We start from the raw sequence: 57671 nt of genomic DNA, 5'->3' as shown, positions 1-57671 counted from the left end.
GGCTTGATTTCGCTAATAAGCATATGAAAACTATTTGAACCTAAATCTACTGTTGCTACTATTTTTGACATACAAACCAAAAGCATGTGTTTTATAACTAGTTACATTATAAAAAAATATAGTTAAAATAGCTAAAAAAATTTGTCTAAGAAGTTTTTTTGTTTATAATAACTAGCAATTAGTTTAACTTCTTATAAAATATCAAATATATAGTAGCTCAAGCTACTTGATCAGTTTTAAAATCAAAAATTAAAGGAAAATCAAAGCATGTCAAAATGTATCGATATATCAGATAGTCAATTCGAGAGCGAAGTTCTAAGCAGTGATGTCCCTGTATTATTAGATTTCTGGGCGCCATGGTGTGGTCCTTGTAAAATGATTTCTCCTATACTTGAGCAAGTTGCTGATCACTATGACGATCAAATTAAAGTTTGCAAAATTAATATCGATGATAATGAAGAAACTGCTATGAAATTTGGTGTTCGTGGCGTACCTACTCTTATGGTTTTCAAAGATGGCGAAAACAAAGAAACTAAAGTTGGTGTGGTACAAAAAAGTCAATTAATTTCAATCATAGACAAATATCTATAATTTAGTTATATCAACATATCTTTACAAATAGAGAATCAAATGAATTTAAATGAATTAAAGTATAAATCTGTTAATGAGCTAATGGATATAGCTCAAAGCCTAGATCTTGAATCACTGCGTGCAAGAAAACAAGAACTTATCTTTTCAATCTTAAAGTATCATGCTGACAAAGGCGAAGATATTTATGGCGAAGGTATTTTAGAAGTTCTACAGGACGGTTATGGTTTCTTAAGATCTTCAGATAGTTCATATTTTGCATCACCTGATGATATCTATGTTTCACCTGCTTTTATTAGGAAGCTAAACCTGCGTACCGGTGATAGCATTGTTGGTAAGATTCGTCCTCCGCGTGATAATGAAAAATATTTTGCAGTTAAGCATATCGACAGTGTCAACTTTGATTCTCCAGAATTAGCTAGAAAAAAAATCTTATTTGAAAACTTAACCCCTGAGTATGCTAAAGAAAGACTTACAATGGAGGTTGGTAATGGCTCAAATGAAGATATCACAGCTAGAGTTATTGATTTAGCTGCTCCATTTGGTAAAGGCCAACGTGGTTTAATTGTTGCTCCTCCTAAAACAGGTAAAACAATTATGATGCAGAATATTGCAACATCAATTGCTAAGAATCACCCTGAATGTAACCTAATTATGTTACTAATCGATGAACGTCCTGAAGAGGTTACAGAAATGCAACGTTCAGTACGTGGTGAAGTTGTAGCATCAACATTTGATGAACCTGCAGCTAGACACGTTCAATTAGCAGAGATCGTAATTGAAAAAGCAAAAAGATTAGTTGAGCATAAGCAAGATGTTGTAATTCTACTTGATTCAATCACAAGGCTTGCTCGTGCATACAACACGGTATCTCCAGCTTCTGGTCGTGTACTATCTGGTGGTGTTGAGGCAAATGCTTTACAAAAGCCTAAGAGATTCTTTGGTGCTGCGCGTAATACAGCTGAAGGAGGTAGTCTAACAATAATTGCTACAGCTCTTGTAGAAACAGGATCTAAAATGGATGAAGTCATCTTTGAGGAGTTTAAAGGTACTGGTAACATGGAGCTTCACCTTGATCGCAAAATTGCTGAACGTCGAGTTTATCCTGCTATTAGCTTTGATAGATCTGGTACGCGTAGAGAAGAGCTTCTTACATCTCAAGAAGAATTACAAAAACTTTGGGTTCTACGTAAAATTCTTGGTGGTATGGAAGATGTTCAAGCTATGGAATTCTTAACAGAAAAAATGAAAGGCTCTCTAACTAATGAAGAGTTCTTCCAAACTATGAAAAGAGGTGCTATTTAATTCTTTTAAGAGCTATAATTTGTTAGATATAAATTTTTCTAAAAAATTATTACTCTTTAATTTAATTCTTAGTTAGCTTAAAACTTCTTCATAAAGTTTTATATATTCACTATTGTCTTGGTAACAAAAATAATCTTTGTATCTTTTTCTTGCTCCTATAGATAACTTCTTATATAACTCATTATCTTCATACATTTTAGATATGGCATCTGCAAGCATTTTAGAATTATTAGGCTCGATAACTAAACCAGACACACCATCTAAATTAACATATGAAGTTCCTGTGCCTAACTCAGTTGAAATAACGGGTTTTGATTGCCTCATACCTTCTAATAGAGATATCCCAAATGCCTCTCCTCTTGTTATTGATGGAAGAATCAAAACCTTGGATTTCTCTAATAATTTGTTTTTTTGCTCATCAGAGATTACGCCTAATAAATAGACATTATCAATCTTATCATTTATTATCTTTGTCTTTATTAATTCATATTGCCTACCTTTACCAACTAAAAAAAATTTTACATTTGGTAAAAGTCTTGCAGCATCAATTATTACATTTACTCCTTTATATTCTCTGAATTGTCCAATATATAATACAAAGTCTTGAGGCTGTTCTTTACTAATCTGAATAGATTGATGCCTCTCAACAATATCATGTAATTTAAACGGCATTATTGTAACTTTATTAATATACTTATTAAATTTAAAATATGGATTATTAAGTGTTATATTAGGTGAGGCCACAATAATTTTAGATGCTTTAGAAAAAAGATTTAAACAAATAAAAGAATTCAATTTTTCAAGTAATTTAGATCCGATTGCATCAGCATGATAACTCATAACCACTTTTTTATTTAAACCTATTAGCAGCATATTTAGCAAACCAATAAAAGGCCATGGATAATGATAATGTATAATATTATAATTTTTAGCTATACTTCGAAATTTACATAATGCTTTCAAACTAACAGGTGTTGAATGATAATCGAAACTTATAGGAAACTGATATACTATAGACTTATTAAACCTGACAATTCTAAGCTTTTTAATATCTTTACATAGACAAAAGACATCTGCTTGAAAATCAGATTGTTTTGAATATGAAGCCAATCGAATAGCCTCTTGAACTCCTCCTACTATCTCTGGATAATAAGTTTTAGTTACATGTAATACTTTAATATTCTGCATATATTATATCTACTTAATTAGAGACTTGACATACTCGTTTAATTCTTCTGCTAGATTAATATTAGCTGCCTCAGAATAGCATCTAAGCTCAGGAGCATTACCAGAAGGCCTCAAATGTAAAACATCCTCATTCTCCAAAGTTATTCTAACACCGTCTGTAGTATCTATATGTTTAATGCCATTTTTACCATTGAAATACTGGGATATTACCTTATCTAGAAGATCTGATTTACCGGCTAATATTGATTTTAAAATTTCTTGGCTTTTTTCAGTTGCAAAATCATCAATCTTACTACTGGCTGTATAGCGCTCAGGTAGATCAAATAGCAATTCTGATATAGTTTTATTAGAGTCTACTGATAACATAAGTACAGCTAACATTGGTATTACAGCATCCCTAGTGGGTAGTGCCTTTAAGGTAGCATTCTTTAAACAAACATCTCCAGCTTGTAGAAAACCACCATTTGCCTCATAGCCAACCACACCACTATACCCTTCTGAAAGTAGTTGATTCATTGCAGCAATTACATACGGAGAACCAATTTTAGTTCTAATAATATTCTTAAAATATCCTATCTTTTCAACTATAGTATTACTACTAACTGGAGTCGCTACAGATTGTGTCTGTAGATACCTAGCAGTTAAAACACCTAATACATCACCTTTTAGCCAATTACCATTTTCATCACTAACTAAAGGTCTATCTGCATCACCGTCTGTTGAAACTATACTATCGATCTTGTACTCACTTGCCCACTGTTTTGCAAGCTTGACATCTTCTTGGCGAATTGCTTCAGTATCAACAGACACAAATCTCTCGGAATATCCTAGCAAAATAACCTTAGCACCAAGTTTTTCTAAAATCTCTTTTAGTATCTCTCGGCCAACAGAAGAATGCTCATATAATCCAACAGTCTTACCCGCTAAACAGTTATTAGGGAAGAAACTTACATACCTATTAACATACTGGGAATATGCATCTTGACAAACTTTAGGTAATTTTGCTGTCTGCAAAAACATCCCGCACTTATCAAAAACAGTTTTATTAAGGCTAACTAATTGATTTATTATTATTCCTTCATCTTCTTTAAGAACTTCACCATAAGGAGTATTAAATTTAATACCATTTCTATCTTCTGGTATATGACTCCCTGTAATCATAATAGAAGGGATCTTATTAGAAACTCCATATAACATCACCGCTGGAGATGGTATTCGACCACAATATATAGGTCTATAGCCACTATCTAATACTGCCTGTATAACAGCTTTTGTTATTCTAGGGCTACTTTCTCGCAAATCATGGGCTATAGCTATTTTAGAACCTTTCTGTATATTATACTTATCTTCTAAAAACTGAAGAAAAGCTTTTGTATATAACCAACAGATCTCGTCTGTCATAGCAGACACAAGCCCTCTAACTCCACTAGTACCAAACTTAACGCCACTTTTTTTCATTAACTCTTTAACGCTAGCTTTTCCCACTACACTCTCCATATAACTCTATAAATATTTTTTCTAGCTTTTTTGCTGAAATATCCCAATCAAAATTCCTTATCTGATTAGGTATATTTTCTTGAAATAAATCATAGTTTTTTCTATCTAAAAGCTTTATTAAACCTTCATATACACTATCTATACTATCATGCTTAACTATAACTCCTGCATTTCCAACTATCTCTGGCATTGATGAGTTGTCCCCACATAATCCAGGTTTACCAAAAGTCATACCCTCTAATAAAGGTAACCCAAATCCTTCGTAGATGGATGGCATCAATACAGCGTAACAACTAGCATACAGTTTAGCTAATGTAAGATTATCAACATAACCATGAATCTTAATATATTCAGAGATGCCTAAATTCTCGATTATTTTTTCTAAATTATCTCTTCCCCAACCTTTGGCACCGACTATATGTAAATGACAATTTTCTTTTTGAGCCGTTGATAATTTTGCATAGGCTCTAAGTAATAGCGGTAAATTTTTTCTAGGTCCCATAGTTCCTACAAACAAAAAGTATTTATTAATTTCTCTATTTACTTCTACTATTGATCTAGTGTAATTTTTATATCTTGACCCAAGATATATAACACTAATAGTATCTTTAGATATATTAAACTCAGACTCAACAGAGAGTTTAGTAGCTATAGAATCTGTCACAACATAGTCAGCTTTCAATATTGATTTAGGAAGCATAAATCTTTCTATAGGATATGATAATTTACTCATAGTATTGGGTGCATACTTATAAACAAGGTCATGCACTGTCAAAACATACTTAATTCCTTTAGGTTTAATAAAAGGTAACCTATGAGCAGGGCCCCAAAAAACATCTATCCTATCTTTTTTTAATAACCTTGCTAAATTAAAAGTTCTCCATAGTTGCTCTAAAAAGATATTTTTAATTTTAGACTCTCGGAAAATTACCGTATTACTAATAACAGACCTATATCTATCAAGTATTTTTGAAGGACTATATAAATATAGCTCAAGATTTTGGTTCTTAGAAATCCTTGAAACTAACTCTAAAGTATATACACTTATTCCAATCTCGGGCTTAATCAGAATTCTTACATCAATACCTAACCTTAATTTATTTAACCTCATTACCTTCTAGCATCCATCTCAAAGTATTTTCAATAGTATACTTATTTTCTACATTTACAAGCTTATTGAGTTTGCTAGGATCACCCGCTAAAACTCTCACCTCATTCTCACGTACAAAATTAGGATTAATTTTAATCTGTATTCTATGTCCAGTAATATTAGTACATGTATCTACAATTTCTTTAAGAGCATAATATTTTCCAGAACATAAATTTATAACCTCCCCAGGCTTAATATTAAGAAGGCTTACATATAAATCAGCGATATATCTAACATCATTAAACTCTCGCCAAACTTCAATGTTTCCAAGCTCAATCATATCTGCTCTAGCTTTAAAATGTTTAATTATTTTCGGAATTAAAAAATTACCATCTTGACCAATACCTGTATAGTTGAATGGTCTAGTTATGGTAATTGGAAGCTTATTTACAAATAATTGTGAAACATATTCCATAGCTATCTTACTAATAGCATAGTCGTTAGCTGGGTTTGGTATAGTCTTTTCATTAAGACAACCATCCTGAGTATTTCCGTAGACATTTGCACTACTAGCTATGATAACATGTTTAATATCCGGTAGATTTTCAGAAATTACTTCTAACAAATTCCTAGTTCCAATCAAATTTGTAGTATAAAAATCAGAAATATTCCCATGCCCAACAAAAGCTTTAGCAGCTAAATGTATAACATAATCAGGCTTAACCTCAATTATTGCTTTTTGTAAACTTTGCTTATTATTTAAATCTGCTTTGAAACATTTATGGTTATCACTATTAGAAGATACTAAACCAAAAACAGAAAAGCCTGCTTGCTCTAGAGCTCTAATAATATACTGCCCAGTAAAACCATTATAGCCTGTTATAAGAACCTTATTTTCCATTAAAATGAAAATCCTTGTTTATTTCTACGAATATCAGCTTTCACCATCATATCACAGAGTGTTTCTAAACTTGTTTTTGGCTCCCATCCCAATATATCCCTAGCTTTCTGTGGATTTCCTATTAAAAGATCGACTTCAGCAGGACGGTAAAATTTAGGATTAATTTTCACTACAACCTTACCTGTTTTAGCGCACTTAGCGATCTCACTCTCTTCAGATCCTTCAAATATAAGCTCTATCTCTGCTGCTTTAAATGCCATTTTTACAAAATCACGAACAGTTTCTGTACGGTTTGTTCCTAAAACAAATGTGTCTGGTTTATCAGCTTGTAGCATTAAGTACATACCTTCAACATAATCCTTAGCATATCCCCAGTCACGCTTAGCGTCTAAATTACCAAGCTCTAAACAATCTAATTTACCGAGTTTAATTTTAGCTACAGAATCTGTAATCTTACGTGTTACAAACTTCTGGCCTCTTAATGGAGACTCATGGTTAAACAAAATACCACTAGTAGCAAAAATATCATAACTCTCACGATAATTAACTACCATCCAATGTGCATACAATTTAGCAACTCCATATGGACTACGTGGGTAAAATGGTGTTTTTTCAGTCTGTGGAATTTCTTGAACTAAACCAAACATCTCTGATGTTGATGCTTGATAGAATTTTATTTTAGGGTTTACTATTCTAATAGCTTCTAACAAATGAGCGCAGCCTAAACCTGTAATGTGAGCTGTAGCCAATGGTTGGTCAAAAGAAACACCTACAAAGCTTTGTGCCGCTAAATTATATATTTCATCTGGTTGAATATCTGAAACCATACGAATGCTATTAGATGCATCCGTCAAATCATACTCTATTAGCTCCAAATTAGAATGATTCTCAATACCCAACTCTTCTATACGCCAAAAATTTACCGAAGCTGTTCTGCGATAGGTACCATATACTTTATAGCCATTATTTAATAATAACTCTGCTAAATATGCTCCATCTTGACCTGTAATTCCTGTTACTATTGCTTTTTTCATTTTAACTCCGTCTTATTTTGATATATTTCTAAGCTACTTAACGCCATTTTTCTTGCACTAAACTTCTGAGATTGAAAAAGTGCACCTTTGGCCAGTTTTTTATATAAATTACTATCAAGTATTAAAGATTCTATTTGATGAGATAAATCTTCCGCATTACCTGATTCAAAAAGAAGGCCTGCAAAACCATCCTCTACAACCTCAGGAATTGCTCCTGAATTTGACCCTACTACTGGTTTTCCATGAATAAATGCTTCTAATGCAACTAATCCAAAAGATTCATATCTTGATGGAAAAACAACTATATCTGAAGTTGCGATAATTGAGTCCTTATAAGCATCATCAATAGCTCCTAAATAGATAAAGTTAGTCGTCATAGTGTCTACAGTTTTACTATATATACCTTCAACATCATCTCCAGCTACAATTGCCTTTAGATTCTTACAACCTTTATTAATAAGTATTGAAATAGCTTCCACAAAAATATCAAAACCCTTTCTAGCCTCTAACCTACCTAAAAATAATATTTTTTTATACCCTTTACTAATTTTATTAAGCTCTTTAAAGCTCTCATCTAATTCTCCATAATTTGAATTAACATCATAACTTGGCCATGGAGTTATTCCAATATAGTTTTGAACCCATCTAGAATCTACTTCAACATTGTATTTACTTTGTACTGTATACTTCACACTATTACTAATAGCAATCACATTATCTGCATTCTCAATACAGTATTTCTCCGCATCAATAAGCATGTTATAATCATACATTGGAATTTGAAGCTTATTTATATCTGCCACAACCTTTAATGGGCTCACGAGTCGTAATATTTTTTTAATTTTTTTAAAACTATCTTTTGCAATTATTGCAAACATTTCAACATCCCATAAAGAACTATCAATCACATCAACCTTTAGATATTCAGCATCAAGATATTCTATAAGTGAACAAGCAGTTATACTCCAATTTAACTTATCTGCAAAAAGACCTTTACTATTTTTATCTTTTACAGTTTTTATAATAGGATGCTGTATTAGCATAAAATTACCACATCTATGTACTTTATAACTACTTGACTTAGTTAATACTGTTACAAAATGTCCCATTAGTAGCAATTCTGAAGCTAAATTATAATATAGTGTTCCAATACCTCCTTTACCATTAAAAGGAGGAAATTCCGAAGTCAGCAACACTATATGTAAAGGCTTAATATTTTTAGAGCTTTCCTTATATTGTTGAAACATTCCCTGGCCCTTACTTAATGATCCTAAGAGTTTCCTTGATTCTAAAGCTGACTTTACACCAGCATTATATCCATCCCAAATTTTTTTCTTAAATTCTTCAAATTGTAAATTAGTTATTTCATTATTGTTGCATGCTGACATTAAATGAGTTATACGCTCTAATTCTAGATTTTGCTTAATTAGTTCATATGTTTTTTCTGAATTTCCCAATGCACGGCACATAAAATAGGCAGTATTTTTACAAATTGAATACCAGTTATAATTAAACTTACCTTTTCTATTATCACTCATTGCAAATTCATGACGTAAATATAATTCTGAATAATAACCTATTATTAAATTTGAAAGAGATAATCTATAAGCGACATCTGTCTCATCTAAATAATAATCATACTCCTTATCAAAACCACCTATATTTTTTATTTCTCTAGTTTTAAAACAAGAATTGGTCCCTAAAGGAGTTCTATATTGCCCATTACACCATTTCTTTTTTGGTATATTTGGTATAAAAGCAAGCTCTTTGGTAAATGCTATATCTTCTACTTGAAATTTTAAGCTCCCAGCATAGTAGGTTGCGCCACCAGCACCAGCAACAACCCTAGGCACTCTATTAAAGTAATATAAAATCCTTTCAACCCAGTTATCAAAAGGTATAGCATCATCATCAATATATGCAATAATATCACCACTTGCTAATTCTATTCCTATATTTCTTGATATAGATAAATTAGCCTGTGAATTTTTTGCCTGCTTAATTCCTTTCACACCCGATAGAAATTCTTCTGTTCCATCTGACGAAGGTCCATTAACAACTATCACCTCAAAAGAGTTAGAAGTTTGATCATGTAAATATTGAAGACATCTTTTTAGGTATTCTTTTCGATTATATGTACATACAACAATACTAACCGTTTTGTATTCATCAAATTTAGGCATTATATTATCAAAAAATTTCTCAACTTTTTTTAATACAACTCCTTGAGAATATGAGTCTATTATTTTTTTTTGCTGATTTATCAACTTATCAATAAAACAATTTTCTCTACTAAATTTAAGTAATAAATTATGTAGCTCAGTCTCAGTATAAAATAAACCATCACTATTACACATAATCTCTGGTACTGCCGCCATTCCTAATGCTAATACAGGCTTAGAAAACTGCATTGCTTCAATAAGTGGGATACCAAAACCCTCATGCTCGCTCATACTAATATATACATCAGATAACTCATATTCTTTTATTAATTCATCATCCGAAAGTTTACCTTTTATTGACACACAATCTTTTAGACCATGAGATGATATATAACTATTAATTTGCTGAACATATTCTGTATTCTGTGTATCATTACCAACCAAATTAAGTTTAAAAGATATTTTATATTTATCTCTAAATTTTTTTAATGCCTCAATTAACTTAAGCTGAGCCTTATTAGGTACTATTCTACCAACATATAAGATATTAATTATTTCTGAAGCTATCCTCTTTCTCTCAGTTGGGTAATTAAATCCATCGACTATTATGGGCCAAACAAAACACTTGTCCCTATCTGCTCCTAAACTAATTAACTCATTATTATTATATTGACTAACTCCTATATAGTAATGAAAGTCTAGCACAATTTTTTGTAACTGTTCACGACCACGCTTACATGAATTATATAAATCACTACCAACTTTAAAATACTCTGCTGGCGTAATATTATGATAGAGAAGTATTTTTGTAGTATTACCCAAAAATAATTCTTGATAAATAGATGAGTAACTAGAATAATGGAAAATAACAATATCTTCAGCATCTGCACATAGATTATTAACGTCCTTTATTTCTACTCCAACTAGTGGATTAATATATTTTGCATAAATTTCAGAAGTATAACCTAATTTCTGAAATATTTTATGTAGGCTAAGTATTTGCTTTGATACTCCATCACCAACATCCATGCTTTCATGAATCTGAATAACCCTACCTAAAAGTTTTTTACTATTCATATTTTCTAACGTCCTAATATCAGTTTTGAAAGTAGTTTTGATTGCTTAATTTTTACTTTTAGCTTAGCTATGTATTTATAATGTTTCCTCACAAATGAATATTTTAGCAATCTTTGCTCAAGTAATTTAAAATAGCTCCATCGATTACTTGTAACACGATTAATTTCAAAGTTTCTAGTATTTTGTAAGTCTAGCTTGACTTTTACATTCTTAGCTTTATTAACATATTCAACAACTGAATAAATAGATTCAAAACTCTTTTTTTCTAATTTCTTTTTCACACTTCCTTCACTCTGAACATTTTTAAAATATTTACTTACGTTACTCAATCTAAAAAGTTGCGACAATCTCTTAATAATCTTCTTAGAAGAACGAAGTGGTTTTGTCAATTTCCAACTAGCTGATTGATATACAGATAACAGACTATTATTTAAATCAGCAGCCCAGTTTTCAACCCCTGCAAGCTTTTCATTTAATTGCTCTAACTCTTGCCTAACAGAGTTTATACGTATTTCTAACATTTCTGATTCTGTGATATATGACCAACTACCAAACATTTTTCTAAGAGTGTTAATTGGAACTACTACATCTATGCAATTCATCTGGTTAACTTGCAGAAAAGGTATATCGACCATTGCTTTATACAAATTACTAATCGAAATTGTATCAAACTTATATTTAGCGGCCCTAGGCTCGAGAAAAATAACGTTATGCCCAAAGTACTTTGCCTCATGAAGACTTGATGAACTAATAGCCGTTACAGTGCTTATATCACTCCACGAAAAAGCATCATATATACTCACATTACTAATATCTTGAGCATTAAATAACTCTTTGATCTTAGCATCAACTTTATCATCAGTTTCATATGGATGTCTTCTATAATATACAGTATCATAATCGCCTACTATTGATTCTATAATATCAATATAATCCAACAAAGACTTAAATTCACCATCAAAAAATACGGACTTATCATTAATAGACTGTCCTAATATTAAAATAGACCTATTCTTCTTTTCTATAGTATTTCTCTTTGGAGGCACTTGGTGTTCGTAGTTATGTTGTGGATATTTGCTTTTTTGGATATTAGCAAATAGTGATATTACATTATCTGAAACCGAATATTTACTCCAGTTATAATCAAATGAACTTGTAATATTTAAACCCAGATCATCTAAAAATCTTATAGGACTAATACAAACATTAATCCAAGGTATATTTTTCGTATTCATATAATGAATATCAATAGTATTAATTTCAAAACCAATAACTATAGCGTCTTCCAATAAATAATGCTTAAGCTTACTTTCATAACAACCTATTAATGACTTTTTAAAAGATTCTAATGTTATATTATCATCTGAGAATAAACATTCCATACTTAAGTCAGAACTGTTAAATAAAGGTTCAAATAACCTACGCACATTCATCACATTGACATTATGATGATTAAATCGATATAGATCACCTATGAATAATATTTTTTTTATCAACCCACACCCCTCCATCTTATCTTAAATAAAATCATTAGCTTAATAATAGCTTTGCATTAACCAAAGTTGTTTATCATAAGTATCATCTACACCTATATAATTTAATATTCTTTAACATCTTAATCATCATAGGTTTTTTACAACTGTCATTATAAAATAATCTATCTCTTAATTAATTTTCGTTCTCATTTATTGTAAATTGATATCTTTACAGGTTCAATATATAAGATTCCTCCAAAATTTTTTTCTACTAAACTACATTCTGTTATAACAGTAAATGACTTAACATTAAATATCCTGTCAACAAAATCAACTCCAACAACTGACTTTTTAATCCCCACATCCAATCTAAAACTACCATGCATAAATGGAAGTTTAAACTTCCACTCGACTATTTTACACTCATGCTTAGACATTTTAGGTAAAAAAACATCATAATAATTTGTATTACACGCAACTAAAGGATATCCCTTAACATCACTAAAAAGTAGCCCTACAGGGGGCTCAAAACTCGTATCAACATTAGCACGGATTTTAGCACGAATACATATGTTACTTTGCCCATAGACACTATCTCCAATATCATTCATATTTGAATCTAACATCTCAAAACTAATAAATTCAAGCTCTTTTGTTCCTACAAAACCATCAATTGAATTAGAACGCAAATTCCTACTACTTTCATCTTTTAACCTAATATTGTTTAATGCTTCACTATTTCTCTCTATATCAATTGACTCACTTTTATTTATTAACATATTTGTATACACATCACAAACACGATCTATTGATCCATACTCCAACACTTGCCCATCTTTTAATAAAAGTCCCTTGGTACAAAACCTTGTTAAAGTTGGTATATCATGACTAACTATCAATAAAGTAGTACCAGCAGCTACAAACTGATTTATTCTGATCAAACATTTAGACTGAAATGAAACATCTCCCACACTCAAAGCCTCATCGACGATTAAAACATCAGGCCTAAAAGCTGTAGCAACAGCAAATGCAACTCGCATTTGCATACCACTACTATACATTCTTACTGGTTGATCAAAATATTCTCCAATATCTGCAAAGTCCTCAATCTCATCGATTTTGGATAATATTTGCTCAGTAGAAAACCCCATCATCCCTGCAGAATGAATCACATTACTTCTTCCAGTTAAATCTGGATTAAATCCCATGCCAAGCTCAAGCATTGCAGATATACGACCTTTAACATGAATAGCACCTTGTGTTGGAACTAACGTTCCAGTTATCAGTTTCAACAAGGTAGATTTACCAGCTCCATTAACGCCTAGAATACCTATAGCCTCACCCTTATTAATTTCAAAATTAATATCTCTCAAAACCCACTTAGCTGAGCAAGCTTTAGTCTTAAAACCAAACCATCTTGCAAAGCGAGCTAATTCACTTCTGTAAGAATAAAAAGCTTTACTAACATTTTCTACCTTTAATAAACTCATAATACATCCACCATCTCAGCACTAGAACGTTTAAATAAGAAAAGTGCAAACACCAGTAACAGTAAAGAGAATAAAGCCAAACATAACAAACTGAGCAAATGAGGTCTGACACCATAAACCAATACATTATGATACGCATCTACTACTGGGTACATAGGGTTAAGTAATAATAATTCCCGATACTTTTCTGGTATAATTTTTTCAGGATATACAATTGGAGTAAACCAAAACCATACTTGTAAAACTATAGGAATAAACTGCCCAATGTCTCTTAAGAAAACATTTAAAACACCTACTATCATACCCAAACCAAGACCCAGCAGCCCAACCAAAAGTGTTAGAGGAATCAACCAAAAAACTGTCAAGTTAAATCCATGGCCTAATAAAAAGAAAATAATCATAATGGCAAAAAACAATAAAATACTATTCATTATAGCAGAACCAAAAGCTATACAAGGCAATATAATTTTTGGAAAATTCATCTTTTGTAGCATTCCTGCATTTGATGTAAATATATTAAGGCCCCTCGATATAAGCTCATTATTGAGGTTCCAAGCTAAAGTCCCTGCCATAAGATATATAGCGTAAGCATATTTATTATCTATGCTTGGTAATTTCGCAGATAAAACATTTGAAAGGATTAAAGCATAGATTAAAACTTGTGCCAAGGGGTTAACAATTGTCCACAATCCTCCTAACTTGCTCCTAGCAAAAGCAGCTGATAACTCTCTTTTTATAGAGCTTATTATAAATCCTCTATATAACCAAATACTAATTAGCCATTGTTTCATAACACACACCTTTCAACATCATTTTCATTAATATATCTACCAGACTGTATTTCTATAAATACTAATGGTATGGAGCCAATATTTTTTACACTATGTTTTTGCCCAATAGCTGCATACGCAGTTTGGTTTTCAGTTACTAACGTACTTATCCCTTCTACATTAACCTCTGCAGTACCCTCAAGTACTGTCCACTGCTCATTTCGATGAAAATGGCGTTGTAATGCTATCTCCTTACCCGGGTAAACTAGCACTTTCTTAACGTGAAAAAGTTGCTCTTCAATTAATATATCATGATATCCCCACGGTCTAAAATTACGTTTATGCTGAACAAACTCACTACGTTTTTGTTTCTTTAATATTTCAACAACCTTTTTCACATCTTGAGTTTTACTTTTATCCGCGACTAAAATAGCATCTGCTGTCTCTACTACTATCAAATTATCAACGCCTACTGCGGCAAGTAAACGATCATGCGACCGCAAATAGCTATTTTTCACATCATTAGTAATCACATCGCCAAAAACTACATTACCATAAGTATTTTTCATAGAAATATCATATAAAGAATCCCATGAACCAACATCTGACCAGCCGCTTTCTTGCATAGGGATCATACATACATTATCTGCTTTTTCCATTACTGCGTAATCTATAGACTCAGATTTAGATTCTCCAAATAACACCTCATCAAAACGTACAAAGTCCAAATCTTGTTTTAACTCTTCATAAGTTTTCTTACATGCACTATAAATCTGAGGTTGCAATTTCTCTAATGCTTCTAAATAAGATTTTGCAGTGAACATAAACATCCCACTATTCCAATAGTATTCACCACTCTCAACATACTCCTTAGCAACAGCTAAACTAGGCTTTTCAACAAACATATCAACTTCATAAACACCTTCTGTTGCTTCAATTCCCTGCTTAATATATCCATAGCCCTCATGAGGGCAAGTTGGAGTTATTCCAAAAGTTATTAAAGAAGAGTCCTTAATAACTTTTTGCTTTGCTCTACGAATAGCATCATGAAAAACTTCAATATTATCAATATGATGATCTGCAGCTAAAACCAACATTATACTCTCAGGATCTTTCTGAAATAAAAAAAATGCTGCTAATGCAAGCGCAGGTGCTGTATTTTTAGCAAGCGGCTCTAAAAGAATATCTCCTTTCTTACCCAACTTGCGAAAAATTTCAGCAACTTGAAATCGATGATTTTCATTACATACAATAAGAGGTTGAGATATTTCGTCAGCACCTTCTAAACGTTTAATCGTATTTTCTAATAGACTATGTTCGTCAATCAAGCCTATAAACTGTTTTGGAGATGCTTCTCGAGACAATGGCCATAATCTTGAACCAGACCCTCCCGATAAAATAACAGGAACAATCACCACACATACCAAATATTAAATTTAATTTTAATAATTTTACTTAATATGCCTAAAAATAGCAAATATAGAAGCTATAAAGTCAAGGATTTAACTTATATATCAAATTTCCAAAAACCTTATTTATAAAACCAATTTTTCTAGCTAAAAGCTTAATAAAAGGGTTAAAAGCTTTAGTAAGATATGTTTTTTTACCTATACTCTTTCTATATTCTTTAATAAATTCAGAAGTACAAAAATATCTATCATCTTGTGGCATAAAAACACCATCATATCCATTTTCAACTATGCTCTTTAACTCTTGAGATAATTTATCAATATGTAAAACACTTCTTTGATTTTCTATATTCGGAAAAATAAAAGCATATTTAGCTAGTTTAACTAACTTTGGATAATTTCCTTTTGAACCATCACCATATATCATTGGAGGTCTTACAATAGCTATTTTAAAATTTTCGCACTTTAGTTCAGCAAGTCTTTTCTCTGCCTGTAATTTACTATCTCCATAGAAATCATTAGGGTTAGGCTGAGAATTTTCATCTATAACTTTAGTCTTTCCTATAGAAGCACTATCACCATAAATAATAATACTACTCATAAATATAAATTGTTTAACTCCATCATGCTTTGCTTTTTGAGCTACTTCAGCTGTTAAATCAACATTTACTCGATAGTATAAACCTTTCAAAGAAGGATCCTTTGATGTATGAGCAATCCCAGCGACATGAAGTATAGAATCATATTTTGAAAAATCTAGTTTTCTCCACTCATCATTTTTTAAAGAAATTTTATCAATCTCAAAATCATTAGCACAAAAAGATGTAAATGAATTCCCTACATAACTATTTAGCCCAGTTATTAAAATTCTCTTTTTCATTTTTAATCCTTTTTGCTATCTAAAGATCCTGTTCCACCTTCAACAACACCTTTTTTAGTAAAAACTGAGAAAACTGTTAGAAAAATACATTTAATATCCAACAAAATACTTTTATTTTTGACATAATCACCATCTAACTTTGCTTTATCAAATATTGGTAATTCATCACGACCGTTTATTTGCGCCCAACCAGTTAATCCCACAGGAACATCATTTGCCCTGTACTTATCTCTCTCAGCTATTAGATCATCTTGATTCCATAACGCAGGCCTTGGACCTACTATACTCATTTCACCTTTAATAATATTTATAATTTGTGGCAATTCATCTAAAGATGTTTTACGCAGAAAAGCTCCTACCTTTGTTATACATTTTGAAGGATCTTGAAGCAAATGTGTTGGCATATCTTTAGGAGTATCTGTATACATTGTCCTAAACTTATATATCATAAAATATTTTTTATTTTGACCAATTCTTTTTTGCTTAAAAAAAACTGGACCTTTTGAATCTAACTTTATGAAAATGATTAACAGTATAAAAATAGGACTTAACAATATAACTCCAACTAAAGATAAAAACAAATCCATAAATCTTTTTATAACTTTATATAACATTTTTCATTACCTATTCAAATTATGGTTAAATTCAGGAACTATTTGCTTTAAAAGCTTAATTTGCTGATACTGTTCACTAATTAAAAGTGTGTTTAAATCTTTATTTAGCTTATCAATATCATAAAATGTTTTTTTACCTACAAGTATATCTTTATATTCTGTACGAATATCGCCCTCATCAATAAGAAGCTCTTCATAAAGTTTTTCACCAGGTCTTAAGCCTGTAATTTTTATTTCAATATCTTCCATACCTGATAACTTTTTAAACTGTTGCGCAAGATCTATTATCTTAACAGGCTTACCCATATCTAATACAAAAACCTCAGAGTTTCTAGCTATCGCTCCAGCTTGTAATACTAATTCACAGGCTTCAGGAATTAACATAAAATATCTGGTAATATCTGGATGAGTAACAGTCAGAGGCCCTCCTTTTTTAAGCTGCTTTTCAAATTTAGGAATCACACTTCCGCTACTACCCAAAACATTCCCAAAACGAACTGCTGCTAATTTAGTGTTTTTAGGTTCAATGTTTTGTAAATACAATTCACAAATGCGTTTTGTCGCGCCCATAACATTTGTTGGTCTAACAGCTTTATCTGTAGAAATAAGAATAAATGATTCAACATTAGTATTAATGGCCAGATCAATAGTGTTTTTAGTTCCTAAAATATTATTTTTTATAGCTTTTGATATATTTTCCTCAACCAAAGGTACATGCTTATATGCTGCTGCATGAAAAACTATATCCGGAGTGTAATCACTAAAAACATTTTTTAATGACTCTACATCACAAACCGAACATAAAACACTTTTTGTATTATAAGAAGAGCATTCTTCAGTAATCTTATATAAATTAAACTCACTATGGTCAAGTAAAATTATCTGCTTAGCTTCATATTTCATACATTGTCTAGCAATCTCAGAGCCAATGCTCCCTCCAGCTCCAGTAATAAGAATTTTTTTTCCCTTGATAAAGTTTGAAATAGTTTTTTTATCTAAACTTTTCGAACCCCTAGCAAGTAAATCATAAAGTGAAACAGGCTTAAGCTGCGACATAAAACTCTCATCTTGTAAAATACTCTCTAGCGATGGCATGATTTTTATTTGCTTAAAGTCGCTTTGAAAGTCTCTATATATATTCTTAACTTTTGAATTAGCAACGCTTGGTAGAGCTATAACTAATAGATCAAATTTTGAAGACAATAGTTTTTTTTGCAACTCAACCTTAGATAAAACTTTTTTACCATCGATACTTCTTTTTTGTAAAGAAGTATCATCATCAACAAAATATTTAACTCTATATTTTGTAGCACTAAGCTCTTGGGCTATCTTTGTTCCTGCTGCGCCTGCACCATATATCACAGCTACTTTAGTTTTACTTACAGAGCTTTTGTTAGTAATATACCAGTAAAAATAAACACATGAATTTATTAAAAACACATAAAACAAGAATTCAGAAAATATCAATGAGAACCTAATTTTCCCATAAAAGCTAAAAGCAACTATAAGAAATACAGGAATATTTATAAATACTTTGCGCAAAAAAGTTTTTTGTGTTGACTTACGCCAACTTGCCATATAATCCCTTAGTAGAATAAAAGATGACAAACACCTAAGGACAATAACAGAAACAAGGAAATATAAGTCCACAGACTCTTTAAAAATATAAAAAGTCCAATTTACTGTAACAATAGTTAGAAATATTATTACTAAAAAGTTAAGTGTTCTCTTATCATAAAAAGATATCATTGATTAAGTGTCAAAATCATGAATTTATCTAGCAATTATATCAAAGTAATATTAACTAAACTATATTCCATTAATGCAAGTAAGTATTTTCTTATATGAAACTGATTCTATAGTTTTAATATTCTGCAAGTACCATGAAACCCAAAGCTCTTTAATTAAAAAATTAACCTTTATAACCTCACTACTCTCACTATTTAGATGCTTAGCTTTAATTTTCTTATCTAATCTCGATCTAAGTTCATCTACTTCTATTTGATACACCTTATCTCTCTGCAAATTTAGCTTAGCCTTTTCCAACCTATTCTCTAAAGCTTGAATATAATATTTATAACGCTGTAAGAATTTAATTGGTTGAGATAAGTAATCGCCTACGAAAATCTCTCCTAACTCGCTCTTAACATCTGTATAAAGCTGAATAAAATTAAAAGGTATCTTTTTAACATTAAGCTTTTTCTCAAGTTGATTTTTATACTTAATTATTTCTGAAACTAACGATTCAACTTTAGATCTATTTAAATCAAATTTTTCAAATCCATTAGAATAAAGTTTTTCAAATCCAGCTTTTGTATAAGGCAATTCAATATTATCAAAAAAACTTAAATCTATCGCCTTATCAACAATATCATCTTTTGAATTATTCAGCTTTAGTGACATTGATAAACTTGCTAAATCATTTTTCTTAATGCTATTTGATAAGTGATTTTGCAAACGTAATTTAATTAGTTTTTTCAATGCCTTTTTCATACAAGAATGTGCTTCTTCTATAGTTGCCTTATAAGAAAGTTTCACTCCATCTTTAGATATCTCAAGGCAATTATATACTTTTACATTTATACCATATTCTTTTATCTGACTATTTTGTTCAATATTACCAAACTCCCAATCGTAATAAATTTTATCATTAGTAGTTAGTCTCGGCTTTTGAACTAAGTTTTGCAGTTTTTGTTTTAAAACATGTATATCTTTATCTATAGCTAACTCTTCGCCATTTTCATCGACTACTTTAATATTTAAAACAAGATGTTTTTCTAGCTCTTCATTTTGCCATACTGTTTCATCAACTATAAAACCAACCATACGAGTAATATGTTTTGCAATAATAGACTTTAACGGCTTATATTTATCTACCTCAAAATCTATTGACTCAAATATAGCTTGAGCATAAGTTGGTACTGGCACACAGTTTTTACGAATATTTTTCGGTAATGCTCTTAGCAAAGCTATAATTTTGTCATATAAGAAGCCATATATTCCCCATTCAAGCACACTAGGATTTATATCATTAAGAAAAACAATAGGTACTGTAACAGTTGCACCATCTCTCTCATCAAGTGGATCAAAATGATATTCTAATGGTAAATGCATATCACCAACAGCTAAAACATCTGGAAACTTTTGTTGAGTAATTCCCTCTGCACTATGCTGCATGAGACTATCTAAATCAAAAACCAACTTCTGCTGCTCATTTTTTGAGATAGTTTTTAACCATTTATCAAAAGTTACACCACTACAGACATCTTCAGGCATAAGCTCATCATAATGCTGATACATCACTTGCTCATCTACTAAAATATCTTTCCTGCGCGACTTATTCTCAAGATCTTCAACTTGCTCTATTAGCTTAAGGTTTTGCTGATAGAAATACACCTTTGACTCAAAGTCACCGTTTACGAGAGCTTCTCTAATAAATATTTCTCTCGCCTCTTGTGGATTTATTCTTGAATACTGGACAGATCTTTTTGAAATTATTTCTAAACCGTAGAGTGTAATTCTTTCATTTACTACTACAGCTCTACGCTTTTTACTCCAAGTTGGTTCATCATAATGTTTTTTAACAAGATGTTTAGCTAAAGCTTCCAACCACTCAGGTTCTATTTTTGCAACATTGCGTGCATAGGTTTTTGTTGTTTCAACAATCTCAGAAGATAACAACCACTTCGGTTTTCTCTTAAACTGTGAAGATCCCGGGAATATAAAAAACTTAAGTCCTCTAGCCCCTAAATATTCGGCATTCTCATAATTAAAACCAATATTACTTAAAAAACCACTTGCTATAGCCTTGTGTAGATTTTCATATTTAATATTACCTTTGTCGTCATTCCGGACTTGATCCGGAATCTCTCGAATAAGATGAGAACCTGTGCTTCGACTCCGCTCAGCAACCTGTTCAGAGTGACATGCTTTTTTATCCACCTCACCTTGATAACCCAGTTTCCAACCAAATCCATGAATAACTTCAACAATCTGTCTATAAATATCATTCCACTCATTAAACCTAACTGGTGATATAAAATTTTTCTTATAATAATCCTTTTTCTCTCTATTTGATAATCCTTTCAAGTCAGAGTTTAATCTATTAGCTAAATTTAAAATAGCAATAAAATCAGAAGATTTATCTTTATCTATAGAATGTTTTTCATCTGCTTTTTGTTGAAAGCTTAAAGGTCTTTCACGTGGATCTTGAACACTTAAAAAGCTAACAATTGAAACTATTTCTTTAAGAGCTTTTTGCCTATGTCCTTCGATAACTATTTTTGCTAATTTTGGATCTAAAGGCATAATAGCCATTTTTATCCCATCAGCCGTGATTTTAGGTTTTGAATAATTAAGCTCTGAGATTGCTTGTAATTCAAATAAAAGTTTGAAGCCATCCTTAACAAATTTTGAATCAGGCGGATCTATAAATGGAAACTCTTGAATGCTACCTAACTTTAAAAACAACATCTGCAAAATAACTGATGCTAAATTTGTACGCAAAATTTCAGGGTCTGTATATTCTTTACGATTATTAAAATCCTCTTCACTATATAATCGTATACACACACCTGCCGATAATCTTCCACAACGCCCAGCTCTTTGATTTGCGCTAGCTTGAGATATTTTCTCTATAGGTAGACGTTGCACCTTAGTACGATAACTATACCTACTAACTCTAGCCAAACCAGAATCTATAACATATTTTATCCGTGGAACAGTTAAAGAAGTCTCTGCCACATTGGTTGCTAAGATAATTCTTCGTGTAGAACTTTCAGGATTGAATATCTTATTTTGATCCTTATTTGATAGCCTTGAGAATAAGGGTAAGACTTCTGTAAATCTAAGATCTTGTTTATTCAAATATGCTAAAGTCTCATGAATATCTCTTTCTGTTGGTAAGAAAACTAAAACATCACCTTTACCAAGCTCATCAATCGCATACAAAATCCTCTCTTGCATTGAAAACTCATCAAAATCTTCATCATTTTGATAACAGATCTCTACAGGATATGTTCTACCACTAACTGCAATCTCTTTAGACTTTTGAAAATAGCTTGTAAACTTTTGATGATCTATAGTTGCTGAGGTTATAATAACTTTTAAATCAGGTCTAAATGGTAAAATTTTCTTTATGCAACCTAAAAGAAAATCAATATTCAAACTTCTTTCATGTGCCTCATCAATTATAATGACCTCATATTGAGATAAAAACCTATCATTTTTAATTTCAGATAACAACACACCATCTGTCATTACCTTAATCAAAGTATTTTCAGATGTTTGATCAGAAAAACGTATTTTGAAAGAGACTTTTGATTGATCCCCTATCTCACTAGCAACTCTATTTGCTATAGATCTAGCTGCTATTCTTCTTGGTTGAGTATGCCCTATTAAACCTCGTTTACCCAGACCTAAGTCTAAGCAAATTTTAGGTAGCTGTGTTGATTTACCTGAGCCAGTTTCACCAGCAACGACTATTACTTGGTTTTCATCAATAAGCTTTTTAATATCACCAACTTTGTCTGCAACAGGTAAGTCAGGGTATGTTATTTTAGGTAATATTTTTTGATCAGTTTGCTTAGCTAAATCATTTAATTCTTTGATAAGCTTAGAATCTACACTTCCTCTCTTTAGCAATGATATATATTTACCACGCAATTTAGTTGAAATTTGATTTAATAAACTAGAAGCTTGATTTTTAAAATTAGGCATTAAAAAAACATTTAAAAAAATTATATAAACTAAATGTATTTTAACACCCTATAAGTGAAATATTAAAAGATAAAAGCTATATCTTAGCTAGAATTGAATTTAAAGTCTTACTTGGACGCATTACATCACTTAACTTTGCTTTCTCTGGGTAGTAATAACCGCCAATATCAACTTTTTTACCTTGAACACTCGCTAGTTCTTTAACAATCTTATCTTCATTAGCTGCTAACTCTGCATAAATTGGTTCAAACTTAGCTTTTAGCTCAGCATCACTTGTCTGCTCAGCGAGAGCTTTTACCCAATAAAATGCTAAATAGAAATGGCTTCCTCGAGTATCAAGTTCACCAACCTTACGTTTTGGCGACTTATCATTATCTAAAAACTCTTGGTTTGCTTGAGCTAAAGCCTCCGCTAAAACTTTAATCTTAGCATCCCTAGTTTTAATAGCTAAATCCTCTAATGACGCACCCAAAGCTAAGAACTCACCTAAAGAGTCCCATCTTAAGTGGTTTTCATTGATAAGTTGCTCAACATGCTTAGGAGCAGATCCACCAGCACCGGTTTCAAATAATCCACCACCTGCTAGTAAAGGTACAATTGAAAGCATTTTAGCAGAAGTACCAAGCTCTAAGATTGGGAAAAGATCTGTTAGATAGTCTCTTAAAACATTACCTGTAACAGAAATTGTATCTTTACCTTCTTTCATTCTTTTTAATGAGTACTTAGTAGCTTCAATCGGAGATAGGATCTCTATATCAAGCCCAGCAGTATCATGTAACACTAAATATTCATGAACCTTAGCAATTAGATTTCTATCATGAGCTCTATTTGAATCTAACCAGAAAATAGCAGGGTTTTGTGTAATCCTAGCTCTATTTACAGCTAATTTGACCCAATCTTTTACAGCGATATCTTTTGTTTGGCATGCTCTCCAAATATCACCTTTTTCAACTTGATGCTCAAATATTACATTACCATCAGCATCGATAACTTCTACCTTACCGTCAGCTTGAATTTCAAATGTCTTATCATGAGAGCCATATTCTTCTGCTTTTTTAGCCATTAGTCCCACATTTGAAACATCTCCCATAGTAGCAACATCAAAAGCACCATTTTCTTTACAAAAATCGATAGTTGCAGCATATACACCAGCATAGCATCTATCTGGAATCATTGCCTTCATATCTTGAAGCTTATTATTTTTATTCCACATCTTACCAGATGAACGGATAGCTGCAGGCATCGAAGCATCAATAATCACATCACTTGGCACGTTTAAGTTTGTGATACCCTTATCAGAATTAACCATCGCAATATCAGGTTGTTTAGCAAATACTTTTTCGATATCTGCATTAATCTTATCTTGAGCATCTTGAGGTAACTGTTTAATTTTCTCAACTGCATCACCCCAACCATTACGAGGATTTACGCCTAGCTCTTTAAATTCTTTAGAATATTTCTTGAAGACATCTTCAAAAAATATCTCTACAGCATGACCAAATAATATTGGGTCAGAAACTTTCATCATAGTAGCTTTCAAATGAAGTGAAAGTAGCGTGCCTTCTTTCTTAGCCTTTGCAATTTCAGCTTTATAAAACTCTCTTAGAGCTTTTGCAGAGATCTTAGTAGCATCAAGAATTTCTTTTTCTTCTAGAGCAAGACCTTCTTTAAGAACTGTTTGAGCTCCTTTCGGGCATGTATGCACTACTTTCACAGTAGTTGCTTTTGGCACAATATAAGACTTCTCATTAGCATAAAAATCATTATCAGTCATGCTAGCAACATGTGACTTTGAGTCTTTAGACCACTCACCCATTGAATGAGGATGTTTTTCAGCATATTTTTTAACAGCTTCAGCGACTCTACGATCAGAGTTTCCTTCTCTTAATACAGGGTTAACTGCACTTCCTAAAACTTTTGCATAACGGCTTTTAATTTCTTGCTCTTTATCATCTTTTGGTTCAAACGGGTAATCAGGTATTTTATATCCCTTTGCTTGAAGCTCTTTAATAGCAGCTGTTAATTGAGGTATTGAAGCACTAATATTAGGAAGCTTAATAATATTAGCATCTGGAGTTTTTGCTAAATCACCTAATATTGCTAGATCATCAGAACATTTCTGCTCATTTGTAAGATAATCACTAAAATTAGCCAATATACGTGCTGCTAAAGATATATCTTTAGTTTCTAATTCAATATCTGCTGTTTTTGTAAAACTCTCAACAATTGGTAAAAAAGATCCTGTTGCTAAAGCAGGTGCTTCATCTGTGAAAGTGTAAAATATTTTATGCATAAAAATCTCCTATAAATAGAATTTAATCTTTGAAATACTAGCATAAAACTAGTAAGTATTTAATATTTCTGTAATTTTATCATCTGATCTTGCTACTACTGCAAAATCATTATGCTCAATTATTGGTCGTTCTAGAAGTTTAGGATTCTCAGCAACTATTTCAATAAGCTGACTATCAGTAAACTCTTTATCTTTAAAGTTTTCTTTCCAGATAGCTTCTTTGGTACGAATAATATCTTTTATAGAAAGTTTTAATTTTTTAAGTAAGGATTCTAAATCTTTTTCTGATAAAGGATCATCTAAGTATAGATGTGTATCATAATTTATATTACTTTGATCTAAGGCTTGTTTAGCCTGTCGAGACTTCGAACATTTTGGATTATGATAAATTTTCATAACAATACTAAATACGCTATTTCTTGTTAATATGCATAATTATAAATGAATTGAAAAAGAAATGATAAAAAAGTTTCACCACAATCGCTATACTAAATTAGTAGAAACAACAACATTAAATTAATTTAACAATTTACATAGCTAAATTTGTAAAAAAATTTGCTGGTAAGATTAAATATCTAATATAATGAAATTATATAAGAAATGTTTTAAGTTAGTAGCCATAATACAGGAGGATTTAAATAGAGGGTTAAAAAGTTCAGTAAATAATAGGAGATTAAAAATGCCTAAACCATGGAAAGAAAACTACCCAAAACAAGTAAGTCCTAATATAAGCATACCTAGTGTCACATTAAATGATATGCTTAAAGAAACCACTGAAAAATTTTCCTCTAAAGATGCTCTTACCTGTCACGGTGAAAAACTAACCTTTAAAGAAGTTAATAGCTATTCTGATCAATTCGCCGGATTTTTACAAAGCAAATGGAATATCCAAAAAGGTGATCATATCGCAATTATGCTACCTAACATACTGCAATTTCCCATTATTATATTTTCACTAATAAAATTAGGTTGTATTTTTATAAATATAAACCCTCTATATACAAGTAGAGAAGTCAAGGGAATACTTAGAGATTCAAAAGCAAAAGCAATAATTGTTCTTTCTTCATTAGCTCATAATGTTGAAGCTATTGCTGATGAATGCGAAGATCTACAACACAAAATGGTTACGAGTATTGCTGATTTATATCCTTCACCTAAAAAACAGCTAATTTCTTTTATCATTAAATATATTAAAGGCATGAAAGATAAATTCTCAAAAGATAAATTTGATACTTTTGAAAATGCTATAAATGCTGAATATAAACCTGACTACTCTAAAATTAAAATCAGCCCTGATGATATTACTGCCTTACAATACTCTAGTGGTACTACAGGAACACCTAAAGGAACCATTTTACTACATAGAAATATTGTAGCTAATATATATCAAATAAAAGCTTGGACGGAAGGTTTTTCAATAAATCTTAGTGAACAAACTGTTATAAACGCTCTACCTATTTACCATATATTTAGTCTTACAGGAAACTTATTTCTTTTTTACTTCTCTGGAGCATTCCAAGTGTTAGTTCCAAACCCTAGAGATATAAAATCATTAGTTGGTGAAATGAGAAAAAATAACTTCTCAACTATTTTTGGTGTAAATACTCTCTATATAGCATTACTACATGATAAAAAATTCAGAAACAGTAAATTCCCTAATTTCCAACTTTCTATAAGTGGTGGAATGTCAACTACAGAGGCTGTAGCCGATGAGTGGAAGAAAGTCACAGGAGTTAATATTAAAGAAGGCTACGGACTATCTGAAATGTCACCTGTAGTTACCGTTAACTCTTTAGAAGATGAGCCATTTAATGGAACTGTTGGTTTTCCTTTACCTGGTACAGATATAAAGATATACGATGATAATGGTAAAGAACTACCTCAAGGTGAGACTGGTGAGATTTGGGTTACAGGCCCACAGAAATCTCCAGGATTTTGGAGTTTACCGGAGATAAATAAAGAGCATTTCACTGATGATGGTTGGCTTAAAACAGGTGATATGGGCTACCTAGATGAACTTGGTCGTTTAGTAATCTCAGGGCGTATAAAACATATGATTATCGTCTCAGGGTTTAATGTCTTTCCTAAAGAAGTCGAGCTTGTACTTATTGAGAAAGATGAAATAGAAGATGCTACTGTTATTAAAGGACACTCCAAAGAAACTGGGGAAATGCCAGTAGCTTTTATAGTTTTAAAACCAGATGCAAAAATATCCAAAAAACAAATATTCAAATATTGCGAAAGCAAACTAGCTCATTATAAACTGCCTCGAAAAATAATTTTTATAGATGAACTTCCTAAAAATACTGTAGGAAAAATAGATGTAAATGCTTTACAAAAAGAGTATGCTGAAAAATATGAAGAATAATTAATTCATCCGTTGCTTAAGGAGCCAAAAGATGTTCAATAAGATTTACGAAATAGCGAAAAAATCAACACCTAAAATTTCAAAGACTGAGCAAACAGCCCTTAATGCAGGTGAGAATTGGTTTGAGCAAGATTTATTCCAAGGAAAACCAGACTTCAATAAACTTCATAGTCTTAAAAAATTTGAATTATCTGCCGAAGAAAGATCTTTTCTAGATAATGAAACTACTGAACTTTGTGCCATGATTGATGATTGGAAAATTAATTATGAAGATAAGGATTTAACAGTAGAAGCCTGGGACTTTATCCGCAAAAAAGGATTTTTAGGCTTAGTGATTGGTAAAGAGTATGGTGGCAAAGGCTTCTCTGCAGCAGCCCACTCAGAAGTTGTAATGAAACTAGCTACAAAAAGTGTCACTGCAGCAATCACTGTAATGGTCCCAAATTCTTTAGGCCCTGGCGAGCTTTTAGTTCATTATGGTACAGATCATCAAAAAGATTATTATCTACCTCGATTAGCTTCTGGTGAGGAGATACCTTGCTTTGCATTAACAGGGCCTACTGCAGGATCTGATGCAACATCTTTACCAGATAAAGGTGTTGTCTGCTACGAACAATATAACGGTGAAAAAACTCTTGGAATTAAACTTAAAAACATCAATAAACGCTATATTACTTTAGCTCCTATTGCAACACTTGTAGGCTTAGCATTTCAGTTGCAAGATCCTGATGGATTATTAGGTGATACTGGCTCAGAAGGTATTACATGTGCGCTACTTCCTCATGATCATAAAGGTTTAGAGATAGGTAAACGAGGCTTCCCTTTAGGCCAAGCATTTATGAATGGTTATATAAAAGCCACGGATGTTTTTATACCTATGGATTGGGTTATAGGCGGACAAAAAATGGCTGGAGAAGGTTGGCGTATGTTAGTCGAATGCTTATCAATAGGTAGAGCAATATCACTACCGGCATGCGGTACAGCAAATACTTTAATGTCTACTGTTATTACATCAGCATATGCAAGCGTTCGTGAGCAGTTTAAAGTTCCAATTGCACAGTTTGAAGGTGTTCAAGAGAAACTAGCTCAAACAGCTGGTCTTGCATATATAGCTAATGCGACTCGCCAATTTACAGTAGCTGCTGTAGATAGTGGCATTCGCCCCTCTGTTGCTTCTGCAATTGCAAAATATCATTTAACTGAAATGGGACGCACAACAATTAACAACTCAATGGATGTTCATGGTGGTCGCGCAATTATTATGGGGCCAAATAACTATCTTGCTATTCCATATATGGCTACACCGATTGGAATCACTGTTGAAGGTGCAAATATTATGACACGCAACTTGATGATATTCGGTCAAGGAGCTATGAAATGCCACCCATATATACGCAAAGAAATAGAAAGTCTAATGAATGATGATGAAGCAAGTTTTACTAGTAACTTTAAGAGTCACTTTAAATATATGGCTCTTAATGGTTCTCGTACTTTATGGTACGGTCTAAGCGGAGGCTTTACAGCCACTAGTTATAGTTCAAAATTCAAACGCTACTATAGATATATTTCTCATATGAGTACTGCATATTCTTATGTTAATGATATATCAGTTACTGTTCTAGGGGCTGGTATAAAACGTAAAGAAAGATTATCAGCACGTCTTGGCGATATTATGAGCTATCTATATATGGCTTGTGCTGTTCTAAAATACTATAAAGATGCTGGTGAACCTATGAGTGATGATATTTTTGTTGATTGGAGTATTCAGCATTGCTTATACCAAACCCAACAAGCAATGTTAGATCTATTCAGAAATTTCCCAAATAGAATATTTGGTACAAAAATGAAACTCTTTGTGTTCCCTTATGGTAAGAAATTCAGAAGACCCTCAGATAAGCTTGAAGCACAAATATGCAAAGCCTTAAGCACAAACTGTGAAACCAGAGAAGCTATGAAAGCTTACTGCTATGTACCAAATAATGATAATGATCCAACTGGTAGAGTTGAAAATGCATACTTAGCGGCTCTAAAAGTCACAAACATTAAGAAAAAAATTATCGATGCTATTAAAGCTGAAAAGTTACCTAAAGCGAACTGGTCAGAATGTCTTGAAGAAGCTTCGGAAAATAAGATCATATCTGAAGAAGAGGCTCAAAATGCTAAAGAGATGTTAACTAAGATTAATAATATCATCCAAACAGATGAGTTTGATGACTATGCACTAGGTCCTAAAAATGCTCACCCAGAATGGCAAACTAAAGGAGAAATTTAGATAAAAATACTCTGTTAAATGTTTTATACAAAAAATCGATAGTGATATCGACCTCAAGGAGGAAAAATGACTGAGTTAGAAAAAAAATTTGAAGAAATGCTTGTAGCTGTCCGCGATGCAACTATTGATTTCAAACCAGATAATAGCCAAAAACTAAAATTATATGCTTTCTACAAACAAGTTAAAGAAGGCGATAATAACACAAAAAAACCTTCGGCACTAAAGATGGTTGAGAAAGCTAAATGGATGGCTTGGGATGCTATTAAAGGTATGTCAAAAGAAGATGCCATGCGCGGCTATTTGAAGGTTTTTGGTGATGAATATCTTCCTGACAGCGAAAATAATAGTTCTCAATCAAATATTGCAAAAAAACTAGAACCTGTAGATCGTAAACCACAGCGTCAAGATATCGATAAAATAGCAGTACTTGGTGCTGGAACAATGGGAGCTCAAATAGCTGCTCACTTTGCAAACGCAAGATTTCCAGTTGTTCTTTTTGACCTAAAATCACAAGATGGGCAACCAAATAAGATCATAGAAGACTCGTTACAAAAGCTCACAAAACTTAATCCCGCGCCTTTTGGTTCAAAAGAATCAATTAAATACATTACTCCAGCCAACTATGAGGATAATCTAGAGCTACTTCAAGACTGTGATTTAGTCATTGAAGCTGTTGCTGAGCGTTTGGATATAAAAGAGAGTTTATATACAAATATTGCAAGTCATTTAAAAGAAAATTCTATATTAGCATCTAACACATCTGGACTAAGTATCACAACACTTGCAGAAGTTCTACCTGAAAATTTAAAAGTGAATTTCTGTGGTGTACACTTTTTTAACCCTCCTAGATATATGCCGTTAGTTGAGTTAATTCCTCATAAAGATACTAATCTTGAAATTATTGATAAATTGGAAACTTTCTTAGTAGAAAAACTTGGTAAAAGCATAATAAGAGCAAAAGATACACCAAACTTTATAGCTAACCGCTTAGGTGTGTTTTCTATGCTTGTAACTTGTCACTATACTGAGAAAATGAATATCCCATTAGAAATAGTTGATGAGCTTACAGGTAAAAAGTTAGGACGCGCTAAAAGTGCTACCTATAGAACTGCTGACTTGGTTGGACTAGATGTATTATCACATGTAGTAGAAACAATGAAAGATAACCTAGAAGATGACTGGCAGGATTTATATAAGACTCCTAGTTGGATCCAAAACCTTATTGATAACGGCTCTCTTGGGCAAAAAACCAAAAAAGGGTTATATATAAAAGAGTCTGATGGTATTAAAGTGCTCGACTTAGATTCTAAAGAATATCGCCCTTCTGATAAAAAAGCAGACAAAGAAGTATCAGAAATTTTATCTGAAAAAGATTGGGGCAATAAACTTGAGGGCTTACGTAATAGTAATAACACCCAAGCTCAATTTATTTGGGCAACATTTAGAGAAATGTTCCTATATGCGGCTCATCTTGTTGGAGATATCTCAAACTTTCCCAAAGATATGGATCTAGCAATTCGTTGGGGATTTGGCTGGAAACAGGGAATCTTTGAAATCTGGCAATTAGCTGGTTGGCACAAAGTATCTAAATGGTTAAAAGAAGATATTTCCGCAGGTAAAGCTCTATCACAAAACAAACTTCCTGACTGGGTAAATGATTTAGATATTGGTGTCTATAAAAATAACAAAGAGTTTAGTTTTAATGATAAAGAACTTATATCTCGCGATAAATTAAACGTCTATGCTAGACAACTTTTCGCAGATACTGTTATTGAACATACAAGTGAAGTTAATACTGAAACACTCTATGAAAATGATGGTGTCAAACTATGGCAAATAGATGACTATAAAGGTATCGGCATATTATCATTTAAGAGTAAAATGTGCTCTATTGGCGATGATGTACTAGATGGCATTTCTGAAGCTATAAATTACGCTGAAGAAAACTTAGATGGCATGGTTATATGGCAACAACAAGATATCTTCTCAGTTGGCGCAAATCTAGAAGAGTTTGGTATCAAATTTACAATGAATGGTGAAGCTGCAATTGAAGAAGTTATTCGTAAAGGCCATCAAATCATCACCCAAAAACTTCGTTATAGCAAGATACCTGTGGTTGCAGCTGTCAAGGGATTTGCCTTTGGTGGTGGTTGTGAAACTATCTTGCATTGTGATGCTGCAGTTGCTGCACATGAAAGTTATATTGGTCTAGTTGAGGCAGGTGTAGGGATTATACCTGGTTGGGGAGGCTCAAAAGAAATGGCTCTGCGAGCTTCTAAAGCTCAAGATCCATGGAAAGACTTTGAAAAACGCTATAAGAATTTAGCTTTAGCACAAGTAGCTAAAAGTAGTTATGAAGCCAAAGAAATGGGCTTCTTACGCGAAAGTGATACTATCGTTATGAATAGCAAAGAGATACTTAGCGTTGCTCTTAAAAAAGCTCAACTACTAGCATTTGGTCAATATCAACCTCCTCTTAAACAGAAAATCAAAATATTTGGTGAGACTGGTATCGCAACAGTCAAAGCCTTGCTTGTAAATATGCGTGATGGTAATCAAATATCTGAACATGATTATAAAATTGCAGTAAATCTTGCAGATACAATGTGTGGCGGAGAGATTGAAAAAGATACTGAAGTTTCAGAAGACTGGATCCTTGAAAGAGAGCTTATAAACTTCAAAGAACTTGCTATGTCTGAAAAAACTGAAGCTAGAATGAAACATATGCTAGAAACAGGCAAACCACTAAGAAACTAAGGGAGTACTGTCATGAGTGAAAATGTATATATAGTCGCTGCAAAACGCTCTGCGGTTACAAAAGGTAAAAAAGGTGGTTTTGCAAAAAAACGTCCTGATGAACTACTAGCAGATGTATTGAGAAAGACTGTTACGGAGTCAAATATTAATCCTAATGATATCGATGATATAGTCGTTGGCTGTGCTATGCCAGAGGCTGAACAAGGCCTAAATGTTGCTAGAATATCATCTCTTCTAGCTGGTTTACCAAATACTGTTCCAGCTTTTACTATTAACCGTTACTGTAGCTCTGGGCTACAATCAATCGCCATTGCAGCAAATGAGATTGCTCAAGGTAATATGGATGTGGCTATAGGTGCTGGTATAGAAAGCATGAGTATGATTCCTTTTGGTGGTAATAAAATGTCTTTTAGTAAGGAGATCTTTGAAAAAGATGAAAATGTTGCCATAGCTTACGGTATGGGTATCACCGCAGAAAATGTTGCTAAAGACTGGAATATATCTCGTCAAGATCAAGATGCTTTTGCTCTTAACAGTCACAAAAAAGCTGTTCATGCTATTGAAAATGGCTACTTTAAAGATGAAATACTACCAATAAATGTTGATCATCGTAAACCAGATGAGCAAAGTGGCGAAATCATCAATCATAAAAAGACTATAGCTACTGATGAAGGTGCGCGTAAAAATACATCTACCGAAGCTTTAGCTAAGTTAAAGCCTGCTTTTGCAAATGGTGGTTCTGTTACCGCTGGTAATAGCTCACAAGTATCAGATGGAGCTGGTGCTGTAATTCTTGTAAGTGAGAAATATCTTAAAGAACATAATCTAAAACCTTTAGGCAAGTTTTTAGGCTTCTCAGTAGCTGGTGTTGATCCACGTATTATGGGTATAGGCCCTGTTGCTGCCGTACCTAAAATACTTAAACAAACAAACCTAACAATCGATGATATTGATTGGATCGAGCTAAATGAAGCTTTTGCAGCACAATCACTAGCTGTAATACATGATCTTAAACTTAATCCAGAAAAAGTTAATCCTTGCGGGGGAGCTATTGCCTTAGGTCACCCTCTTGGTGCTACTGGTACAATATTAACCGTTAAAGCACTACACGGACTAAGACGTACTGGTAAAAAATATGCTATGATTACAATGTGTATTGGTACTGGAATGGGCGCAGCTGGAATTATTGAAGCTTGCTAGAAATTTTCACAACCTTCTCTAGTAATAAATATTTTTTAAGCTAAACTACAAACACAAACTTATAAAAAATAATATATTTTAAAACTGCTGATTTAATCTGTAGTCATTCCCGCACAGGCGGGAATCTCTCAAATAGCTAAGAGATCCCCGTGTCAAGCACGAGGATGACGATGATTTTTATGGTATCCTTTTACTTATAGAGTTGGAATATGATTAAATTAATAGTCTTTTAAATATATCTACGTAATTTGAATAGGTATGAAAAATGATAAATTTAGATAACCACGAACCAATTGACTTCCCTTGGGATTTTACTTGTTTTAGTAATACAAAAAGGAACCCTTTAGGGATTAAACTTCCGCTATATCATATTGGCGAGCATATGTATACTAAGTTTAAATGCTTACCTAACCATGTAGGTTGGGATAATGTTATTCATGGAGGCATTATTGCTTTAATATGCGATGATATTCTTGGTAAGCATGTTTTAAGTGTTAGTAAATCCTTTTGCATGACTCGTAACCTAAATATTAAATATCTTAAGCCAACTTATAGCAAGATCTCTCATATTTTTAAAACTAGTATTATTAGAAAAGGTCGTACAACAGTTTGGATAAAAGTTGATATTTATAATGAAAAAGGTGATCTATGTGCTTATGCAGATGCTGATTTTGCTCTTTTAGAAGAACATCATGCAAAGCAAAAAGATATAGCTAGTTATAAACTCGATGATCTAATAGCTCACTTAAAATAACTTATCTAAAGAAGCTCTTTATTTGTCATTTCTGGCAAAAATTTATAAACCACTACTATAAATACAACTATGCAAACTCCCATAAAATATAGTATAGGTGCATAACCATAATCATTGATAAGATCTAAAAAGCTTGAAATAAACATACTCTCAATTAATGCCTTAGAAACAAGAGCAATAGATATACCTGTTGCTCTTATATGTACAGGTAAAACCTCTGATAAAACTAACCATATACAAACACCAGGACCAACTGCTCCACCAAACACAACAATCACAAGCATTAATAATGCCACATTATCAGAGCTACAAGTTATAAAGAAAACAGTCGCAAATATTGATAGGAAAGATATAATTAACCCTCCTATAATAAGTTTTCTTCTACCAATAACATCAACCAAGAACAAACCAACTACAGTAGCTATTAGGTTAACCAAAGTCATAGCTGAGCCATAGTAAGTTGGATCACAGCTAGAGCAATTCGTAAGCTGACCAAAAATAGTCGGACCATAGCTAATAAATACATTGATACCAACAAATCCATTTAAAATAGCCATCAAACTAATTAATGCTATAGAAAGATAATATTTTTGCTTAATAACAATCTTTATAAACTCGATAAATCCTATTTTATTTTTTTCCTTCAATGATAATTGAATTTTTAAATCTAGTTGCTCACCTATATTCAATGCCTGATTATTTCTTCCTTTTAAAACAAGCCATGATGGTGAAAATGGTGCTAAGAGACTAACTATAAATAAAGCTACTGAAAATGGAATAGCACAACCAAAAATAAACCTCCAACCAAAATCATTAACAAATATACTAGCAAATAAATTAGCTAAAAATATCCCTGAAACTAATGATAGCTGGAATATTGCCATAGCCCTACCTCTAAATCTTGCAATACTTGTTTCAGAAATATATACAGGAACTACTGTTAGTAAAAAACCAACTGAAACCCCTTGTAAAAGTCTTGATAGCATAAGAGTTACAAAAGTATTTGAAAGCATCATCAGTACCATCGATATGGTAAATAGAAATGCTCCAAAAGCTATAACATTTTTTCTACTCAAAAAATCCATTAATGGACCAGATATTAACTTTGATAGCAAAGCTCCAAAAAAGACTATTCCTGCTATCTGTGATAACTGACTGAAATTTAGCAATAGCTCATTTTTAATAACTGGTAGAGTTCCGGATATAACTCCTATATCAAACCCAGAGCAAATTCCCGTAAGAACAATTAAACTAATCACTAATTTTTGATATCTTGTTACTAGCATTACTAAACCCTTATTAAATATCCATAAACCTGGACTATAACCTTATAAGCTCTACTGAATTTGTAATAAAACTTCGTAATTACTAAATACGTTAGCTTGAAACGATATGTATAAAAAATAAAAATATATAGAAAATATACTAGATAAAGATAGTTATTACTAGAAATTAGATCTAAAAAGTACGTATGAGGTAATATTAAAATTATTTTGAATATTAAGATTTTAAAGCTTTGTAGATTAAGTCTTTAGCTTCTAAACGTTGTTTTTTAAGATTTTCTAATTCAGAATCTTGAAACTTACCAGTACTTTCCAGATTAAATATTTTCTTATCTAATTCTTCATAATGCTTCATTTGCTTACTGATATGATGATCTTCTTTAATATTATGAATTTGATCTTTAAGTTCAGGGAACTCTTTTACTAATGGATGATGTTCTAACATGATTATTTCCTTAATTTTACTAGTGTATTAAGATATCATTTATATAACTATAAAATCAATCTTTTATTAAATATTACGAATTTGTTCTAAACTTTGTTCAAAAAGTATTTTCCCATCTTCATAATATGTTTTTAGCTGACTTTGAGGATGATACTTTCCCAAAGCATAATTTTCATCTAATTTAATTGTCTTGTAATTACCATTTTCATCTTTTATAAGATCTAGACGACCCTCTTTTGATTTTTTAGATAAATCAGTAACAGGTTCTTTCTTAACTCCAGAAATAGTATCCGCTCTTCTAATAGCAGAACATTTAATCGCAAATTTAAAACTATCTCTATTAATAGAAGATTCAAAATTTCCTTGCAACAATGCTCCACCCATACCAAATGCAATATTTTCAGCTGAAAAACCATTTTCTTTCATAGCATTTAAGATCTTTTTGGCTAAGCTAATACTCACACCATCACCTTGAATTAAAGCTACTTTTTCTAACACTTTATAGCCTTTTGAATTAGTTATGCTTCCATATGCCTTCTCAAGCTCTTTTAATGCGTAGATAATATTATCCACAGCATCACCAGAATCAGGACGAATAACTAAGTTGGCTTTTTTCGCTTTAACCTTCTCTTTTAGATCAATCCAAGTTTGAATAGCTTTTTTAAAATCCCAGCTATCAGAAACACAAGCATATAAAACACTGTTATCGCCAAATTGTTCTATCATATTTTCAAAAGCTTGTCGCTCACATTCTGATCCAACACCCCAACTAGTTATTGTTGAATGCTCGCTTGCAGGAATTGAAAAGCCAGCAACATCTTCATTATAGTATTTTTTACAAAAATGTAGTGTTGCTAAAGTATCTGTCCCTAAGAAATTAGTTAAATGAGCAGCTCCGCCAATTGCAGCAGACTCTTCTGAGGAAACTCCACGATAGCCAAAGTCATGCAACATAAATCCAAGCTTATCAAGACTATCAGCTGTTTCTAACAGATACTCTTTAATAACTTTTTTAATATTAAAACTAATAGTTGCTACTGTTGTTGGGTACCATACTTTTAAAAATAGAGTTTCTAATATGCCAGGTAACCAAGGCAGTTCAGGATCTGTACTTTCAATAGTCATTAAAACATTTTTAAATGGTACCATACTTCCTTCAGCTACAGCTCTAATCCTAACTGGTAAAAAACCATTATGCTTTTCAACTATTCTCTCAAAGCCTGATCTATAGAATGTCAGACCATGAGCTTTTATAATGCTCTCAGCTTCATCAATCATCTGATATGTTATCGGTTTAGAGAGATATTCTTTTATATAGTACTGTAAACCAAAAAATCGCGTGTGGGCTCCTAAATTAGGATTTGCTGCACCGCGACTTTCTAAATAAAAATGAAGATAATTAGTATCATCCGGGTATTGAAAAGGATGAGAATGTTTATAACTATCTGTCATCAAAAGAATATTACTATCACAATTCATTAGGATGATAAATTTATAGAGACTTAATAAATATTAATATTAACAGAACTTTTATATATAAACTATTTTTGAGGAAGATTTTTTACACTACTCTCAATTAACCTAAGTAGTTTTGTCATATAATTTAGAGATACTTTAGTCTTGTCAATTAGAGGATTATACTCAGCAACCTCAAAACACACTAAACTATGGAAATTAATTTTTTCAATCGTCTTATAAAATACTTGAGGATCTATACCATTCTCAACAGGTGTTCCCACTGCATCAAGATTAGTTGGGTCTAATCCATCTAGATCAAAACTAATACCGACATTACCTTCTGTTGCTCTCTCTAGACGTTCAAACTCTTGTAAAAATAAATCTTCAAAATTTCTATCAGTCAAATCTGACTGATAATAAACTTTAACTCCTAACTTTTCTAAAAGTTCTCTTTCGGGTTGCTCATATGAACGAATCCCAAAAAATACGATATTTTCAGGCTTTAATTTAGGGTTTTTGTTAAGAATACTGGTTAACTCTTCATAACCATAACCTAAAAGATGAGCAACTGGCATACCATGAATATTTCCTGTATCAGAAGTATCTGGTCTATGGCTATCCATATGAGCATCTATCCATATAAGTCCCATATCTTTCTTTTGATCTTTCAAGTAATCATAAACTCCACTCCATGTCGCGATTGCACATGAATGATCACCACCAAGAGCCAAAGGAAACTTGCCTTCATTAAGGGTTTCTGATACTTTTTTAGCAATATTAGTAAAGTATCTACTCATAGTTTCTACTTCTGTTCTACCGCCAATATAATTAAAAATCTGAGCATCTATTCTTCTATCTTTAAGCTCATTTAAAAGAGTATAAGGAGCTCTACCACATCCTATCTCTCTACCTGCATTACCAATTCCAATACCAATAGCTTCTACTTTTTTCATAAAAATCTCCTATAAAAATCAAAACTTATAATGCAGAAAACAAATTTTTTGGATCTTTTATTGGTGGAACCATATCCATTTGACTACCTATATCATATTTTTCAGCTAAATCTAGAGTTAAGCGTAAAGCTGAAAAATCCTCTACTGCAAAACCAACTGAATCATAAATAGTGATCTCATCATCACTCTCACGGCCTTTCTTCTTACCTGTCAAAATTTCCCATACTTCTGCATGTAAAACTTTTTCAACTTCTTGAGGAGATAAGTTTTGTATTTCACCTTCAATCATAGATTGTTCTTTATATTCAACAACTACCTTACCTCTAAAAAGAATACTCATATCTAATTCAGTCTTACCAGGACAATCTCCTCCTAGACCACTAATATGTACACCTTCTTTCACCCAATCATTTTCAATAACAACTGCATGAAGTTTACAAGCTGTACAAACAACTATAATGTCAGCATCTTGACAAGCCTCTTTCGCACTATCGCATGCTATAAATTCAAGATCTACATCTTTCATATTATTAGCATATTTTTTCATAGCCTCAGAATCTGTATCATAGTATTTAACTGTTTCTATCGGACGTATTAACTTATGAGCTAAAGTTTGAAATTCACTTTGTGCACCTGTTCCTATTAATGCCATAGTTTTACTATCTTTGCGAGCTAAGTAATCTGTTGCCATAACAGTAGCTGCCGCTGTTCTTAACGCAGTAAGAACCGTCATTTCAGATATTAACAAAGGATAACCATATTTAATTTCATTCAATTGGCCTGTCGCTACAACAGTCTGTTTACCATCAAAAGGGTTTGCTGGATGACCGTTAACACACTTATAAGTGAAAAGCTTATTATCAGCTGTTGGCATAAGCTCTAAAACTCCGCCTGGCACATGTGCTGCATACCTTGGAGACTTATCAAATTCACTCCATCTAACAAAATCTTCTTTTGTATAATTCACAAGATCTTTTATAAAATTATTAAACCCATGTTTCTCAACTATTCTAGCCATATCTTGGACTGATAAAATTCTCATATTTTCTCCAAAAATATTTTATTTAATGTAATACTTAAATTTTAGAAAGTTTAAATTGTAAAGCAATAGGATATTATACTTATTCAGTAAAATAGTCTAATATTACAATAATAACAGCTTTAAAAAGGATTAAGCTTATAACTTTCTTATTTCGAATAAGGAAATAATGTTTAACTTTATTATACTTGTAAGATAATTTAAAGGTAAATTTAAAAAAATAAATTTATTTGATGGAATTATTTAACTTGGTCGAGCTAGTTTAAATCACAAAACACCGTTAAATAAAACTTTCTCAAACCTTTGCTCTTTAACAACCCAGACTAAAGTTACCCTCTGAGGCTCAACTGAAATCTTCTCTATCTTGTTATCTACTCTTATAGTATATTGACCTTGATCTAAATCTGTTGAGTAAAGATCAACATTTCGTGGCAAAAGATTCCAACTTCTTTGATCAGCAGAAGTTGTCGCTAAATTATATACTGATGTCCCAATAGCTGCTAAAGCTCCATAATCACCTGATGCTCTTATAGCTGCAACAGACATTGTTGTTTTTGTTATTAATCGTAATATTTCACGAGTGACAATCATAGAATATCTGTCAGATAAAGATTTTGCTGCCATTGCTGTTGTATCTACCAGTAAAGCAGTTTGGCCTTGAGTAACCTCATCATCATCCTGATACACAGTTACATCAGCAGGCCTCCCGAGATTATAAGGTGCATAGTATGGAAGTGAAATCTTTTGCACACCTGCATACTGGACAAATATAACAATAGGTAAATCAAATTTTTGTATTGGCTCAACCCAACCATTTTCATATATTACAACAAGTTTACCTTGTCCTTTTTTATAAACATTTCCCCCTTGATTAAAAGCTTCATGTATCTGTGCATAATCTCTTTGGACATATGGATTATCAGGAATAACTCGCAATGCATTTTTCATTGAAAGATTAGCATTGTTTAAATTCGTATCATATGATTGATAAATAATAGCGGCCAAATAGTAGCCAAAGCCATTTTCATAAGAGTTACTAGCCTTATTAGCTATGTTATATAGCTGCCTATACTGCTTTGAGCTTGATAAATCAGAATAAACTTTATTTGAGTTAACCTGATTATAATTACTTAGATTACTATTACTTGATAAATTTTTTGATTCAAAAGTTGCATATTGTGCATATGAAAGATTTCTAATACTTACTGCAGCATTTTCAAGATCATGCTTCATTAAATAATTAAGAGCCTGATAAGCATATAAAAAAGTTACTTCATAGTCTGATATATAGTAATATCTCTCTCTATCACTTGTTAAAGTTGCTTGAGCATCTTTTAAAATATTTCTGACTCTAATTTTTGCTTCAAATTCTGATTTAGTTACATAATCTGTTGCTTTTGAGTATTTGTATAAAGATAGGCGATCATTTTTTAGAAGTTGCTCAAATCTTCCCGTTTCTAAGTAATCAAGAGATTCATTTATACCATTAGTATCAAAATTTTCTAAAAAACTTGCCTCTATCATTCGTGGATGATCTTCATCTATACTTTTCTTTACTTTAGCCATTTGATGTGGGTGACTACCACTAAAAGTAGCACAACTAGATAGAATTAGACACAGACAAGATAAAAGAGAAAGTTTAAGTTTCATAGTTTTATTTAGTTAGATATGCGCGTAAGCCTTTGTGAATTTTTGATAAACTGCCATCAATTACAATACCTGTAGAATATTTAGGCATTACATCTGTGATTCTTACTTTCGCTAAAACTTTACCATCAAGCACTATATGCTGATCTGTTGCAGGATCTGTTGTAATACCTCCTTCTTGGCGAATTTCATAAATATTACCTTTAATAACCCTATTACCACCTTGATTAAAATATACCACTCCATCATCAACTCTTAATACCTGTAAAGGATATATAGCGCCAATAATTTGATCAGATATAATTTTTCCAAACCTTTTACCAAGGTAGCTTAATAATTCAGAATAGTTACCATTATTAGACTCGACATACTGATTAGCAATATTAGCAGGAACGTTTATCGTTACAACATTTGACCATTTAACTTCCATTGTTGCTAACTCTACCATACGATATGCAACACTTGCAGATACGTGATATGAGGTAAACTTCTCACCATAATATGAAGTCTGTTTTTTGCTAACATTTAAACTTAGAATATCTCCCGTAAGTATGAAGTCAGCACCGATCTTCTTGTTAAGCTTAGCACTTTCATTATCTGTATCAGAATTCATTATTCGTTGAACTTCTTTCTCGTATGCTTTTTGGTCTTTTGCATCACGATTCGATACTCTAAATTTACGTGACTGAGTAATCTGCGCTATAATGATATTATTTAAACCATCTTGTAACTGTTTTATGCCCATATCTGCATTTATCTTAGCATTATGAGCATCAAATGGTAGAATCGCAACTTTAAACATTTTTAGGTTACTTCGTTCATCCACCCCTTTATACTTAATAGAACTGCCAGAACTAACATTAGTACTATCGGATTTAGCAATAGAGCTACCTGAAACGAGTGTTGAGCTACCAGAAGAATCAGCTTTTGCAAAAGCTGATGATGAAAATAGAAACACACAAAATACTAGAGAAGAAATTAAAGCTTTTTTCATTCTTAAACCTTAAAACTGATTTAGATATTTATTATCATCACTTTGTCTAATAACTATTTTTCCATCTAGAGAGCTCTTAGAATCTGCCGGTGATTTTGTATGTTGTTTACGATATTCATCATAATTAAAGTTTTTGATTTTTTTAGCTGTTGCTACTTGATCAGGGTTCCATTTAAGCACAACACCATAAACCGTATTTTTTGTACTTGGTAATTGATAGCGCCATCTTTTTACCGTTTTAAGACCAACAATATCTAGGTTCGCTTGAGTCTTATAATAAGTAGATAGAGTCTTTTCAATATCTGTAGCATCTATTCTACGCGTTTGTTCTGTTTTAGTATTTTTTGCTAACGTGCTAGAAATATTCTCTGACATCGTTAAGGCTTCTTTTGTTGACATCTGTCCTGCTATCAAAGTAACAAGATTCGCTCTTGCCATAATAGCAGCTTGTTTGTATCCATAATCACCTGATGACACGCCTTGAATATTAGGGCCAGTATATGAACCTTGACCATAAGATAGAATGTATGGTTTATTATCTTTACCAAACCCTACTCTAATACCATAATCTCCCATCATATCTTCACCAGTTTTATCTTTATATAAAACTGATGGTGACTCACCACCCTTACCAACTATTACTGGCTCGTTACCATGTTTAATATCTTCGAACATTCCTTTGATTTTCGCTGAGTAAATAACAACTACACCAATGGCAGCGTTACCGTTTTTCTCAACAACAAAAGTCTTGATAGGAAGTAGACCTGATAGATTACCAAACCCTGTAGTTAAGCTTTTTATCGTCATTTGTTGACTTAAAAGAGCTTTTTTCTTTTCTGAAACAGATGTGAAACTATTAGGATCTAAACCTTGTTCTTTAAGTTGTTTATCAAGTTTCACCTCTTCTAATGCTTTTTGTTTAGCATCGATAGCTGCTTGTGTACCCTCTTTAGGCTTATCTGAATCTGTATTTATTTCATTTGCTCCAGAACCTTGGGTACTATCAACGCTAAAGCTTTTATCAACTTTAGTGTTTGCAGAAATAAATGATATATAATCAGCCTGTGCTTTTATTAATGCTTTCTCAAACGCCATTTGCGCACTATCAACATAATTTGAATTCGTTTGGTTTACAGAAGCTGTACCAATAGCTGAGCCAACATATTCATATTTATCTCTTAGGTCATTTTGATCGATATAACCTTCCATCATATCACTTAAAATTTGCTCAGCAGATCTACTATCAACATCAGCATTTTCTGCAACAAAAGGAGCAGCTTTAGAAGAAATACCATTGTTCAAAGTAGCAATATCTGTACTCATATCAGACTTTGACTGCTGCTGAGGCTGCGAACCCTTAGTTTGAGATAGTTTCTGTGATGACCCTGAGCTTTCAATATTAGATTTTTGCATGTTAGAGTCTTCAGCAAATAAAGGGCTAGCTATTAATGATGAAGCTATTAATGAAGCTATAATTTTCTTTTTCATAGAGGTTTCTCCTGTTTTCAAACACTACCAACCAAACATAGATCTTGTCTGAGATTTAAGAATTTGTTTTTCACCTTGCCATACAATTAAATTTGTTTTTAAATCCAGCATCTTCAAAGTAGCTAAGAAGAATTTAGATTTTCTATCTTTATCAACACTAGTATTATTAATATCTTGAATACTACCATATACCATGTATCTAGCGCCTATATTATGACCTATCTTAGTAGCTGTACTTTGATCAACCATACCACTATTGGCTTGATAACCTAATTGCTCGCGGATATTTTTAATTTGAGTCATATCTGTTACTTGGAACAATCCTGAATTGACAATTTGAGTTTGAACAGTGTTTGACAACATCGTTGTATTAATATGCTCATTTGTTTCATTACGGATATTACTGAAAAATAAAGTCGGTGTATCCATAGCTGTAATTTTCTTAACTCCACGAGAATTAAGCATCTCATCAGCCATTTTCTTAGTAATTGCTTGTAAGTCAGTAGAACTAAAATCTATTGATGTTGTATCAACACTATCTGGATTTTCATATGCTACTTTGGTGCTACATGAGTTAAGAGTTAATAATGTGCCTGCACAGGCGATAGTTATTAAAAGTTTTCTTTTCATATATTTTTATTAAAAAACACTTATATAGCGATTATAACAAAAATAATTAGGAATGTTATTTATTATAAACAACAAAAGGCCTGTATATTTAAAAAAAATTAAAAGTTATAGACTAAATTAATGTAGGAATATTTCAGATCTAAAAAGATCATTTTTGACAATTTTATATATTAAGATGATTGATTTGCTTTACTAGCAGCTGCTTTAGTAGAAGCATCCTGTTTATCTGAACCAAACATAGATTGTCTTCTGTCTACGCGACGCTCTAATCTATTCTTTCTTATTGGAGACACAAACTCACGTGATGTTCTAGCATTTCCTTTTTTAGCCGTACTACTAACATCACTTGCTTTAGCTGTTGCTTGAGTCACCGTAGAATTATTAGCTGCTGCAGCCTGTGCTTGATCACTAGCATCCGCAAAAGACACACCACACATCAATACTGATGCTAAACTTACTACTGTTAGTTTTTTTAAAATATTCATAACATTTCTCCTTTTAAGTGCTCTCTAAACTGATTTTTGCTAGTTTCTTTTTAATCCTCCTTTACAGAAACTTGTTTTTTATTGATTATTTAAATTATTAATTATTAACAATAAATCAATTATACTACGAATCTAACAAATATACAAAATAGTTTATAAAATACTCGGATAAACTATCTAAATTTATGATTAATATATTTCTTATAAAGACTTAGTTAATATATTTTTGATAAGAATTCGAACAATAAATTTTTTAGTTGCTAATTGCTATAGATGTCAATAAAACCTTTAAGTAAAAGATTTTTAACTACTTTATTGGCTGCCTCATTACATATACGCAAACAGAACCTATTTTCTTGACAGAATATTTTTCAAAGTTATTACTTATATATTTTTCTATAGACTCATATGAGTCATTCACATTATCAAAAATTCCCTTTGAATTAAATTTATTAGCAATTTTTATCGCTAATTTTGAGTCATACTCATTAATTATAGTTGAGCCAAAAGCTACTCCATCAGATTTAAACATTTTTGCAATATTTTTAAAAACAATTTCTTTGCTACCATTATCTGGCAAGCAATGAATCAAATAATTGCAAGAAATGGAGTCGAATTTAGAGAAAAATTTTTCTTCAATATCCTCTAAGATGTCAACCTGATATATCGAAACATCTTTATTTTTTAAAAGGTTTTTAACATATCTAAGACAATCTAAATTCAAATCCATTAATGTTACTTTCTTTAGCTTCGTGTGTAATTTGTTTAGGTAATACCCAGAGCCTACACCTATATCAAGATGATTTAAAGAGACATTATCACTATATAACTTTAAAAGTTTTGCGGTTTTACACCTCCAAACAAAAGTATTATTAAAAAATAAAACAACAAAATTATATAATCTAAGCGTTATTCTTGTGTAGATCTTTTGACCCGCATGAGTAGATTTATTCATCAGCTTTTACCAAAACACATTTGAACGCATAGGCTTAATAGCAAAAACTACTATCAAGATCACATAAACATACCAAGGAACTAATATTAATGCAGGCACTAAAACTGTAAGCATACAAGCAATGAAAAACATACTAAAGAACAATAGTACCTGATAAGATGGCTTATTTGTTTTAAGGTACATCCTAGCTTTTTCAATATACGATCCTTCAAATGAGAATAGATGAATCACTATTGGAAATGCTGCTGTCAAGAACATTAGTAAATAGAATATCCAGCTAATTGAAGTTAGTACTAAATAGTTAGTAACTATCAACAAGCCTACCAAAAAATAGACGATCTTAACTAGTGCTATATCAACTAATGTAAAACGCTGTAATTTCTCTGACAAGAATTCTTCTTCATACATAACCTACTCCTTAATCTTAGTAGTTTACACAAATTAATGGTAACTTATTATGCTGTCTTTTAAAATAGATTAAGGCAGTATCAACCCAACATTTAGCTGATTTTTATTATTTAGCTTTGCATATTAATCTTTGCTAACTGATCTGCCGGAATTACTTTTTCAACAGTTTTAACATTGCCATTACCATCTTGTGTTTTTTTAATGATCTTTGCTGTCTTACCATTAGAGTCTATGGTAATCGAACTAAACTCCTTAAATACTTTAGGTTTACCTTTTGCAATAGTTGAACCTGATTGAGTAGCTAAATGAGCAACATTATTATCAATATTAGATACAACCTTATCAAAATGCTGATCTAGCATTTGCTGTTGTTTTTGGAAATCTGCTAACATTTGTGCAACTGGATCATTCTCGGTGGTTTGAGATGTTTTATCTTGAGGTTTTTGCTTAACCCAACCCACTTGACCATCAGCATTATTTACTATTTCTACCCAGCCTTTTTTAGAGAAAATAGCTTGGTATTGAGGATTTTGATCATCAACTTGCCCTAATTTCTGTGACTTTTCATCTGCCTTTGCATACATTGTATAGTTTTCAGCATATGCTCCAGAAACTACTGCTAAACCTAGTATTGTTGCTAAAATTTTCTTCATGTTGACCTCCAATTTTCAATGTATTATGGTTTATACACAAAATGTTTAGTAATTAAAATAGATTCTTTAGCTATTTTTTCAAGATACAAATCCACTAATTAGTTATAATTAACTAAATATATTCAAAACAATCTTACAGCATGAGCAATAAATTTAAAGTTTTAGTTGCAGATGATGACAAGCAAATTGGTCAATTTATCAAGACAAATTTTGAAAAAAACAATATAGAAACTACTCTTGCTTTTGATGGCAAAGAGGCTTTATTTCTAATTAATACAAATAGCTATGATGTAATTATCATAGATTGGATGATGCCGTACCTTGATGGAATTTCACTACTCAAAATACTACGTAAGCAAAATGTTGAGACTCCAATTATTATCCTAAGTGCTCTAGATAGTACTGAAAATAAAATTGAAGGTCTAAAATCTGGAAGTGATGATTATCTAACTAAACCTTTTTCAATTGATGAATTACTTATTAGAGTTAATATTCTTCATAATAGGACAAAGCAAATTAACCAAGCAAAAACACATAAGTTAACTTGTGGAGATATTGAACTAGATGAACTTGCTCATGAAGTACATAGAAATGGACAACCGATAATATTACAGCAAAGAGAATATAAAGTTTTACATCTTTTGCTAAAACATAAAAACGAAGTAATCAGTAAGTCTATGATACTTAAAGAAGTATGGGATTATGATTTTGACCCTCAAACAAATGTTGTAGAAGTACATATTTCTCGCCTACGTACCAAACTCACAGAAGAAAATCAAAGTGATCCTATAAAAACAGTCCGAGGTTTTGGGTATGTCATCCAAGAATAAACTAAACGACACTATCCAACGTAAATATATAATTAGCTCAAGCTTTAAAATGGCTATGCTTTTTACAATACTACTTGGATTAAGTATAACTTCTTGGATTTATATAATTCTGTCATCTTTAGGAGATAGAATTATCGAGCATATTATACCATTAACCATAGGAGTAACCTGTGCTGTTTGTGTTGTTATAATTAGCTATCTTATAAGTGTCTTTGTAGTAAAGAAAATAAATCATATTGCAAGCTCTGCTGCCTCAATCGTAAATACCCAAGACTTTAGCCAAAGAATAGAATCTGATACTAACTGGGATGATCTTAGTAACTTATCAAATATATTAAATATCCTTTTTGGCAATATTGAGGATTTACTTATTGATATAAAAAGCGTCTCAAATAATATAGCTCATGATCTAAAAACTCCTTTGACAAGACTTAAAAATAGGTTAGAAAGCCTTGCTCAATCCAATCCTAGTGAAGATACGTTAGAGGCTCTAGCTGAGTGTAATCAATTACTTGAGATATTCAATAGTTTACTAAGATTAAATCGTTTAGAACACGGTCGTGAAAACTTAGCAAAAAAACATATAGATATTAGAAATGTTATAAATGATGCTATAGAACTATACGAACCAATGTTTGAACAAAAAAAGATACTCCTAGAAACTAATATTGAAACTAGAAATATAAATATCGATAAAGATCTGATTTTCCAAAGTATTACAAATATTCTTGATAACTGCTACAAGTACTCTGAGCAAGATACTAAAGTTAGAATAGTAACTAAAATTGAAAACTTTAAATATAAGATTGAGATTATTGATCAAGGTATTGGTATAAATGATAAAAATACTAATAAAATTTTTGATAGATTTTTCCGTGAAGAAAAAAGTCGTACACAAACTGGCAATGGCTTAGGTTTATCATTAGTGAGAAAAATAATTCAGCTCCATAATGGTAACATTACTGCACAAAATAATATTCCTAACGGTCTAAAAATAACTATCTTCCTACCGTTACATTAACAAATTTTAACTATGTTTTTGTAACTTTTAAAACTAAGCTATAACTAACAATATATCTATAAGATAATTAAGATAATATGGAAAAAATAGCTGTAATAGGAAGTGGAATATCAGGACTAGCCCTAAGTTATCTACTAAAAGATAAATATGAAGTTACACTATATGAAAAAAATAACTATTTTGGTGGCCATGCTCGTACTCTAGAGGTTCAAAATGTACCAATAGATACAGGCTTTATAGTTTTTAATTACCATACATACTATCACCTATCTAGACTTTTTAAGCATCTAGATGTTCCAGTTGCAGAAAGCAATATGTCATTTGGAGTATCTATTAAAAATGGTGCTTTTGAATATGGATCTAGTAGCTTTAAAAGCTTATTTGCTCAGAAATCAAACTTACTAAGACCAAGCTATTATAAAATGATAAGAGATATTCTTAAGTTTAATAAAATATCAAATGAACATTTAGAAAAAGGTACTCTAAATGAAAATATTACCCTAGCAGAGTACTTAGATGAAATTAAAGTAGGTAGATATTTCAAAGAGTATTATCTATTAGCTATGGGTGCATGTATTTGGAGTACTCCTCTTGAAAAGATGTACGAATTTCCTGCTCTTAGCTTTATTAGATTTTTTAGTAATCATGGCTTACTTACAACTACCAAGCCAGTTCAGTGGTATACTGTAAAAGGTGGTAGTAAAACTTATGTTGACAAGATCGTCAAAGAATTAGAAACTGCTAATGTAAAGTTTGCTCCAATGGCAAGAGTAGTATCAAGATCAGATAAAATCTCCATTACAGATAACCAAAATAATATCAATGAGTTTGATAAAGTTGTATTTGCTTGTCACTCGAATGAAGTTCTAGAGCTACTTGATGATCCAAATCAAAATGAAAAAGAGCTAATCTCTGCGATTAAATATCAACCTAATACAGTTATATTACATACAGATGATGCTATTATGCCAAAACGCAAAACTGCTTGGTCAAGTTGGAATTATCTAAGTGCTGAAACCAAAGATAAACGTAATGTTGTATCTCTAAGCTATTGGATGAACAATCTACAACCATTAGACACAAACACAGATTATTTTGTAACAGTAAATCCAGATCAAAAACCAGACCAAAAGAAAATAATCAACGAACATGTTTTTGAGCATCCTGTTTTTGACAAAAAAGCAATACAGGCTCAACAGCAAATTGATAAAATACAAGGTATAAACAATACCTATTTCTGTGGTGCTTATTTGCGATATGGCTTCCATGAAGATGGTATACTTAGTGCAGTAAATGTTGCATCAAAATTAGGAATTGAAACTCCATGGTAAAAGATTTTGTTTTAAGCTCGAGAATCTATCATAAAAGACATCACCCAAAACAAAACTCTTTTAAATATAGGTCTTATTATATAGTTTTAGATATGCTTGATCTAAGCAATAACAAACCAAAAATCTTTGGCTTAAATAAACTAAATTTTTATAGTTTTTATGATAAAGATCATGGTTATCGAGATGGTTCAAACTGTCTAAGTTGGGCTACTGATTTACTTGAGCAAAATGATCTAAAATATGACAATATTAAACTTATGACTATGCCAAGAGTTCTTGGCTATCTTTTTAACCCTGTAAGCTTTTGGCTTTGTTACAATCAAAATAAACTTATAGCTGTAATTGCTGAAGTAAATAATACCTTTAAAGAAACTCATAGCTATATTTGTCATAAATCTGGTCAAGAGATTACAGATAAATGTTGGTTTGAAGCAGAAAAAGATTTTCATGTATCGCCCTTTTACCCTCGTAAAGGTTCTTATAAGTTTAACTTCTCATTAAATCTAGAAAATAATGCTAAAAACCAAATCATTATTAACTACTATGATAATAACCAATTACAACTTGGTACAGCCATAACAGCCAATGCAAAACCGTTAACTAGTATAAATCTAATCAAAGAATTTTTTAGATCGCCATTACTAACCTTAAAAGTAATATATCTAATCCATTGGCAAGCTTTAAAAATTGTATTAAAACGCATTAAATATATTCCAAATCCAGAGCAGAAAGATAATAGAGTTAGTGTGGCGGAATTCATCGAAAATAAAGAAAAATCTACTTATAATACTTCTTAAAATCATTCTTATATAAAGTATCTATAGTTACTCCTTGCGCAGCCTCGCAAGCTTGCTTTACTATAAATAACCTATAAATTAAATAATTTCTTAGTTGAAGATAGTTTTTTAAGTTAGTTTTATTTAAAACATTAACATATTTTTGACAAAGTCTCTCAAGATTAAGTTTCTGATCATTAGTAATATCCCTTTTCTCAATAATGAGAATATAGTCTGAGAGTTGTTTAAAGTATTTCGCCACCTCAAAATAATGATTATTTAACTTCTTTAAACTTATCTGTGCTCGAGTATCTGACGAATCCTGATCATGATATAAATTTTCCATATAACTCCAGTCCAAAACCATAGCCATAAGGTCATGATTAATTTGACTGCTTTCTATCAGAAAACTCATAATAATATAAGATTTAATATCAAAGTTAACTGATTTATCAAATACCATTAAATTAGCTAACTTTCCTATTTTCTTATAATCCATATTTATATCTTCACTTTTTGCAAAGTCAGGAACAACTATAAGGCTTTTCTGCATTTCTAAAACTGTGTTTCCATTACCACCTATCATCGAGGGGGAAGATAAACCCCAAAACACACTCCAAAACTCTTGACCATATCCTGACTGTACGCAGTTATTACTAGCCTGCTTATAAATTGATAAAGTTGCTTTAGCTATTTTCAACTGTTCTTGCTCATCAAAGTTCTTATTTAAGATATTATAAAGAGATTCTTTATTGCCATACTTCTTAGCCCATATGGGATTAATTAGATCAGCTACATTTTTATATTGCGAATCGTTAATTTTAATATTATATATCTTTCTAAAAAATCCAATATTGTGATAATTATAGTTATAATCTAAAACAGCTTTTGCAACTTTACCAACAGTAATTTTATTTGAATAACTATTCGTTGAAACAAGATAGTTATAAATCTTATCATAGGCTTTAAGATAACCTTTAACTTGGTTAATATTTGGAAACATACATTCTGGAATATTACTAATAATTTGTTGGCTAGCAGGTAAACTAGTAAAAACATCACTATTTAGAGTAGATTCATTATAAAGCTTATTAGCATCTGTAATATAGTAACTTCTTTCAAAGTGTTGCTGATTCTCTGGATTAAATATACCATTATATGCTGTATTAAAAGCAGTTAGTACAAGAAATATCAAGCCACCAACAACTATGGCATTTACAAGATATATAATCTTTCTGGTCTTAATTGCTAAATCGACATAATAGATTGTTACCACTATGACAACTAAATTAATAAAGTTTGAAAAGTCCATAATTTTACAACTAAAAATAAAAGAGATTATAATTTGTCATGTTTTTAAATGCTATAGCTGGATTTCATTAACAAAATTTAATATTGCAGCAATATTACCACAATATTTTTTTGGTAATATTTAGATAAGTTATAAAACTGGTATCTACAAAATGTTTGAAAAGCTAGTAAAGAAAAACCTCCTTGAATCACTAAATAAAATTGAATACGGCGAGCTACACTTGACTACTCCCGAAGGTGATACAATATTTACAAAAGGTGGCAAGCCAGGTCCAACAGCAGATCTTAAACTTAAAGATTGGCGTACAGTTGTAAACTTAAAATTAAAAGCTGATATTGGTTTTGCAGCAGACTATCGTGATGGTTACTGGGAAACTTCAGATCTAAAATCTCTTATTTTGTTAGGTCTAGAAAATGAAGAAGCTTTTGGCCAATATATGGAACCAAATATACTTTTCAAAATACTACAAAAACTTGGTTATCTAACCAAACGTAATAATATCAAGCAAAGCAAAAAAAACATCCATGCACATTACGACCTAGGCAATGAGTTTTATAAGCTATGGTTAGATAAAACCATGACCTACTCTTCTGCTTTATATAAAAATGTTGATGAAACATTAGAGCAAGCGCAAATAAATAAGTATCAAAATATTATTGATAAATTTGATAAGAAAGATGGTTCAATTATTGAAATCGGTTGTGGTTGGGGCGGCTTTGCTGAGACTGCTTTAAATAATGGCAACTATTCTGTCAAAGGTATTACACTTTCTCAAGAGCAACATGATTATGCTAAAGATCGCTTAACTGCTAAAAACGCTGATATAGTTATTGAAGATTATCGTATTCAAGAAGGTAAGTATGACTATTTGGTTTCTATTGAAATGATTGAGGCTGTTGGTAGAGAATACTGGTCCACATACTTTTCAAAGCTTAAATCACTAATAAAGCAAGATGGTAAAATTATTATCCAAAGTATAGTTATTGATGACAAGCTTTTTGCTGATTATGCAAAAGGCACTGATATGATTAGAACTTTTATATTTCCTGGAGGATTCTTACCGTCTATAGAACAAATAAATCTTGAACTAGATAAAGTAGGTCTTAAATGTATCAATAAAGAATTCTTTGGCAAAGATTATGCAAAAACTCTAGATGAATGGGATAGAAATTTTATCAATGTAGAACAAAACCTAATCAAACTTGGTTTTGATAAACGCTTCCAAAGAATGTGGCGTTTTTACCTAAACTCATGTAGTGCAGCATTTACACATGGTCGTATTGATGTTGCCCAACTGGAGATAGTCCATGCTTAGGAAACTATTTTTAGTAGTATTTATCAGTCTTCCACTTCTAACTACTGCTAAACCTTTGACTTTAGCTCAAGTAAAAAAACAAGAGTCTCAGCAAGTAGGTAAGATACATTTTTCAAAATGGTTCTTTAGTATATATGATGCGACTCTTCTTACTCAAAATGGTACCTTTAGCTGGGATAAGCCATTTTTATTAAAAATTCACTATCTAAGAAATATCAGTGGTAAAACTATAGCTAAGCATACGATACAACAGATTTACGAACAACATCCAATGGATGTAAATGATAATTCTAAAGAATATAGTAAAGTATTTAACAAACTAATACCAAACGTAAAAAAAGGTTCAAATCTTTATGGTTATATGGATCAAAATGGTAATGGTTATCTATATTCAGACTCAGGGGTGGTTGGTGAAATACCTTCAAAAAAACTATCTAAATATTTCTTTGAAATATGGCTAAGCGATAAATCATCAAATATTACGCTTTCGAAAAAACTAAGGGGATTATTATGAAGAGATTAATATATAAAATAGGAGTAATTATTATGGCATTAGGACTTTTTGGATGCTCTGCTGATATTTCTAGCTATAAAGGCGAAGGTCCAAAGCTAGATTTACAAAAATATCTGCGAGGTAAAATAGTCGGTACTGGAATCATTCAAGATTATAAAGGTAAGGTTATTAAGAAATTTGACTTCTCTGGTACTGCTAGCTGGGATGGAGATATTGGTACCTTCGATGAAAATATGGTTTATTACAACGGTGAAAAAGATCATCGAATTTGGAAAATCAAAAAAATATCTGATAACTATTATGAAGGTACAACAGGTGATGTTATTGGCAAAGCTAAGATTCAGGTCGAAGGTAATGCTATGAACTGGCAATATCAAATGAATATACCTGTTGGTGATAAAAAATATAAAATTAGTTTTGATGATTGGATGTATCTAATGCATGATGGAGTATTAATAAATAAAAATACTTTCAAAAAGTTTGGTATAACTGTTGGATCACTAACACTATTTATGCATAAGGAAAATACTGGAGAGTAGTATGCAAAAATTTGCAAATAAAACTATATGGATAATAGGTGCTACAGATGGTATAGGTAAAGCACTTTTACAAAAATTAGATGACTCTATACAAGCTAACTTTATAATATCTTCTCGCTCTGAAAAAAAGCTTCAAGATATTTCTGATCAGCTAAAAAATAAAGTCGAGATAATAAGCTTTGATGTCGCTGATTTTGTAGAGTTTGAAAAAGCTGCTAAATCTGCTTTATCCTATAATCCAGATTTTATAATTTACCTACCAGCTTTCTATGAACCATCTTTGATTAGTGATATTGCTATTTCAAATCTAGATAAAACAATACAGACAAACCTTACAGCTGTCTTTTATCTAATTAGGTTTGTATTACCATATTTAAAATACAATTCTCATTGTCAGCTAGCTATTACAGCAAGTGTCGCAGGTTATATTGGCTTACCAAAATCACAACCTTATGCAGCAAGCAAAGCTGGTGTTATCAACTTAGTTGAAAGCTTAAAGGCAGAGAACCCTGATCTAGATATTCGTCTAATTAATCCTAGTTTTGTAAAAACTAAGCTAACTGATAAAAATAATTTTAAAATGCCAGCTCTACTTGAACCACAACAAGCGGCAGATTGTATTATCAAAGGCCTGCAATCTAATAAATTTGAGGTTCATTTTACGAAGAAATTCACTATAATTCTAAAACTAATTGCTTCATTACCTTATAAGCTATACTTTAAGATTGCAAAAAAAATGATCTAACTTGGAGAGCGTATGCAACAACAATCAAATAAATTCACAATAATAGCTTTTAGCGCAATGCACTTAGCATGCTTAGCAATATTTTTTGTGAATTATAATATTACAGCTCTTTTAGTATTTGTTATAACTTTTAGTATGAGGACATTTGCCCTTACTGCTGGCTATCATCGCTACTTCTCGCATAAGGCTTTTCAAACATCACGAGTATTTCAATTTATATTAGCTTTGGTAGGTACATGGGCTTCACAGAAAGGACCTCTTTGGTGGTCAGGACATCATAGGTACCATCATATCCATTCAGATAAAGAAACAGATATGCACTCTCCTAAGAATGGAGTTTTTCAAGCCCATGTTGGCTGGGTATTTGAAGCAAGAAGTGATGAGGTAGATCCTAAATTTATCAAAGACTGGGTTAAGTATCCTGAGATAGTATGGCTTGATAAATATGCTCATGAATCTTTTGCATTATATTTAGTTGGACTTTTTATACTAGGTAGTTGTATTAGCTACTTCTATCCAGCTCTTGGGACTTCTGGACTTGCTTTTGTATTTTGGGGAGGTATATTAAGTACAGTACTACTTTATCACACTACTTTTAGTGTAAATTCAATTTGCCATATTTTTGGATCTAGAGATTACCAAACCACTGATAATAGTCGCAATAATTGGCTAGTTGCCCTAATAACATTTGGTGAAGGTTGGCACAACAATCATCATAAATTTGCTTACTCAATAAGAAATAATCTTAAATTCTGGCAAATAGATATAACTTATATGATCTTGTGTGTACTTAAAAAGCTTAGAATTGTCTGGGATTTTAAACAGCCTAAGAAAACTGCCTAAATTCTCTTTATAAACACAATAGATCAAATATAGCTAAAACCATATAAAAGTATTACGTCATTGTGCCAGGCTTGACCACACAATCTAGCAAATAGCGTGCATGCAAGCTATTTGATCAAGCACTACCTTTAAACATAGTAGACTATAACTCATTTTTTAAAATTACTATTAATACAACTCCGTTACTGAGTACCATCAGCTATGCTCAGTAATTATAGCTAGCCAAAATATCTCAAGGTTAGAAAAATATTGTAAAATTTCAGGAAATAAATTTAGATATTTAAGATTTTAGAAATATCAAATGGTTTTGAGGCTCTTAAGTTTTAGTAGCTTCTTTTTTGCTAGAATTATTCTTTTTTCTACGCCTAGCTCTTTTCTTTTTAACCTTTTTATTTTTCTTTGGTTTTTTAGCAGATGGTCTATCAGTAACGCCGGCATCAAAAGGCTTACTAGTATGAGGATCATATAGTTCAAAATCAATATGTATCCTATCTAAGTCAGCCCTAACAACTCTTACCGTTATATTTTGACCAATTTTATAAACCTTATGAGTCCTTTTGCCTATAAGTATATCTTTAGTCTCATCATAGATATAATAATCTCCCGGAATAGCTGAAACATGTATCAGACCTTCTATATACATATCTTTTAATTCAGCAAAAAGTCCCAAGCCATTAACATGTTTGACTTGTGCCTCTAAAACATGACCAATGTAATCTTGCATAAAGTAACATTTAAGCCAATTTTCCACTTGTTTAGAAGCTCCATCAGCATTACGCTCTTGCTGTGAAGCATTATCACAAATATTAGCTAACTCAGATGCTTTATAGTCTGCCCCACCATGCTTATATTCATTAATAATTGATTTAATAATTCTATGCACTACTAGATCAGGATATCTTCTAATTGGCGAGGTAAAGTGAGTATATTCTTTATACGCTAAACCAAAATGTCCATCGTTGTTTATACTATATACCGCTTGATTCATACTACGTAAAGTCATCATCTGAATATCATCATAATCAGCACGATCTTTTATACTCTCAAGCATCTCAGATAAGGCTTTTGGTGTAACCTTACCATCCTTACCATAAGCTAGATGTATACCATGCCTTGATAGATATTTTTTCAGAGTCTCCATACGATCTTCTTTAGGTTCACTATG

48 protein-coding genes (2 of these 48 only partly in view) are annotated in these 57671 nt (G+C 31.7%); 16 read left to right on the top strand and 32 right to left on the bottom strand.

Going from position 1 to position 57671, the window contains the following annotated elements; genetic code table 11:
• Nucleotides 1-71, bottom strand: the beginning of a protein-coding gene (locus F7310_RS02890) for a Ppx/GppA phosphatase family protein (protein ID WP_072711628.1). The gene continues 856 nt to the left of window position 1, outside the view; the window shows 71 of its 927 coding nt (coding positions 1-71); the start codon lies at nt 69-71; its stop codon lies off the left edge, out of view.
• Between the two features lie 196 nt (nt 72-267).
• Between F7310_RS02890 and trxA the strand changes: the two genes are divergently transcribed.
• A complete protein-coding gene (trxA, locus tag F7310_RS02885; protein WP_072711626.1) occupies nt 268-591 on the top strand; it encodes a thioredoxin in 324 nt (107 codons plus the stop codon).
• Between the two features lie 39 nt (nt 592-630).
• On the top strand, nt 631-1893 hold the full coding sequence (gene rho, locus F7310_RS02880) for a transcription termination factor Rho (RefSeq protein WP_072711624.1): 1263 nt from the start codon (nt 631-633) through the stop codon (nt 1891-1893).
• A 72-nt stretch (nt 1894-1965) separates the two neighbouring features.
• On the opposite strand, the gene F7310_RS02875 is transcribed toward rho, so the two are convergent.
• The 16 genes from F7310_RS02875 to F7310_RS02800 form a co-directional block, all read right to left on the bottom strand.
• Complete coding sequence (locus F7310_RS02875; protein WP_072711622.1) at nt 1966-3081, bottom strand: glycosyltransferase; 1116 nt, start codon at nt 3079-3081, stop codon at nt 1966-1968.
• A gap of 9 nt (nt 3082-3090) precedes the next feature.
• The gene (locus F7310_RS02870) at nt 3091-4539 is read right to left on the bottom strand and encodes a phosphomannomutase (protein WP_414654038.1); all 1449 of its coding nucleotides are present in this window, start codon (nt 4537-4539) and stop codon (nt 3091-3093) included.
• A gap of 13 nt (nt 4540-4552) precedes the next feature.
• Nucleotides 4553-5689: a glycosyltransferase family 4 protein gene (locus tag F7310_RS02865; RefSeq protein WP_072711619.1), complete on the bottom strand. Its 1137-nt coding sequence runs from the start codon at nt 5687-5689 to the stop codon at nt 4553-4555.
• Entirely contained in the window at nt 5676-6569 is an 894-nt protein-coding gene (locus tag F7310_RS02860) for a GDP-mannose 4,6-dehydratase (protein ID WP_072711617.1), read from the bottom strand. The genes F7310_RS02865 and F7310_RS02860 overlap by 14 nt, the downstream gene beginning before the upstream one ends.
• Complete coding sequence (gmd, locus tag F7310_RS02855; protein ID WP_072711616.1) at nt 6569-7603, bottom strand: GDP-mannose 4,6-dehydratase; 1035 nt, start codon at nt 7601-7603, stop codon at nt 6569-6571. Before gmd ends, F7310_RS02860 begins: the two co-directional genes overlap by 1 nt.
• On the bottom strand, nt 7600-10842 hold the full coding sequence (locus F7310_RS02850) for a glycosyltransferase (protein ID WP_072711614.1): 3243 nt from the start codon (nt 10840-10842) through the stop codon (nt 7600-7602). Before F7310_RS02850 ends, gmd begins: the two co-directional genes overlap by 4 nt.
• 5 nt (nt 10843-10847) lie before the next feature.
• Nucleotides 10848-12338 (bottom strand): hypothetical protein, encoded by a 1491-nt coding sequence (locus F7310_RS02845; RefSeq protein WP_145951719.1) that lies wholly within the window; start codon nt 12336-12338, stop codon nt 10848-10850.
• Between the two features lie 185 nt (nt 12339-12523).
• Complete coding sequence (locus F7310_RS10505; RefSeq protein WP_072711611.1) at nt 12524-13807, bottom strand: ABC transporter ATP-binding protein; 1284 nt, start codon at nt 13805-13807, stop codon at nt 12524-12526.
• On the bottom strand, nt 13804-14598 hold the full coding sequence (locus F7310_RS02835) for an ABC transporter permease (RefSeq protein WP_072711609.1): 795 nt from the start codon (nt 14596-14598) through the stop codon (nt 13804-13806). The genes F7310_RS10505 and F7310_RS02835 overlap by 4 nt, the downstream gene beginning before the upstream one ends.
• Complete coding sequence (locus F7310_RS02830) at nt 14595-15992, bottom strand: mannose-1-phosphate guanylyltransferase/mannose-6-phosphate isomerase (RefSeq protein ID WP_072711608.1); 1398 nt, start codon at nt 15990-15992, stop codon at nt 14595-14597. The genes F7310_RS02835 and F7310_RS02830 overlap by 4 nt, the downstream gene beginning before the upstream one ends.
• A 79-nt stretch (nt 15993-16071) precedes the next feature.
• A complete protein-coding gene (locus F7310_RS02825; protein ID WP_072711606.1) occupies nt 16072-16866 on the bottom strand; it encodes an NAD-dependent epimerase/dehydratase family protein in 795 nt (264 codons plus the stop codon).
• Nucleotides 16867-16868: 2 nt separating this feature from the next.
• On the bottom strand, nt 16869-17480 hold the full coding sequence (locus F7310_RS02820; RefSeq protein ID WP_072711604.1) for a sugar transferase: 612 nt from the start codon (nt 17478-17480) through the stop codon (nt 16869-16871).
• A gap of 6 nt (nt 17481-17486) precedes the next feature.
• Entirely contained in the window at nt 17487-19226 is a 1740-nt protein-coding gene (locus tag F7310_RS02815; protein WP_145951759.1) for a polysaccharide biosynthesis protein, read from the bottom strand.
• Between the two features lie 63 nt (nt 19227-19289).
• A complete protein-coding gene (hrpA, locus tag F7310_RS02810; protein ID WP_072711600.1) occupies nt 19290-23198 on the bottom strand; it encodes an ATP-dependent RNA helicase HrpA in 3909 nt (1302 codons plus the stop codon).
• A gap of 76 nt (nt 23199-23274) precedes the next feature.
• A complete protein-coding gene (locus tag F7310_RS02805; protein WP_072711598.1) occupies nt 23275-25491 on the bottom strand; it encodes an NADP-dependent isocitrate dehydrogenase in 2217 nt (738 codons plus the stop codon).
• 48 nt (nt 25492-25539) lie between these two features.
• Entirely contained in the window at nt 25540-25887 is a 348-nt protein-coding gene (locus F7310_RS02800; protein WP_072711597.1) for an ArsC/Spx/MgsR family protein, read from the bottom strand.
• Between the two features lie 283 nt (nt 25888-26170).
• Between F7310_RS02800 and F7310_RS02795 the strand changes: the two genes are divergently transcribed.
• The 5 genes from F7310_RS02795 (at nt 26171) to F7310_RS02775 (ending at nt 34842) form a co-directional block, all read left to right on the top strand.
• On the top strand, nt 26171-27859 hold the full coding sequence (locus tag F7310_RS02795) for a long-chain-fatty-acid--CoA ligase (protein ID WP_072711595.1): 1689 nt from the start codon (nt 26171-26173) through the stop codon (nt 27857-27859).
• Between the two features lie 7 nt (nt 27860-27866).
• The gene (locus F7310_RS02790) at nt 27867-30131 is read left to right on the top strand and encodes an acyl-CoA dehydrogenase (RefSeq protein WP_257786358.1); all 2265 of its coding nucleotides are present in this window, start codon (nt 27867-27869) and stop codon (nt 30129-30131) included.
• A gap of 66 nt (nt 30132-30197) precedes the next feature.
• Complete coding sequence (locus F7310_RS02785) at nt 30198-32888, top strand: acyl-CoA-binding protein (protein ID WP_072711592.1); 2691 nt, start codon at nt 30198-30200, stop codon at nt 32886-32888.
• A gap of 12 nt (nt 32889-32900) precedes the next feature.
• Nucleotides 32901-34088, top strand: coding sequence for an acetyl-CoA C-acyltransferase (locus F7310_RS02780; RefSeq protein WP_072711588.1), 1188 nt, complete (start codon nt 32901-32903; stop codon nt 34086-34088).
• A 265-nt stretch (nt 34089-34353) separates the two neighbouring features.
• Entirely contained in the window at nt 34354-34842 is a 489-nt protein-coding gene (locus F7310_RS02775; RefSeq protein ID WP_072711586.1) for a PaaI family thioesterase, read from the top strand.
• 5 nt (nt 34843-34847) lie between these two features.
• On the opposite strand, the gene F7310_RS02770 is transcribed toward F7310_RS02775, so the two are convergent.
• From F7310_RS02770 to F7310_RS02710, 13 genes are all read right to left on the bottom strand, one after another.
• On the bottom strand, nt 34848-36128 hold the full coding sequence (locus tag F7310_RS02770) for an MFS transporter (RefSeq protein ID WP_072711585.1): 1281 nt from the start codon (nt 36126-36128) through the stop codon (nt 34848-34850).
• A gap of 214 nt (nt 36129-36342) precedes the next feature.
• Nucleotides 36343-36570 (bottom strand): HP1242/YdcH family protein, encoded by a 228-nt coding sequence (locus F7310_RS02765; protein WP_072711584.1) that lies wholly within the window; start codon nt 36568-36570, stop codon nt 36343-36345.
• 66 nt (nt 36571-36636) lie between these two features.
• Nucleotides 36637-38049 (bottom strand): nicotinate phosphoribosyltransferase, encoded by a 1413-nt coding sequence (locus tag F7310_RS02760; protein ID WP_072711582.1) that lies wholly within the window; start codon nt 38047-38049, stop codon nt 36637-36639.
• Nucleotides 38050-38111: 62 nt separating this feature from the next.
• Nucleotides 38112-38981: an arginase gene (locus F7310_RS02755; protein WP_072711580.1), complete on the bottom strand. Its 870-nt coding sequence runs from the start codon at nt 38979-38981 to the stop codon at nt 38112-38114.
• A 25-nt stretch (nt 38982-39006) separates the two neighbouring features.
• A complete protein-coding gene (locus F7310_RS02750; protein WP_072711577.1) occupies nt 39007-40023 on the bottom strand; it encodes an ornithine cyclodeaminase in 1017 nt (338 codons plus the stop codon).
• A 264-nt stretch (nt 40024-40287) separates the two neighbouring features.
• Nucleotides 40288-41670 carry a COG3014 family protein gene (locus F7310_RS02745; RefSeq protein ID WP_072711572.1) on the bottom strand — a complete coding sequence of 461 codons (1383 nt, stop codon included), beginning with the start codon at nt 41668-41670 and terminating at the stop codon, nt 40288-40290.
• A gap of 4 nt (nt 41671-41674) precedes the next feature.
• A complete protein-coding gene (locus tag F7310_RS02740) occupies nt 41675-42661 on the bottom strand; it encodes a CsgG/HfaB family protein (protein ID WP_072711571.1) in 987 nt (328 codons plus the stop codon).
• 9 nt (nt 42662-42670) lie between these two features.
• Nucleotides 42671-44074: a DUF6844 domain-containing protein gene (locus F7310_RS02735; protein WP_414654036.1), complete on the bottom strand. Its 1404-nt coding sequence runs from the start codon at nt 44072-44074 to the stop codon at nt 42671-42673.
• Between the two features lie 99 nt (nt 44075-44173).
• A complete protein-coding gene (gene lpoB / locus F7310_RS02730; protein WP_072711569.1) occupies nt 44174-44779 on the bottom strand; it encodes a penicillin-binding protein activator LpoB in 606 nt (201 codons plus the stop codon).
• A 170-nt stretch (nt 44780-44949) separates the two neighbouring features.
• Nucleotides 44950-45264: a hypothetical protein gene (locus tag F7310_RS02725; RefSeq protein WP_072711567.1), complete on the bottom strand. Its 315-nt coding sequence runs from the start codon at nt 45262-45264 to the stop codon at nt 44950-44952.
• A 307-nt stretch (nt 45265-45571) separates the two neighbouring features.
• Nucleotides 45572-46219: a class I SAM-dependent methyltransferase gene (locus F7310_RS02720; RefSeq protein ID WP_072711566.1), complete on the bottom strand. Its 648-nt coding sequence runs from the start codon at nt 46217-46219 to the stop codon at nt 45572-45574.
• Nucleotides 46220-46225: 6 nt separating this feature from the next.
• Complete coding sequence (locus tag F7310_RS02715) at nt 46226-46627, bottom strand: hypothetical protein (protein WP_072711565.1); 402 nt, start codon at nt 46625-46627, stop codon at nt 46226-46228.
• Between the two features lie 110 nt (nt 46628-46737).
• Nucleotides 46738-47280, bottom strand: a complete 543-nt coding sequence (locus F7310_RS02710) for an SH3 domain-containing protein (RefSeq protein ID WP_072711564.1) — start codon at nt 47278-47280, stop codon at nt 46738-46740.
• 140 nt (nt 47281-47420) lie between these two features.
• On the opposite strand from F7310_RS02710, the gene bfpR reads away from it, so the two are divergent.
• The 4 genes from bfpR to F7310_RS02690 all read left to right on the top strand — a co-directional run bounded on the left by bfpR (nt 47421) and on the right by F7310_RS02690 (nt 51259).
• On the top strand, nt 47421-48110 hold the full coding sequence (gene bfpR, locus F7310_RS02705) for a two-component system response regulator BfpR (RefSeq protein ID WP_072711563.1): 690 nt from the start codon (nt 47421-47423) through the stop codon (nt 48108-48110).
• The gene (locus F7310_RS02700) at nt 48094-49131 is read left to right on the top strand and encodes a HAMP domain-containing sensor histidine kinase (RefSeq protein ID WP_072711562.1); all 1038 of its coding nucleotides are present in this window, start codon (nt 48094-48096) and stop codon (nt 49129-49131) included. Before bfpR ends, F7310_RS02700 begins: the two co-directional genes overlap by 17 nt.
• Before the next feature lie 77 nt (nt 49132-49208).
• Entirely contained in the window at nt 49209-50462 is a 1254-nt protein-coding gene (locus F7310_RS02695; protein ID WP_072711561.1) for an NAD(P)/FAD-dependent oxidoreductase, read from the top strand.
• A complete protein-coding gene (locus F7310_RS02690; RefSeq protein ID WP_072711560.1) occupies nt 50456-51259 on the top strand; it encodes a DUF1365 domain-containing protein in 804 nt (267 codons plus the stop codon). Before F7310_RS02695 ends, F7310_RS02690 begins: the two co-directional genes overlap by 7 nt.
• Here F7310_RS02690 and F7310_RS02685 read toward each other — a convergent pair.
• Nucleotides 51240-52550, bottom strand: a complete 1311-nt coding sequence (locus tag F7310_RS02685; RefSeq protein ID WP_072711559.1) for a hypothetical protein — start codon at nt 52548-52550, stop codon at nt 51240-51242. The genes F7310_RS02690 and F7310_RS02685 overlap by 20 nt on opposite strands.
• Before the next feature lie 151 nt (nt 52551-52701).
• Here F7310_RS02685 and F7310_RS02680 point away from each other — a divergent pair, with 151 nt between their 5' ends.
• The 5 genes from F7310_RS02680 to F7310_RS02660 are packed head-to-tail and all read left to right on the top strand — an operon-like array spanning nt 52702 to nt 56506.
• Nucleotides 52702-53865: an SAM-dependent methyltransferase gene (locus tag F7310_RS02680; protein ID WP_072711558.1), complete on the top strand. Its 1164-nt coding sequence runs from the start codon at nt 52702-52704 to the stop codon at nt 53863-53865.
• On the top strand, nt 53858-54379 hold the full coding sequence (locus tag F7310_RS02675; protein ID WP_072711556.1) for an NADH dehydrogenase: 522 nt from the start codon (nt 53858-53860) through the stop codon (nt 54377-54379). The genes F7310_RS02680 and F7310_RS02675 overlap by 8 nt, the downstream gene beginning before the upstream one ends.
• A complete protein-coding gene (locus F7310_RS02670) occupies nt 54376-54918 on the top strand; it encodes a DUF3833 domain-containing protein (RefSeq protein ID WP_072711555.1) in 543 nt (180 codons plus the stop codon). Before F7310_RS02675 ends, F7310_RS02670 begins: the two co-directional genes overlap by 4 nt.
• A gap of 1 nt (nt 54919) precedes the next feature.
• A complete protein-coding gene (locus F7310_RS02665; protein WP_072711553.1) occupies nt 54920-55663 on the top strand; it encodes an SDR family NAD(P)-dependent oxidoreductase in 744 nt (247 codons plus the stop codon).
• A gap of 12 nt (nt 55664-55675) precedes the next feature.
• Nucleotides 55676-56506: an acyl-CoA desaturase gene (locus F7310_RS02660; RefSeq protein WP_072711552.1), complete on the top strand. Its 831-nt coding sequence runs from the start codon at nt 55676-55678 to the stop codon at nt 56504-56506.
• A gap of 316 nt (nt 56507-56822) precedes the next feature.
• Here the strand turns inward: F7310_RS02660 and rnr are convergent, their stop codons facing one another.
• Nucleotides 56823-57671 carry the end of a ribonuclease R gene (gene rnr / locus F7310_RS02655; RefSeq protein ID WP_072711550.1) on the bottom strand. 1461 nt of this gene lie beyond the right edge of the window, so only the last 849 of its 2310 coding nucleotides appear in the window; its start codon lies off the right edge, out of view; the stop codon is at nt 56823-56825.

Origin of the sequence: Francisella uliginis (genome assembly GCF_001895265.1) — a bacterium.
GTDB lineage: Bacteria > Pseudomonadota > Gammaproteobacteria > Francisellales > Francisellaceae > Francisella > Francisella uliginis.
Note: the sequence above shows the minus strand (reverse complement) of the source record. Positions and strands in the feature narration are given on the sequence as shown.

Coding starts and splice junctions, on each gene's coding strand:
- F7310_RS02765 (WP_072711584.1), bottom strand. CDS start 36,570: ATGTTAGAACATCATCCATTAGTAAAAGAGTTCCCTGAACTTAAAGAT.
- F7310_RS02745 (WP_072711572.1), bottom strand. CDS start 41,670: ATGAAACTTAAACTTTCTCTTTTATCTTGTCTGTGTCTAATTCTATCT.
- F7310_RS02695 (WP_072711561.1), top strand. CDS start 49,209: ATGGAAAAAATAGCTGTAATAGGAAGTGGAATATCAGGACTAGCCCTA.
- F7310_RS02755 (WP_072711580.1), bottom strand. CDS start 38,981: ATGAAAAAAGTAGAAGCTATTGGTATTGGAATTGGTAATGCAGGTAGA.
- F7310_RS02825 (WP_072711606.1), bottom strand. CDS start 16,866: ATGAAAAAGAGAATTTTAATAACTGGGCTAAATAGTTATGTAGGGAAT.
- F7310_RS02760 (WP_072711582.1), bottom strand. CDS start 38,049: ATGAATTGTGATAGTAATATTCTTTTGATGACAGATAGTTATAAACAT.
- F7310_RS02875 (WP_072711622.1), bottom strand. CDS start 3,081: ATGCAGAATATTAAAGTATTACATGTAACTAAAACTTATTATCCAGAG.
- F7310_RS02805 (WP_072711598.1), bottom strand. CDS start 25,491: ATGCATAAAATATTTTACACTTTCACAGATGAAGCACCTGCTTTAGCA.
- F7310_RS02795 (WP_072711595.1), top strand. CDS start 26,171: ATGCCTAAACCATGGAAAGAAAACTACCCAAAACAAGTAAGTCCTAAT.
- F7310_RS02725 (WP_072711567.1), bottom strand. CDS start 45,264: ATGAATATTTTAAAAAAACTAACAGTAGTAAGTTTAGCATCAGTATTG.
- F7310_RS02770 (WP_072711585.1), bottom strand. CDS start 36,128: ATGCTAGTAACAAGATATCAAAAATTAGTGATTAGTTTAATTGTTCTT.
- F7310_RS02735 (WP_414654036.1), bottom strand. CDS start 44,074: ATGCAAAAATCTAATATTGAAAGCTCAGGGTCATCACAGAAACTATCT.
- F7310_RS02715 (WP_072711565.1), bottom strand. CDS start 46,627: ATGTATGAAGAAGAATTCTTGTCAGAGAAATTACAGCGTTTTACATTA.
- rho (WP_072711624.1), top strand. CDS start 631: ATGAATTTAAATGAATTAAAGTATAAATCTGTTAATGAGCTAATGGAT.
- F7310_RS02775 (WP_072711586.1), top strand. CDS start 34,354: ATGATAAATTTAGATAACCACGAACCAATTGACTTCCCTTGGGATTTT.
- hrpA (WP_072711600.1), bottom strand. CDS start 23,198: ATGCCTAATTTTAAAAATCAAGCTTCTAGTTTATTAAATCAAATTTCA.
- bfpR (WP_072711563.1), top strand. CDS start 47,421: ATGAGCAATAAATTTAAAGTTTTAGTTGCAGATGATGACAAGCAAATT.
- gmd (WP_072711616.1), bottom strand. CDS start 7,603: ATGAAAAAAGCAATAGTAACAGGAATTACAGGTCAAGATGGAGCATAT.
- F7310_RS02700 (WP_072711562.1), top strand. CDS start 48,094: ATGTCATCCAAGAATAAACTAAACGACACTATCCAACGTAAATATATA.
- F7310_RS02870 (WP_414654038.1), bottom strand. CDS start 4,539: ATGAAAAAAAGTGGCGTTAAGTTTGGTACTAGTGGAGTTAGAGGGCTT.
- F7310_RS02835 (WP_072711609.1), bottom strand. CDS start 14,598: ATGAAACAATGGCTAATTAGTATTTGGTTATATAGAGGATTTATAATA.
- F7310_RS02720 (WP_072711566.1), bottom strand. CDS start 46,219: ATGAATAAATCTACTCATGCGGGTCAAAAGATCTACACAAGAATAACG.
- F7310_RS02780 (WP_072711588.1), top strand. CDS start 32,901: ATGAGTGAAAATGTATATATAGTCGCTGCAAAACGCTCTGCGGTTACA.
- F7310_RS02670 (WP_072711555.1), top strand. CDS start 54,376: ATGAAGAGATTAATATATAAAATAGGAGTAATTATTATGGCATTAGGA.
- F7310_RS02800 (WP_072711597.1), bottom strand. CDS start 25,887: ATGAAAATTTATCATAATCCAAAATGTTCGAAGTCTCGACAGGCTAAA.
- F7310_RS02660 (WP_072711552.1), top strand. CDS start 55,676: ATGCAACAACAATCAAATAAATTCACAATAATAGCTTTTAGCGCAATG.
- F7310_RS02785 (WP_072711592.1), top strand. CDS start 30,198: ATGACTGAGTTAGAAAAAAAATTTGAAGAAATGCTTGTAGCTGTCCGC.
- F7310_RS02665 (WP_072711553.1), top strand. CDS start 54,920: ATGCAAAAATTTGCAAATAAAACTATATGGATAATAGGTGCTACAGAT.
- F7310_RS02740 (WP_072711571.1), bottom strand. CDS start 42,661: ATGAAAAAAGCTTTAATTTCTTCTCTAGTATTTTGTGTGTTTCTATTT.
- F7310_RS02680 (WP_072711558.1), top strand. CDS start 52,702: ATGTTTGAAAAGCTAGTAAAGAAAAACCTCCTTGAATCACTAAATAAA.
- F7310_RS02860 (WP_072711617.1), bottom strand. CDS start 6,569: ATGGAAAATAAGGTTCTTATAACAGGCTATAATGGTTTTACTGGGCAG.
- F7310_RS02850 (WP_072711614.1), bottom strand. CDS start 10,842: ATGAATAGTAAAAAACTTTTAGGTAGGGTTATTCAGATTCATGAAAGC.
- F7310_RS10505 (WP_072711611.1), bottom strand. CDS start 13,807: ATGAGTTTATTAAAGGTAGAAAATGTTAGTAAAGCTTTTTATTCTTAC.
- F7310_RS02865 (WP_072711619.1), bottom strand. CDS start 5,689: ATGAGGTTAAATAAATTAAGGTTAGGTATTGATGTAAGAATTCTGATT.
- F7310_RS02710 (WP_072711564.1), bottom strand. CDS start 47,280: ATGAAGAAAATTTTAGCAACAATACTAGGTTTAGCAGTAGTTTCTGGA.
- trxA (WP_072711626.1), top strand. CDS start 268: ATGTCAAAATGTATCGATATATCAGATAGTCAATTCGAGAGCGAAGTT.
- lpoB (WP_072711569.1), bottom strand. CDS start 44,779: ATGAAAAGAAAACTTTTAATAACTATCGCCTGTGCAGGCACATTATTA.
- F7310_RS02820 (WP_072711604.1), bottom strand. CDS start 17,480: ATGTTATATAAAGTTATAAAAAGATTTATGGATTTGTTTTTATCTTTA.
- F7310_RS02675 (WP_072711556.1), top strand. CDS start 53,858: ATGCTTAGGAAACTATTTTTAGTAGTATTTATCAGTCTTCCACTTCTA.
- F7310_RS02750 (WP_072711577.1), bottom strand. CDS start 40,023: ATGAGAATTTTATCAGTCCAAGATATGGCTAGAATAGTTGAGAAACAT.
- F7310_RS02690 (WP_072711560.1), top strand. CDS start 50,456: ATGGTAAAAGATTTTGTTTTAAGCTCGAGAATCTATCATAAAAGACAT.
- F7310_RS02685 (WP_072711559.1), bottom strand. CDS start 52,550: ATGGACTTTTCAAACTTTATTAATTTAGTTGTCATAGTGGTAACAATC.